We start from the raw sequence: 57,671 nt of genomic DNA on the forward strand, positions 1-57,671 counted from the left end.
ACTAGAGTTTTTTCAAAGTCGCCGTTGCCACGGAAAATGATCTCACCATCCTTGCGTTGTACAGTACCTACCCACTCACTGGTGTTTTCGTCGATAACGTGGATTTCGCCGTTAATGATCTTAATTGTAAGGTCACGCTCTTCCATCTCGGGACGGTCTTCACCGAATTCAGGAGACCAACGTGGTGTAGCGTCAACATCAACGTCTGGGTGTTGTGGGAGATAATCCACATCATTGTCGCTATTGGAACTAGACGACGTGCTCAAAAGCCCTGCAACCAATGCAGCAGAAGCGGCACCAACTGCAGCCCAAGTACCGTTAGATTGTTTTTCGTAAGTGACGTCATCGATTGTGGCTGTCGTGCCCGGAGTTGCATTCGCGTATTGTTCGTTTAACTTATACTGAACAGAAGCATCGATAGCGTTCATCTGCTCGTCAATAAGTTGAAGTGTTTGTTGGTTTGCTAGTTCTACGTCAACTTGAGGTGCAGAAGCAAAAGCAGGTGCTGCTAATACGCTAGAAATTGATATGGCTAAGAGTGATGCTTTCATAAAGTAGGATCTCGTTATTGAATGGAGCGTCTTGCTATCAATGCCTCCTTGGCAAGTGCGTTTATTATTCGCTGTGGTGAGATTTTCAACAATATAGCCAGCTAGTGTTGATGTATAAATCTAATTTATGCATTTGCGCTTTTTAGGTTGAGACTTGAGGTAAGTATGTTGGGTTGGATAAAAACTTGGGTTAAAAGATATGATAAGTGGTGTGAAGAGCTTGGCTTAACGCCTGAGAACAAGCGCAGTTGTGTTGCTTATCGTCGTGATCCTCAAGGGAAACAAATGGAGAGTAGGGAAAATGACACAGCAAATAAGTGACTTTCCGCTGTTTGATACTCATTGCCACGCGGATTTTGAGGCGTTTGAGCAAGGTTTTACACCTGATCAAACTATTGATGGCTATCTTAAAGAAGCGAAACAAGCGCAAGTCGAGAAGTTAATCATCCCTTCTATCGGCCAACGTAACTGGCATAAGCTTGAGAAAATTGCGCAATCTCACCCCAATGTTTACTACGCATTAGGCTTTCATCCTTACTTTTTAGAACCGGCCAATGACGAACAATTTTCGGAACTTCGCCAATTACTCGCTTCAAAAAACAGCCAATGTGTCGCGATAGGTGAGTGCGGGCTCGACTTTTTTGTGGACGTTGAACGAGAGAAACAAGAGCGCTTTTTCATCCAACAAATGGAGCTTGCGAAGGAGTTTGACCTGCCTTTAATCATCCATGAGAGGAAGTCTTACAACCGACTTATCGAGCTAATAAAGCAGCATAAGTTCACCTTAGGTGGTGTGATTCACGGTTTTTCTGGGAGTGAACAGCAAGCTTTGGCGTGGATCAAGCTCGGTTTCTATATTGGCGTCGGTGGAACGATAACTTACCCAAGAGCGCAAAAAACACGCACAACCATCGCAAAATTGCCCCTTGAATGTCTGGTATTGGAAACGGATGCTCCGGACATGCCCATGTATGGAAACCAAGGAAATGTTAATCATTCCAAATATTTAGTTACGATCTTAAATGAACTTTTTTTGCTTAGAAAAGAGCCAAAGCAATCGATTGCAGCGCAAATTTGGCAAAATAGCCATCGCGCATTCGGTATATGTGAATAAAATCGAAGGTTTTTGTTTATCGTTTGCGTAAATTGCACTGAGCTTGTGATTTGAGTCACATTTGTGTGTGAATGGTACATGAATCTTCTACGAAAGTGTGAGGACGGCATTACTTTATTAGTGGTCGCATGAGTATAATTGCCTCCGCTTTATAGCCCCATTTTGTAACACGCCAATAAATAACTAATAAGGAAGTCATAAACTATGAGCCTGTTTATGAGCCTAGTCGGAATGGTTGCACTGATCGCAATCGCAGTACTACTATCTGACAACCGCAAAGCTATTAATCTAAGAACAGTGGGTGGCGCTTTCGCTATCCAATTCGCACTTGGTGCATTCGTACTTTACATCCCTTGGGGTCGTGATCTACTTGCAGGTTTCTCTGCTGGTGTAGCAAACGTGATCGACTACGGTAAAGACGGTACTGGTTTCCTATTCGGCAGCCTAGTTAACTTCTCAGTTGACGGTATCGGTTTCATCTTTGCTTTCCAAGTACTACCAACTCTGATTTTCTTCTCTGCACTTATCTCTGTACTTTACTACATTGGTGTTATGCAAATTGTAATCAAAGTTCTTGGTGGTGGTCTTCAGAAAGCTCTAGGTACTTCTCGCGCCGAGTCTATGTCTGCAGCAGCAAACATCTTCGTTGGTCAAACTGAAGCACCTCTAGTTGTTCGTCCATTTGTTCCTAAAATGACTAACTCTGAACTATTCGCAGTAATGTGTGGTGGTTTGGCTTCTGTAGCTGGTGGTGTACTAGCGGGTTACGCATCTATGGGTGTACCTCTAGAGTACCTTGTAGCAGCATCATTCATGGCAGCACCAGGTGGTCTACTATTCGCTAAAATCATCAAGCCTGAAACAGATACGCCAGACGACAACATCGCTGACGAAATGGACGGTGGCGATGACAAACCAGCTAACGTTATCGACGCAGCAGCAGGTGGCGCATCAGTTGGTCTACAACTAGCACTTAACGTTGGTGCAATGCTACTAGCATTCATCGGTCTAATTGCTCTAATCAACGGTATCCTAGGTGGCATCGGTGGTTGGTTCGGTATGGAAAACCTAACTCTAGAACTTCTTCTAGGTTGGATCTTCGCACCGCTAGCATTCATCATTGGTGTTCCATGGGAAGAAGCAACTATCGCTGGTTCTTTCATTGGTCAGAAGACAGTTGTTAACGAATTCGTTGCATACCTAAACTTCGTACCATACGTTGGTGAAAACGCTCAAGTTGTTGCAGCAACTGGTCAAGTGATGTCTGAGAAGACTCAAGCTATCATCGCATTCGCACTATGTGGTTTCGCAAACCTTTCTTCAATTGCGATTCTTCTAGGTGGTCTAGGTGGTATTGCACCAAGCCGTCGCCACGACATCGCACGTATGGGTGTTAAAGCGGTAATTGCTGGTACTCTATCTAACCTGATGGCAGCAACAATTGCTGGCTTCTTCCTGTCTTTCTAATTAGTTAGAAATCGATATATAGACGCCATAATAATATCGCCCCGTAGCAAGAAATTGCTGCGGGGCTTTTTTGTTTTTAGGCCTGCCGTTTTTAGTATATGCACGCGCTTATGCTTAGATTCGATGTAGGGTCTAGAATGTTTTTTTGAGATACAAACCGTTTGCGTTCTAAGGAGCACTACAATTTATTGATGGATACCTATAATGTATAAGCTAAAGGGATAGGATGTCTCTGTTGGCAAGAAAGTAACCTCGAAATCAACTCGAACGTTATTCTTCTGGGATTAAGCCAAAATTAGCGATACGCTATAGATGTTAGACACAACATGACTGATTTGTTGTGCCATAGACCAAACTGGTACTGTGCGGTGACAAGGATTGCAATTGGTAGCGAAAGTTATCAAGTCTTCAGGGAACCAAGTCCGTTCATTTGTGGCTACTGAGCATTACTAAAATATCCATCTATACTGGATGGAGGGCGAAGTAGTTAACTATTTGAATATATTGATCGGAGATAGAAATGAGCGATTTAAAAGCAGCAGCTCTACGTGCACTTAAACTTATGGACCTAACTACGCTAAATGACGACGATACTACTGAAAAAGTAGTGGCGCTTTGTCATGACGCGAAGACTGCAGTAGGCAACACCGCTGCAATCTGTATTTACCCTCGCTTTATCCCAGCAGCTAAGAAAGCGTTGCGTGAGCAAGGTACTCCAGAAGTACGCATTGCGACTGTAACTAACTTCCCTCATGGTAATGACGACATCGAAATTGCTGTTGCAGAAACAAAAGCAGCGGTAGCGTACGGCGCAGACGAAGTTGACGTAGTATTCCCATACCGTGCTCTTATTGCTGGCAACGAAGAAGTTGGCTTTGAGCTAGTTAAACAGTGTAAAGCAGCTTGTGGTGACATCACGCTTAAAGTGATCATCGAAACAGGTGAACTGAAAGAAGAAGCACTAATCAAGAAAGCTTCTCAAATCTGTATCGAAGCAGGTGCAGACTTCATCAAAACTTCAACAGGTAAAGTGCCAGTAAACGCGACTCCAGAGTACGCGCGCATGATGCTTGAAGTTATCCGTGACATGGGCGTTGCTAAAACAGTTGGTTTCAAACCAGCTGGTGGCGTACGTACTGCTGAAGATGCAGCACTATACCTAGCAATGGCTGATGAGCTACTAGGCGCTGAGTGGGCAGACAACATGCACTACCGTTTTGGTGCTTCAAGCCTACTAACTAACCTTCTTAATACATTAGAAGTGACAGACCAGACTGCTGATCCAGCAGCATACTAATTTACTCGTCATATTTGACACCGCAGCGTTGTTGACTGCGTAAGTTCCTCCTAATCACATAGAGCCTCTATGCTCATAGGAATGAACTCACTGGTCGCCTAACTGCAACGCCAAATATTTAGAGTATTGAACATAATAAGTCTGTTTGATGGAGTGGCGTCAAGCCACTCCATATTACCTCTTTTCCCTACAAACCATACTCACTAGAGTTTGGGAGGCACTAATGTATCTACCTCAAGAAATTATTCGCAGAAAACGTGACGGTGAAGTCCTAACAGCTGAAGAAATTAACTTCTTCATTCAAGGTGTGGCTAAGAACACGGTTTCTGAAGGCCAAATTGCCGCATTCGCAATGGCTATCTTTTTTAATGAAATGACGATGCCAGAACGTATCGCACTAACGTGTGCAATGCGTGATTCAGGCATGGTGATTGACTGGAGCCACATGAACTTTGATGGCCCAATCGTTGATAAACACTCTACTGGTGGTGTTGGCGACGTTACTTCTCTGATGCTTGGCCCAATGGTGGCAGCATGTGGCGGTTTCGTTCCAATGATCTCTGGTCGTGGTTTAGGCCACACTGGCGGTACGCTAGACAAGCTGGAATCTATTCCGGGTTACAACATTACACCAACCAACGATGTGTTCGGTGAAGTAACGAAAGATGCTGGCGTGGCTATCATCGGTCAAACAGGCGATCTAGCTCCTGCTGACAAGCGTGTTTACGCAACTCGTGATATCACAGCAACAGTCGATAACATCTCGCTGATCACGGCTTCAATCCTATCTAAGAAACTGGCTGCGGGCCTTGATTCTCTAGTGATGGATGTAAAAGTAGGTTCAGGCGCATTCATGCCGACTTACGAAGCATCTGAAGAGCTAGCGAAATCTATCGTTGCAGTAGCAAACGGTGCGGGTACTAAAACAACAGCAATCCTAACGGACATGAACCAAGTGCTGGCTTCTTCAGCGGGTAACGCAGTAGAAGTTCGTGAAGCGGTTCAGTTCCTAACGGGTGAATACCGTAACCCTCGCTTGTTAGAGATCACTCTAGCATCGTGTGCTGAAATGCTGGTGCTCGGTAACCTAGCTAAAGACTCAGACGAAGCGCGCGAAAAACTGATGGCAGTACTGGATAACGGTAAGGCAGCAGAGTGCTTCGGTAAAATGGTAGCGGGCCTTGGTGGTCCAGTTGATTTCGTAATGAACTACGATAACTACCTAGAAAAAGCAGACATTATTAAGCCAGTGTACGCGTTAGAAAGCGGTGTGGTATCAGCAATGGATACTCGTGCAATTGGTATGGCTGTGGTTGGTATGGGCGGCGGTCGTCGCGTAGCAACTGACAGCATTGATTACGCAGTCGGTTTTGATCACTTCATTCGCCTAGGTGAAGTAGCAAGTGAAGATAAGCCATTAGCAATGATTCATGCTCGCAACGAACAACAGTGGCAAGAAGCTGCAACTGCATTACAAAATGCAATCACTGTGGGTGGAGAATATACAGCAACGCCAGACGTTTACCGTCAGATTCGTTCTGAAGACGTGTAAATAACCGTTATCGGTATGCCTCGCGTATACCGATAAACAGAGTTCTGGTGCAAAGAGCAATAAGTTGGTGAAGAAAATGAAAAGAGCATTTATTTTAGTTTTAGATTCATTCGGTATCGGTGAAACAGCGGATGCAGACAAATTTGGTGATGTAGGTTCTGACACTATGGGCCACATCGCAGATCATTGTGACCAAGGTCTTGCAGACAATGCAGATCGTAAAGGTTCACTGGCACTGCCAAACCTGTCTAAGCTAGGTCTAGCGATGGCTCACAAAGAGTCTACGGGTCGTTTTGCTCCTGGTATGGATGCAGACGCTGAGATCATTGGCGCTTACGGTCACGCTGCTGAGCTGTCTTCTGGTAAAGACACGCCATCAGGTCACTGGGAAATCGCAGGTGTTCCTGTACTGTTTGACTGGGGCTACTTCACCGACAAAGAGAACAGCTTCCCAAAAGAACTGACTGACCGCATCCTTGAGCGTGCAGGCCTGTCTGGTTTCTTGGGTAACTGCCACTCATCTGGTACGGAAATCCTAGATAACCTAGGTGAAGAGCACATGAAGACTGGTCTGCCAATCTTCTATACTTCTGCAGACTCTGTTTTCCAGATCGCTTGTCACGAAGAGACATTCGGCCTGCAAAACCTATTAGATCTTTGTCAGATTGCTCGTGAAGAGCTAGAAGATTACAACATTGGTCGTGTTATCGCTCGTCCGTTCATTGGCCCAGGTAAAGGTCAATTCGAACGTACTGGTAACCGTCGTGACCTTTCTGTTGAGCCACCTGCAGCTACCATTCTTCAGAAGTTGGTTGATGAGAAGGGCGGTAACGTTCACTCAATCGGTAAGATCTCTGATATCTACGCGGGTTGTGGCATCACTCAGAAAACCAAAGCAACAGGTATCCCTGCGCTATTTGAAGCAACCAAAGATGCGATCAATGAAGCGGGCGACAACACTATCGTGTTCACTAACTTCGTTGATTTTGACTCAGCTTACGGCCACCGCCGTGATGTTGCTGGTTACGCAGCGGCACTTGAGTACTTCGATGGTCGCATCAATGAAATCATCGATATGATGAAAGAAGACGATGTGCTTATCTTAACTGCTGACCACGGTTGTGATCCGACATGGCCAGGTACAGACCATACTCGTGAGCACATCCCTGTGATTGTTTACGGTCAGAAGGTTCCAGCCGGTTCTTTAGGCCGTCGCGATACATTTGCTGATATCGGTCAAAGCTTAGCGTCATACTTTGGTACATCGCCAATGGGACACGGTACAAGCTTTCTATAATAGTTAACGAAGAGAGAGGGAAACTTCTCTCTTCTTTTTTTGTTTTGAGATTAAGGATATTTTCAATGGCTACTCCACATATTAATGCTGAAATGGGTGATTTCGCTGACGTAGTTTTAATGCCAGGCGATCCGCTACGTGCTAAATACATCGCTGAAACCTTCTTAGAAGAAGTGGTTCAAGTGTGCGACGTTCGCAACATGTTTGGTTACACCGGTACTTACAAAGGTCGTAAGGTTTCGGTAATGGGACACGGTATGGGCATTCCATCTTGTTCTATTTACGCGACTGAGCTTATCAAAGACTTTGGTGTGAAGAAGATCATTCGTGTGGGCAGTTGTGGTGCAGTGAGCGAAGATATCAAAGTGCGTGATGTGGTGATCGGCATGGGCGCATGTACTGACTCTAAAGTGAACCGTATTCGCTTTAAAGATCATGACTTTGCGGCGATTGCGGATTACAAAATGGTGCGCGCGGCAGAAGATGCAGCCAAAGCTCTCGGTGTCGGCGTAAAAGTCGGTAACCTGTTCTCGGCTGAGCTGTTCTACACGCCAGATCCAGAGATGTTCGAAGTAATGGACAAATACGGCATTGTTGGCGTAGAGATGGAAGCGGCTGGCATCTATGGTGTATGTGCTGAATACGGCGCAAAAGCTCTAACGATCTGTACTGTTTCTGACCACATCAAGACTGGTGAGCAAACGACATCAGATGAACGTCAAACGACTTTCAACGACATGATGGTTATCGCACTAGACTCAGTGTTGCTTGGTGACCAAGAATAATCTTGATTTGTCTTAGCTTGATAAGTTAACAGATAACAAAAAGCCCCGTTGCTGCCTGAGCGTCGGGGCTTTTTATTGGATTGCTGTACTTATTCTGAGTCTAGTATTTATTGTCAGCCTAGTGTGTTTATGAGCTTACATTTTTCAATAGTAAGTTCTCACCAGACTTAGTTGGTCTTCTGCGAATCAGCATGATGAACAACACGCCACTCACAAACCCCATCAACACCATACCGATCATGTAGCGATCACTTTTGCGGTAGTGGTGATCAGAAATCGCCGTCATCTTACCGGTTTCAAAAGTCACTCGAATAAAGCCGATGATCGTTTTCTCTGGAGAATAAATAGGTTCAACTAACTGTTGTCTGCCGATACTTGCTGTTGAAAGTGGTGTATCTAAGCCAAGAACCTCACGTACCGAGAGGGCTTTTTCGCTCGAAGCCAGTCGAATACCCTCTGCATCATAGATGGTGGTATCGAACACCAGTCGGTCTTGAGATAGCTGGTTAGTCAGATCAAGCAATCGCTCTTGGTCTTGTTGCGTGATCATCTTGCTGGCTGAAAGTGATGCCTGAGAGATAAGCAGCTTGGTAAGAGTTTCCAATTGTTTTGCTTGGATCTTCTCGTTACCTTTACTGATCACGACCGTATTTTTAATCGTTACAACGAACATGGTAGCCAACAAAATGAGGGCTAGCATTCGTAAAGCGTTACGTATTGAGAACAATGATTCATTCATGTTTAACGAAGCCTGAAATAAACAAATGTTATGATTAAGACATATTGAGACTTGCGTTTTCAAATTGCAATAGGTTAACGTTTAGCATAGTTAATTAGGAATCATACACATGGACGATCAGAAATATCTGCCGATAAAAAGGCATACGACATTATTAACTCGACTCCCCGAGACTCGTTTCGCTTCTCAACTCGCTAAATCCAAGGCCAATTGGATTGTGTTTGGTGAGTACCTATCTCCACAATCTTTCGATGACATCGACTTTTTCACTGGCACTTACAACACCATCCTCGATACGTGGAAGGTTGGGCATTATGAAGTGGCTTTGATGTCAGGCAATCTAACGCCAGCACACGAAGAAATCCTCCAAGCGCTAAAGCTTGATTATGCTTGCCTTAGCGAGGTCCCAGACTTATCTAAGCCAGGTTTGATCGTGATGGATATGGATTCCACAGCGATTCAAATTGAATGCATTGATGAGATTGCCAAGCTAGCTGGAGTGGGAGAGTTAGTCTCTGAAATCACAGAACGAGCAATGCAAGGCGAGCTCGACTTTGAACAGAGCCTGCGCCAACGAGTAGGAGCACTGAAAGGTGCGGATGAGTCGATATTAGAGCAAGTGCGTCAGTCATTGCCATTCATGCCAGACTTGGTCGGGCTGGTGAATACTCTAAATAAGCTTGGCTGGAAAACAGCGATTGCATCAGGCGGTTTTACTTACTTCTCTGACTACCTGAAAGATACCCTTGATCTAGACCATGCTCAATCAAACACGCTTGAGATCGTCAACGGTAAGTTGACGGGTGAAGTCTTAGGCGATGTTGTTTCGGCGCAGACCAAAGCGGATATCTTGGTAGAGTTGGCTGAAGAGTACGAATTGGAACTACATAATACCGTTGCCGTTGGTGATGGTGCCAATGACTTGGTGATGATGGGCTCTGCAGGTTTAGGCATTGCCTACCACGCAAAACCAAAAGTAGAGCAGCAAGCTCAAACTGCTGTTCGTTACGCAGGTTTAGGCGGTGTGCTGTGTATCTTGTCGGGTGTATTGGCTAAGCAACAGAAGATCAGCTGGCAAGCGAAACCTTAGGGGCTCTACCTAAGTGCTATTGGCTATGTATCTTATTTAGCAATAGTGGCTCAGACACAAAAAAAGCAGGCTATCAGCCTGCTTTTTCAATTTTCATGCTTAAGTTAATACGCCACTCGAGGCTAGCGTGTTAGCTCCAATCGAATCAGCACTTCATCGGTAATGTCCTCTATCTCGCCATAACCGATAAACGCCGTCACCTCATTCTCTAGCTTCTTAGCTTGATGCATACTGATGCGTGAAAGCTCTTCTAAATCCGACTGGAATAAACTCGTTAGCGGATTAAAGATAGGTGCCGTGGTGACTCGCAATACATACACATCACCTAAGTGCTGCGCTTTCTTGATGAATAAGATGCGTTCCTTTGCTGAGGCGAAGTCTTTGACCAACTTGGTGTGTACCGACTGGATTTTGTCGCCAAACTTCACTGCAGCAATGTACACGTCATGATGCTTAGGCTCCGCACCTTCAATTCTTTTTAGTGGCTCAGCCAACAGTGAGTTGGTGTGACCCTTGAAGATTGGCTCGAGTGAGAACTTTTGGTTGTGACCAAGTTTAGCAAGTAACGTTAGATGCTTATTCAGTGGGAAATTCACACCAATGATCTTACAGCGCAGCGTTGAACTTGGCTTATCAATGAATATTGGGTTACTGACCATCTTGCTCAACAAAATGTTGTGCAGTGATTCGAGTAGCGAATGTGTTGGCAGTATCTCTTGCTTCTTAATCAGCTTACTTTGGTTTTGATCGATAAGCCCATTAAGGAAAGCGATGGTACGCATTGTCTTGGCGTTCTCGGCAATAACCAACTGCACGTTGCGACCATTCGGACTCACTCGAATTACGTGGTAAGGCACTGTGCTCAGTGGCAGGTTCTTGTCATAGAGCTGCAGTTCATTGAAGTTCACTAATACCGGATCATTAATCTTGAGTACCATTGGGTGTTCAAGGCTAATGCTCAGTCCACGCTTCGAAATATCTAAGGTGTGTCCGTTCGCCGCTGCGCCATCTTGTGATGTAAGTTGCAACGGTGACTTAAATTGGTATCTCGGCTCTTTACGACGAGTCTGAGAGTCAAAGTAGATGCTTTGAATATTGCCGACGACAGTACGCGGGTGACGGAAGCGGTTCAATTCACTGCTTGGAATGCGTGGCTTTTCACTCAGAAGATAGTCCGCCGCACTTTCGTGATCGCCAATCTCTTGCAAGATTCCGCAATGCGTCAGTTGAGCTGAGCTTTGAGCCAGCGTTTCCGAGTGTTTAGCTAATGCTTGTCGCTCAGTGTCTGAAAGTTCGAAAACCGAGAACTTGAACGCCTTCCAACTTTTACGTTTGCCACCGATGTGCCAGAACAGCTGTCTTTGTTCACGAGAGGCTTCAGGCAGCATCATTGAATAGAACAAGGTCTTGTTTTGGTGTTCATGGGTAAAAGAGTAGATAACGTTACTGGTTCCCTTCACTCCTGGTTTCGCCAACAGGTTCATACGTTGCTCGTTGAACAGGGTACCCAGCGCTTGTTGATTTCGTTCGTCGTGCCAATATTGCCATAATGGATGGTTGTTATCCGTCAGTAGGGCAAGCTTTAGTTCGCTGCCGCTGAAAAACAGGGGTAGGTTACAAGTATGCTTTAGATAGGTATGTTCGATTCCTCGAGTACGAGTTCGAATAATCCTATCTTGATTCTCATGGCTGGTTTTCTTACTGGTGCTATTTAAAGACTCATCGAGTAAGCGAGCCACAATATTGTTGTCGCTTACCTTGATGGTTCTTAGAAATTTGACCGCGTTGTTCTCATAAGATTCGTCGATACCCAAAACACGAAATTCAACCGCTTGGTTAACATCGTTTTCTTGGGACTTTTCGATAAGCTCTGAGAACTTAACGCTGATGATCTCGCCGAGGTTGTATCGAAAGGCGCTCGGTACTTTGAACTTTGCACCCGACGGGGAGATATCAACCGTTACACCATGTAGGCTTTGCCCTTTCGATGTGGTGATCTCGATCTGCGAGCTAATCTTGAGTCTGTTCTCTTGGCGCTTTAAGTCGTAACCTAGGTTAATAGCTTCCGCTTCATACGGGCTATTGGCGCTAGTAATGTCGAGGTTACCTTGAGAAGATGTTTTAACAACGCTCAGAGGCTGAGTTCGCGGAGTCATTACTAACTCCCATGCGCCTTCTGTGTAACCTTTAAACTTTTTTGTACCACGTTGATACGCGTTTAACGCGATGTCATCTAGCCAGTGTTTACGGCCGTCTAACGTGAACTGACGACATTCATTATCAATGCGCCCACGTAAATCAATGCTCTTTGTACACGGAGCCATGATACGATTCAGTTCCATTTTAACCAGCAGTTTTAGAGACGGAGATTCGCCTTCTGTCATTTGAGAAAGAAGGAATTCGAAATCTTCGGCGTGGTAGGCCGGGATAAGACGTTCTGCTACAGATAGAATTTCAGATTGCTGCATACTTTTCTTGTTAGAATGGACGGTGCATTTATGTTATCGACTAGTTTAAATCGATCTTTAAGTATAAGTGGTATGACTGCAACGTTTATTTTCACCCGTACGGTCAAATAAGTCACAAATTGACAACATCATTGTGTAACTGAGTAAATTATTGAGGTTTTATGGCTAAGGCAAAACGAGCTTATGTGTGTAATGACTGTGGTGCTGACTTTCCACGTTGGCAGGGGCAGTGCAACGCATGTGGTGCTTGGAACACGATTACAGAAGTTAGGTTAGCCGCTTCACCTCAAGTAGCGCGCAATGAAAGATTATCTGGTTATGCAGGTGCAGTAACAGAATCGAGCGTTCAGACATTATCTGAAATTAATCTACAAGAAGTACCACGCTTTAGTAGTGGCTTCAAAGAACTCGATCGCGTACTCGGTGGTGGTGTTGTCCCTGGGGCTGCGATCCTGATTGGTGGTAACCCAGGCGCGGGTAAATCAACATTACTATTGCAGACCATGTGTCAGCTCTCTTCTCAACTGCCGACTCTTTATGTAACAGGTGAAGAATCCTTACAGCAGGTTGCAATGCGCGCCTCTCGACTTGGATTACCAAAAGAGCACCTAAAGATGCTCTCTGAAACCAACGTAGATAAGATTTGTCAGGTTGCAGAAAAAGAACAACCTAAGATCATGGTTATCGACTCGATCCAAGTTATGCACGTTGCGGATGTTCAATCTTCTCCGGGCAGTGTTGCACAGGTTCGTGAATCGGCAACCGCATTAACGCGCTACGCAAAACAGAATAACGTTGCTGTGTTCTTAGTTGGACACGTAACTAAAGACGGCACCTTAGCAGGGCCAAAAGTACTTGAGCACATTATTGACTGTTCTGTTTTATTAGATGGCGGAACCGATAGCCGTTTTAGAACGCTACGCAGCCACAAAAACCGTTTTGGTGCAGTGAATGAACTGGGTGTGTTTGCGATGACAGGCCAAGGGCTAAAAGAAGTCAGCAACCCATCCGCTATCTTCTTGTCTCGTGGTGAAGAAGAAACCTCGGGAAGTTCGGTGATGGTTGTGTGGGAAGGCACTCGTCCATTGCTTGTTGAGATCCAAGCGCTGGTGGATTATTCACCGCTGGCTAACCCACGTCGCGTCGCTGTCGGCCTAGAGCAGAACAGACTTTCGTTGTTATTAGCGGTGCTGCATAAACACGGCGGCTTACAAATGGCTGACCAAGATGTGTTTGTGAATGTCGTCGGTGGTGTTAAAGTAACCGAAACCAGTGCTGATCTTGCGTTGGTGATGGCTCTACTTTCAAGTTTCAGAGATCGCGCATTGCCAAAAGATGTGGTGGTATTTGGAGAAGTAGGCCTAGCGGGTGAGATTCGACCGGTACCAAGTGGGCAAGAGCGTCTTAATGAGGCATTTAAACACGGCTTCAAGAAAGCGATTGTACCGGCGGCTAACATGCCTAAAGGTGGTATTCCTGGAATGCAGATCCACGGCGTGAAAAAATTATCAGAAGCAATTAATGCTTTTGATGAGTTGTAATTGAGCTCACTTCAGCTACTCTATACAGCAGAAATTCAGTCTAACTTAAAACGCCAATTGCGCTTTAGATTAGCACTAAACTAAACAATCATTTAGATTGTTTCTACAGATTGCCTTTTTCTATATGTTAGAAAAAGGCAAAGTTTTTTAGTCCCAAATGCATGCAAAGCTATCAGTCTTCACAGATTGTGATATACTCTGCGCGCATTTTATATCCTATTAACAGAGTAAGACAATGGCAGATTTATCGAAATACAGAAACATTGGTATTTTCGCGCACGTTGATGCGGGTAAAACAACTACCACTGAGCGTATCCTTAAGCTAACTGGTCAAATCCACAAGACTGGTGAAGTACATGATGGCGAATCAACGACTGACTTCATGGAACAGGAAGCTGAGCGCGGTATTACTATCCAATCAGCAGCTGTAAGCTGTTTTTGGAACGATCACCGTCTAAACGTTATCGATACTCCTGGACACGTTGACTTCACAGTTGAAGTATACCGTTCTCTTAAAGTTCTTGATGGCGGTATCGGTGTATTCTGTGGTTCTGGTGGTGTTGAACCTCAATCAGAAACTAACTGGCGCTACGCTAACGAATCAGAAGTATCTCGCCTGATCTTCGTTAACAAACTAGACCGTATGGGTGCAGACTTCTACAACGTTGTTGACCAAGTTAAAAACGTTCTAGGTGCAACTCCTCTAGTAATGGTTCTACCAATCGGCCGTGAAGACGAGTTCGTTGGTGTTGTAGACCTACTAAGCCGTAAAGCATACGTTTGGGATGACACTGGTCTTCCTGAAAACTACGAAATCAAAGATGTTCCAGCGGACATGGTTGATGACGTTGAGCAATACCGTGAAGAGCTAATCGAAACTGCTGTAGAGCAAGACGATGACCTAATGGAAGCTTACATGGAAGGTGAAGAGCCTTCTATTGAAGACGTTAAGCGTTGTATCCGTAAAGGTACTCGTGATATCGCATTCTTCCCAACGTTCTGTGGTTCTGCGTTCAAGAACAAAGGTATGCAACTTATCCTTGATGCTGTAGTAGATTACCTACCAGCACCAACTGAAGTTGACCCTCAGCCTCTAATGGATGAGAACGGTGAAGAAACTGGCGAACACGCTATCGTTTCTACAGATGAGACTTTCAAAGCGCTTGCATTCAAAATCATGGATGACCGTTTCGGTGCTCTAACTTTCGTTCGTATTTACTCTGGTAAACTGAACAAAGGTGACACGATTCTTAACTCATTCACTGGCAAGACTGAACGTGTTGGCCGTATGGTTGAGATGCAAGCTGATGACCGTAACGAACTAACTAGCGCACAAGCTGGTGACATCATTGCGATCGTTGGTATGAAGAACGTGCAAACTGGTCACACTCTATGTGATCCTAAGCACCAAGTAACGCTTGAGCCAATGGTATTCCCAACTCCAGTAATCTCAATCGCTGTATCTCCAAAAGATAAAGGCGGTTCTGAGAAAATGGGTATCGCTATCGGTAAAATGGTTGCAGAAGATCCATCTTTCCAAGTTGAGACTGACGAAGAGACTGGCGAAACTATCCTGAAAGGTATGGGTGAACTTCACCTAGACATCAAGGTAGATATCCTTAAGCGTACATACGGCGTTGACCTAACTGTAGGTGCTCCTCAAGTTGCTTACCGTGAAACTATCACTCAAGCAATTGAAGATAGCTACACGCACAAGAAGCAATCTGGTGGTTCTGGTCAATTCGGTAAGATCGATTACCGTATCAAACCAGGCGAAGCAGGTTCTGGCTTCAAGTTCAACTCTGTAGTTGTGGGCGGTAACGTTCCTAAAGAATTCTGGCCTGCAGTTGAGAAAGGCTTCGCATCTATGATGGAAAACGGCGTACTAGCTGGCTTCCCAACTCTAGACGTTGAAGTTGAACTTTTCGATGGTGGTTTCCACGCAGTCGATTCATCTGCTATCGCATTTGAAATCGCAGCGAAAGGCGCATTCCGTCAATCTATGCCTAAAGCTGGCGCGCAACTTCTTGAGCCAATCATGAACGTTGACGTGTTCACTCCAGACGATCACGTTGGTGATGTTATCGGTGACCTTAACCGTCGTCGTGGCATGATCAAAGATCAACAAGCTGGCGTAACTGGTGTTCGTATTAAAGCTGACGTACCTCTTTCTGAGATGTTCGGCTACATCGGTCACCTACGTACTATCACTTCTGGTCGTGGCCAATTCTCTATGGAATTCGCACAATACGCACCATGTCCAACTAACGTTGCTGACGAAGTGATTGCAAAAGTTAAAGCAGAAAAAGAAGCTGGTAAGTAATTAGCCCTTTTCTCAATTAGCTAAAAAAGCCCCGCAAGTGAAAGCTTGCGGGGCTTTTTATTTTCAACAAAACTAATTCTGCTCTCTTATCTTAAGTGCTTATATCCAAAAACTTAAAGTTACAGTGATGCATTAATTTCTTTTCATAGGATAGTGGTAGAGCCATATACGGTGTTCGTTAATATTTTTAGCTGTCCACTGACTAAACCGTAGGTTTCTTCATCACGTGTATCTATGGCATAGCTTTAACTTCAACCGTTATCGTATCTTGATATTTACCAGCTCTCGCAAAGTCTATGTTACCTAGCATTACTTCAAGGGGGAGCCCCCAACGCTTGGTTTCATCATTGTTTGAGAAGGTATAAACTGACTTCCGGTTTACCAAAGCATTATTAAATCGCAACGTATATGGGATCGAGATATTGGGTTCCGACTTCTGCTTTAACTCTCCATATTTTTGCTTTACAACTAACCTTACATTCGAGTTTGAAAGAAGATCAAAATCAGAACGGTAGGTGCGGTTAGATTCAAGATCACCAAGTTGGAAGCGATAACCTGAGCTCCCTGAACGTTGAACGTGTGGCGCATTTGGCACTGAGTTGAAAGCTACAAACGCTGGGACTTTGAGTTTAACTTTGGCATTTTTGGTCTCTTGCTTTCTATCTAAGGAAATAGAGGCTTCAAGAAGTCCGTTATAGTTACCAGATGCTGCTACTTTAGCTTCTGGTACCTTTATCCAAAACTTCGTCCTTTGGCTATTATCCAGAGGTAGTTGAAAACCTTTGCTAGGAAAGTGACTCAATTGACGGAAGTTCTTGTCCAGAATAGTAAGGGGCAAATTCGTTCCAATTGAACTTAAGTAGCTAGATTGTTTATTGTTGACCGATACTATGGCCATTGGGAATCGACAGTTCTGAATATCACGTGACAACTCTAAATAAACAGGAATATAAGCGCCTAAATCTCGCTTAAATTCAACATTGCTTCTGTCGATGTTTAGCATCCACTTGCCATTGCATTCGGCGGCCCAAATTGGTTGAGATAACATGGCTAAACCGAACACTGAGATCTTTAGAAAGTGTTTCATGGTTTATCCCTCTTTAATAAGTAAAGTTGGTAGATAAATCAGGTTGTCATTGATTTCTGGGACGTTCAATTTTGTTGGGCTAAAGCCATCTATGACGATGGTGTAGTTGCCCGGTGCAACGCCTTCCACAACGAACCTGCCTGATCGATTAGTGAAAAATTCATACGTTTTCTGTTGTCCAACCAACTGACCTTGGAAGAGCTTTAATGGTTTTTCTTGTCCGATCTCAATTTTACCAATGATGGTTTTCGATGCTGCCGATCCGATTTTTATTAGATGGCCTGTTTGTGATCCTGGCGTAATGCTGTACTCGTGGTCGCCAAAGTCATAACCTATCGGTGCGTCTGGCACATCAATGTAGATACTGGACAATTGGTGCCCTCCAGACAACTGAACGGCATTACTAATAGTATAGGTAGATATTGCTTCTGCAGGATCATCTGCAACCGCATTAATTTCTACATCAGCATCTAACGAGTTATGAACGGCAATAATTGCCACTGGACCATTGATGGGACGTGACCAAGCTAAGTTACCGTCAGCCAGGGTAAGCGCTGTACTTGCTCGTAAAGAAGCGGTTTGGTAGTTTGCTGAGTTATCAAATGCTAGGTGAGAAACCTTAGCATCTGTGATAAAACGGTTTGCCACATAATTACCCTCGAAAGAGTAAGTTTGAGAGTCGCTCTCGCCTTCAGCAGTCATCGCATAGCCATAACTGCCCGTATAGTCCTCTGATGGGCGTTGAAATTGAGCTCGATAGGTATCTGGTTCGTTGGAGTAGGATATATTTGCATTGTATTCTCCATTGTCAGAGTTCCAGTCCCAATCTGCTGAAAAAGTAAAACGGGTTTCGTCAATGTTTTCATTTGGGTTATCTTCTTTCTCTATACCAGCAGAGAGTGATATATTATAAAATTGCCAAGCAACTTCAGTAGAAGCCTGCCATTGCACTTCAGCCTCTTCAAAATCACGATAGTCACCGCTCAGGATTAAACTAAGGTTATCCGTAATACTGAAAACGTAGTTTGAAAAGACACGAAGTCCAGTACTCGCATCTGCAATCTGCCAGGGTAGTGCAAAATAATTATCCTGGTATTCACTACCAAGGCGAAAGTTTGGGGAGCCATAACTGTCTGTTCCCCATAGTTGATGGGAATAATCTAAGCTGTAGATGCTACCTGTATCGTTATTGGGCTTGTTGTTTTGTGCTGAAGCTCTAACGCCTAAATTCCCCCAATCAGAACCTATTGTTGCAATCACGCCTAGTTGCTGTCCTTCAGGGTGATACAAAGCGTTTGCACCGGCTGTTAAGGTATCGCTAATACCATAGTCATAATAACCAGAAGTTACCCATTGCTCGTCGTCATACTTAAAGTTGTTATCTTCAATCGTCGACGTTAAACCAGAGTAGAATCCAAAATCTGAAATACCTTCGCGTAACAAACGCGAGTTAAAGAACTGGCTATAAACGATGGTATCGGTTCGACCTGATTGATAACTAATATCCAACCGAACATCATTGGTACCAGAAACGAGAGGCAAGTCGTCTAGTGTATATCGACCTGGAGGTAAGCGAATTTCAGTGAGAAAAACGTCGTTAATATAGACTTCTATATCAGCACTCTCATTCAGTACCAGTGGTTGAGTTCCGCCATTTTGGATATTCCGGGTAGGTTGTAAGTCTTGGTACAAACGTTCAAAAGCAAGTCCACCGAGAGGTGTACTAGGAAGGTGTCCGGCACTTGCTTGGGTTACATCGCCAAAGGTAAGTCGAAAAGGGGTTGTCGGTTCATCGAAGAAAAGACGAGCTTCGCCACGATAGACGTCAGAGTTGATATCGTTACCACCAGTAACAAAACCGGAAATGTCAATATTAGCGCCTCGAACGCCGCCAATATTGGTTTTTAATAACCATTCACCAAGCCACGTTTGGGTGTCCTCTGTATTAGAGTCGTTAAACAAGGAGTAGTCAGTACTGGCATTTAATGTATTTTGCATTGTCCAAAAAGCGCTTTCTGAGTATTGGGCGGGTTCATATTTGCTACCAAACGAAAGCAAAAACTCAGCAGCAGCGGTTTCATCAATAACTAGGTTAATATTTTGATCGGAGGAATTGAAGGTTGCACTGATACCCATATGGTTCAGTTGTTCTATCGTAATGTACTCTTCGGAGAAATTTCGTAGCGCCACCAATGTCTCAGGGTTGATCAGCTTTTCAGTTGCCTGCACAAGCTGTTCTACGTTAATGGATCCAACAGTCATACCATCAGAATACGCATTTACTTCGCCGATAGTGTTTTCCCCCCAAGTTACTGGGAATGGGAACAACCAACTTTGCGCGAGCGCGGTTTGTATAACAGTAATGAGAGTGAGACATAAAATGAGATTTTTCATGAAAACCTCACTAGTCTATTGTTTTAACAGAAACTTTCTCTGGCTGCCCTAATTCACTTGGTAAGGTGTACTTGACGGTTGTTCCTGGCATTAAGTAAGCGCTTGTCTTTTTACTTAATACTTCCCAATCGACCGTTTTGTTTGCTTTGTCACCAGAGAAGCTGAACTCCATACCATTCATGTTCAGTACTCGTTTGCCATCGTTACGGATAGCAACCTGGCGATTTTGGAGTGTAGTAGTTGGAATTGATTTACTGGATGTGGGAGAGACAAAAACCAAAGTCGCAAACTCTAATAACATGGAAATAGAACTGTCGTCATCTTCCTCAATTTGATTTTCTAGTTCAATTTGCGAAAAGACGATACGGTAGGTGACGGTTTGTTTTATAGGTCCTGTTGGCATGTAACGTACGCGGAAAGTCTGAGATTTTTGCCCGTCAATTTTAGCTTGAGGTGGAAGGACGAGAAACTCATCTTCCGATGGTGTTAAAATTTCTTCGCCAGTAGAAAAATCAGTTTGATAGACATTTACTTCTAAGAGGATTGGTTCTTCTTCCACATTAGTCACTTTATACAAGCCTTGTGCATTTCGACCAACATCATCAAGTTCTAGATAGATTGGGCTGACTTCGTACGCGAAAAGGGCTGAGCTGAACAATAAAGAAAATAGAAGAGTTATAATCCTAGTCATTGATATTTCTCCATAAAATAAACTTGGCTCGAGAACCGAGCCAAGTTTCTTGCCTAAAAGACATTATCCATAAAGCGTCATTCGGTTATTAGCTTGCTGGACCTGCTGCAGCAAGACTCACTTTGATTTTACCTTTATATTTACCTGCTCGTGCAAAGCCTGAATCTTCAGGTTGTACATAAATTGGATGCTTGTTGATTTTGTTCACCAAGTGTTCGCCCAATGATGGAATTGGCGACGCCGTTACCTCCATGCCATGGTCGTTTTCGGTGTTCGCCACCGTATCTGAACCAATTTTCACTGCGTAGTTAATTTTTTCACTCATATTGTGCTTGGTTACGCCGTTTAGCTGGTAAGCTGTTACTGAAAACTCCAAATCAGTTCCGTAGTTACACCATGCACGCAAGTTACCTACCAAAACTTCCTTATTGTTGAAGCCATTGGACCATGAATCCTCGTGCACTTTGTTCGCTTTGCGTAGAACGTTATTCTTCACATCTTTCTTACCTATTCGCAGTAGACAGCGTTTTGGAACTCGGCCTTCAATTCGAATCGTTTTTTGGTCCGTGTTACTCAGTGTCGTAAAGTCCACAGCATTATTAAATTGAACCGCAGAAGCGCCAAAAGAAAGTGAAGCGGCTGCTACAGCAGTAGCAAGAAGTAACTTTTTCATAACTCAATCCCTCGTTAGTTAAGATGCATATCTGTGCATCGCCTCTAAAGACTACGAGGGAACGGTTAGTCAAACCTCATCACATGGAGTGAAAAATATCGTTTGCATAGGGTGAGTTTAGAATGAGTTTTGTCATAATTCATTTTTCTTTTGATTTAACCTTGTTGCTACCTAGTTAGCGCTTTTTACTTGAGCAAGAAGTTCATATCTCGATCGTAAGTTTAATTTACGAAGTAAGTTTGATGAGTGAGTTTTCACTGTATTGATACTGACGTGCTGCTGAGATGCAATCTGAGAGTTTGAAAGCCCCTTTAGCATCAATGTGCAGGTATCCCTTTCCTTTTTAGTTAACTCTTTGTAATTGATTATATTTTCGCAAGCTGATTCATAATTAGGCTCATTGCTTTGATAGGAAGAAACCAGCTTATTTAACACTGACCTTGGGAACCATATATCTTCTTGATAAACAGATAAAATTGCTTTCGATATAAACTCAAAGTGCTGACCGACTTGCCCTGAAAAGCCTTTCTCTAGCCATACTGTAGAGGTATTGTCATTCACATTGACTGCTAACCAAAATTCGTTTCGTTCATGTAGGATAAATCCGTATCTTTTGGGGCATGGCATTGTTTGAATATCAAATAAAACAACCGTTTCAGGTTCGAGTTTCGGTACTTGCACAAAGCATTGGGAATGAGTGATTTGCGCGCTAGGAATAGATACCGAAAGTAGGTCTTTTATCACCCTATAGTATGAATTATTGCGGGTAAGGACATGAATGTCTAACGCGAGTTCAGAATCAACTTCCATGATTGACCTCTCTATTTACTCATACACAAAATCTTTATTAATCGCTAGGTTAATGGGGAGTTATCCCACTGTCTCTGGTTCAATAATATTAGTATTGATTGAGCATTATTCAATGGAATGGATGTGCTATTTGTTTTAATTATTGATTTTCAAAGGAAAATAATAAAATTGAATGGAATGCGCACCAATGGGTTCATACTTTAGTACCGTAAATGGTGCGTTTGTTAAAGGTAGGGACTAGCTAGTTTTTAGTTGGATGTAGATTTGCTCTACCTTGGTACGTGCCCAATCTGTTTTACGCAAAAACTTTAAGCTCGATTTAATGCTTGGGTCTTTTTTAAAGCAGTTGATATTAACCATGTAACTCAACTCTTCCCAACCGTAATGTTCAACCAATTCAGTTAGCAGCTTTTGAAGCGTGATACCGTGAAGTGGGTTATTTGCTTGTGTCATGAGATTTACCCGTCATTTATTTGCTCTCAGTATATCAGCTTAGCCATCAGAGTTTCCCGACCATTTCAATGAGAAGTCGGTATCGACGATATTGAGCATTTCCCTTCCTTTGTTACCAAACTCACAGACCTGCGTTTCTATCCATTTGGAGAAGCGTTGAATCTTATCGCGATGAAAGTATCCCGGTGGCGCACATAAGAAATAGTTGTATTTTGGTCTTAGCGCTGTATGACCAATTCTAACTAGCTTCCCTTCTTGCAGGTATCGATACACCAAGCTGTGTTTGACTAAAGCGACTCCTTGAACAGAGAGTGCCCCTTCTAGTACAAAGTGAGAGCCATCAAACTGCAACGTGGTGTGACCGCCTTCAACGCCTACTTCATTAAGCCATATTGACCAATCCATGTCTGGCCATCGGTCTTCAATTAGCTCGGCTTTGTGCAGGTCCTCGACACTGTATATTCCATACTTCTCCTGATAGAGCGGATGACAAACAGGATATAACACTTCATCCATTAGCCAGCGCGACTCTAGATTTGGGTAGTTACCGTGCCCATAGCGTATACAGATATCGATACTCGAATCCTCAAAGGTGATCAGCTTATTGGTCGGTTCAATCAACATAGAAAGATCTGGGTGTCTCTCTCTGAAATCCCCAATCCTTGGCACCAACCAATGCTGGGCAAAAGATGGAACGGTCGAGATCGACAGCTGAGTGGGATTAGGGTCCTGGTTTATTTGTCTGACCCCATCTTGAATATGGGCAAAGCCTTTCTTCGCTTGTAGGTACAGTACTTCGCCTTCATGAGTTAATACTATTTTTCGGTGTTGGCGAATAAACAGATCTGCGCCTAACCACTCTTCAAGTTGGCGAATTTGTTGGCTGACTGCTGCGGCTGTGACAAATAGCTTTTCTGCTGCCAGCTTAAAACTGCCTGTTTCAGCTGCCGTATAAAAATAGTAGATCCCTTGGAATGGTGGGGTACGCTCTCTCACATTAGTTTTCCTTAACTGAATGCCAGTATCTATCGTTTGTCGACGTTGCTCTGCTGGTTGATTATTGACCACAACAAAGCAAAAGATCAACAGGAGAAAGGCTATGAATACGATCACAGCAACAGCAAATACCAACCATTCATTTTTGTCATCATTATCAATTAAGAAATTCTATTCTAAATTAAGCCTGTACTTTCAAAATCGTAGAACCAGAAAGCAACTGTCTGAGCTACCCGATTATTTACTTAGAGATATCGGGATTACGTCGGAACAAGTCGAGAAAGAACTGAAGAAGTCATTTTGGGAGTGATTCAAGGCAACGTAGCTTTTAACTCGACGTTGCTTTAACTCAACATAGTTTTGTCGGTGTCGGCAGGTTTACGTTACCGTTCTATGTTGAGTTAAGTTTATAGTTTATATAAAGAAGTGGGAGATGAGATTTAACTCTCCAATAGCTCGTTTACTTCTTCGTGCAACCAATTGGTGAACGCGGTAATACGCTCTTCTCTCGGGGAGTTAGGATCAAAGCATAGGTTGACTTGAACCCCAGGTGTCATGCCTATATCAAAGGGCTTCACTAGTAAGCCGCGTTCGATGAAGTCACCAGCTAAGCTGTCTGTTGCCAAGCAAACCCCATGTCCCGCCATGACCGTGGTTAGCCCCATATCAAAGGTACCGACTTCCATCCACTGAATGGTGCTGCTTTGAGTCGATATGTTTGCTTGCCTAAACCATTCATCCCACGGGAAACAACCGCTATCAAACTGAATCAGCCAACATTTGAGGAGTTGTTCAGGTGATGTGAAGTTCAAAGAGTTTGCGAGTTTAGGGGAACAAAAAGGGTAAACCGGTTCGTTGATTAGCATCTCTAGAGTCAAGCCTTCTTCAACGCATAGATCTTCACCTTGTCGAATAGCCACATCAATTTCGCCATGTTTTAAATTTGGTGTATCACACCCTGTTAGTATCTTAATTGGGATCTCTGGGTGCTTTACCGAGAACTTCCACAGCCTAGGCAGTAACCAACGAGAAGCAAAAGAGGGGGGACTTCTAACAACAAGTAGCCCTTGAATAGGTTCTGATTGGATCTTGTTTAACCCCAGCAGAATATCTTGAAATCCATCAGAGACATGTCTAAAAAGTGTGTGCCCTTCATGCGTCAAAGTCATTGCACGCCCCTTACGAATAAAGAGCTTACATCCAACCTGTTCTTCTAACTGTCGAATCTTCTGGCTGACGGCTGCTTGAGTGACGAACAGCTCTTCAGCAGCTTTGCTGTAGTTGCTCAAGCGAGCCGCAACTTCAAAGTAACGGAGACCTGAAAGGTGACGCAGTCTATTGTCCATAATCTCAGCTTATAGTTCTTGTTAATAATGGTTGTTCGATTATCGAACAGGTTGTTTTCATAATAGCGATAAATACAAAGGGAATACAAGAGAGAGAACATGAAAGCAATAACCTGTTGGGTCGGAATATTTGTTACTCAGGTACTTAAAATCAATGATAATACTAAGGTGAGGAAGGGGGCTAAATCTAGACAAGTTGTTTGCTCTAAATCGTTAAGTCATCGAATGAAAAAGGATGTCGGTTTAGATTGCGAGAGTAGTGATGCTGCGGATTATACTAAGTACTTATAATGTGAGCTTACAAAAAAGGAGCCATAATGGCTCCCTCTCGATTTTAATTATTCTTCCCAAACCACCAATTTATCTTTCGGCCAGTTATGACCAACTTCATGGTATTTCTGCTCAAGGATATGTCGCTTGATTTTGAGAGTCGGGGTTAACACGCCATTCTCAATGCTCCATGGTTCCTTAATCATCAATACACCTTTGATCTTCTCGTGTGAACCAAGCTGCTCGTTCATTTTCTCGATAACGCGCTTTGTCGTTTTCTCATAGCGAGCTCGATCGAAATTAGGGAAGTCATGCGGTACCACAAGTAGGATTGGACCAGGTAGGCCAAGACCTATCAAACACATCATTTCTACGCGGCTGTACTCAAACAGTTTGTTTTCGATTGGTACAGGGGCAACAAACTTACCTTTAGCGGTTTTAAAGGTATCTTTCTTACGCCCACGAATCGTTAGGTAACCTTCACTATCGATATCACCGATATCACCGGTATGAAGCCAACCATCCGAGTTAAAAGACTCTTGGGTTGCAATATCATTCTTGTAGTAACCAGAGAATAAGCCTTTGCCTCGAACTAGAATCTCTTCATCTTCAGCTATTTTGAGTTCGATCCCTGGACCTGCATTACCAACCGTACCAATTTTATCGGCTCTGAATGGGTAGTTGAGCGTGCTGTAGGCGAAAGACTCTGTCATGCCCCATGCCTCGGTAATGTGCAGGCCAACACTCTCATACCATGCGAGTAGAGCGGGTGATACAGGTGCAGAACCACATCCAAGAACGCGAGCTTGGTCTAACCCTAAGCCATCAGCAAGTTTCTTCTTAATGATGTTGTTGATAAACGGAATCTTCAGTAAGAAGTTCAGTTTCTTCTGTGGCAATTTGTCTTGGATTCGCTGCTGGAACAGAGTCCATAAGCGAGGAACTGAAATAAACAGCGTAGGGCGATGCATTTTCACATCATCAATAAAGGTGTCTAAAGATTCAGGGAAAGCCGTAACCACGCCCCCCATTACTGAAGAACCAAAGATGTAAACGCGTTCTGTAATATGAGCAAGCGGTAGGTAAGAAAACAGGCGATCGCCAGGTTGGATCCCAATATGGTCAATCAACCTTTGAACAGACCAAGTAAACGCGCCGTAGGTGAGCATTGCGCCTTTTGGTAACCCTGATGTACCCGATGTATAAACAAGTGACATCAGCTTATCGTCGTGATGCTGAGGGCGTTTGGTTGATGGTTCATGTGTCTCAATGAGCTGCTCGAAAGTGTGTTGGCACTTCGCTGCGCTGTCGTATGGCAGTGAAATACTCACCAAGCTCGGGTTGTCATCAAGTACTTTTTGAGTGGCTTTAGGATCGTCAAGCTTACCCGCAATCACAATTTTACATTCACTGTGTTCAATACAGTACTGAATGGTATCTGCACCTGCTGTTGGAAAGATTGGGACGCTGACAAAATCTCCTAACATCATGGCAAGATCGCAGATGAACCACTCTGCACAGTTTTTCGATACGAGAGCGACTCGATCGCCAGGTTGGGCTCCGAGTCCTTCTAATGCTGACGCCAGTTTCAGTGCTTTGTCGGCTACTTCTTTATAAGTAAATTCGACAAATTGACGGTTAATAATCTGTTTCAAATAGACTTCATCTGGGCGATCTTCTGCCCATTTTAAAATCATGTCATTGGGTGTAGGGAGAGCTGTTGCTTGTTCTTGGCTAAACTCGTTAGGCTGAATCATTGTCTAACTCCATGTTTTTCGCTAAGTTATTTTTGGTTATTTTTGTTAAAATCATGTTAAATGTACCATGATTTTTTCTTTTAGGGAGTAAAATTAGCGTTTTCTGTTATCTGTGCAGGCACGTCTGTAGCTTGCAGGGGTTACGCCCGTCCTTTTCTTAAAAATTCTTGAAAAATACGACACATCCTTGTAGCCACATTGATAAGAAATTACAGCTATTTTTGATTCGGTATCCGCCTCAATCAACTTTTTGGCTAACAGTATTCGTTTATCGCACACAAAGTCTCTAAAGCTTACTCCAAAGTGTAGATGAAACTTTTTAGAAAAATAGGTTGCTGAACAGTGACATTTTTCAGCTATGTCCGTTTCTCTTATTTCCTTGTTAATGTTATCCATAACAAAATTAACAACTTCAGAAGTAAACTGCTTGGTCGGCTCCTGGTTGTTGCTATTCATGTCTCTATCGAGGTCGAAGTGTGCTTCAAAGATATGCTGTGTTTTACTCTTTAATTCTTCGAAGGCACTGGTCAGATGATTGTTACTCGTTTCTATAATGAAAAATATATTCTTATGATTTCGAATGATATTAGGTATCTCAAATGGAGAAATTAAAACTATCCGCTTGTTTAGGTTTTTACAAATAGATAATGCCATGGTAAGTAATTGAATTTCACTTTCTCTATTTAAAATGAAAAATACAATTCTTACATCTAAGTTACTGATAACTGATATATCTTGTTGAAAATTTTCCACAGGGAAGTAGCGACTAATTTTATTTATAATAATTGAATTAAACTCGCTATCTATATCTGATAGCAGTGGTGTTATTAATTTCATTTCTACTAAACCTGTATCATATATAAAGAGCCAGATGTGAAAATTTAGAAATAAGGGAGTTATTACAGAGATTAGAAGTACAACAAAAAAGTGCAAGTAAATGGCAAAAAAATCCTAACCGAATGTGTGACTCACCTCTAGATTTACTTTACAGGTAAACGAAGCCTGTTATGAAAATCAAGGAGAGGTTGTCATGGGTAAGTTTTTGAATAATTGCAAAGAATTCATGAAAGATGAAGAAGGGTTGACTGTAATCGAGTATGTAATCGGTGCAGCATTATTGGTTTTAGGCTTAACAACTGTATTTTCTGGCCTAGGTAATACTCTGGCAAATAAATTAAACGCTATTGTTGCTAACGTTGGTAACACTACGAGTGGTGGTACGAGTGGTGGTTGATACGATCATGGATAAGAAAAGAGCAAGACAGCAAAAAGGGCTTACTACGGTCGAATACGTGATTGGTGCTGCTTCACTTGTTCTTGCTGTTGGATTTATTTTTTCTGGAATGGCAACAGCCTTACTTAGTAAGTTCCAGAGTATTATATCGAGTGTATAAATAGAAAATATGATTAATGAGCCTTCTGCTTTTTGGGCGCTGCTAATTGCAGTTTCGGTATACGATGTTGAGAAGCATCGTATACCTAATAAAATATTGATACTTCTTTTGTTTGTTTATTTTTTGTCAATGTTTGATAGCAATTATACGTTGGGCTTTTTCTTGTCTTCATTAGCAGGGTTTGCAGTACTTTTTGGGTTTGGTTTGCTTTTGTATTTTATGAGAGCAATGTCTGCAGGTGATGTGAAGTTATTGGGCGTTGTTGGAATGTATCTTGGGTGGGGACAAATACTTGATGCATCGTACTTTATCTTACTTGCTTCTGGGATGATCGGATCCTTTTATTTACTGTATAACTACGCTAACTCAAGTAGTGTCAGCATTAAAGGTTATTTCCAAAATAAACTTATTTTATTGAGTGGTGTTTCACCAGTCAAAGATGAGCGTACTAATTTTCATAATCGATACTTAAATAAAGTGACAATGCCTTTTGCCCCCTCTGTTGTCATAGGATTAGCGATGTATAGCTATTTTAATTAAAGCTGTTGTTGGTAAGCTTTGTGGAGAGGAATAATATAATGGATATTATAGGGCATACGGCTTCAACAACATTAAAACCGCAAATATCAGCTCCTGTTGTCCCAACATCACTTGATACGTTGGGAATTCCTGAAGTCGTGATTGAAAATCTCGTACTTAAGCATTTGTCTGCATACCCTAAATCGGACGTTTTAGAACTTTCCAACCATATATGTGTTGTGACTCATATTGTGGAAAGTGCTTTGGCGGTATTGAGGAAAAAATCTCTAATTGAGGTTTTTCAACCTACCTCAGATCTTTCTCTCTCATCTGCATCACATAGTCATGTTCGTTATTCTCTCTCAGAGAAAGGGCTAGAAGAAGCCGATTTAGCTTTCAAGCGTGATGCTTATTTAGGTCCAGCCCCAGTTTCTCTTGAGCAATATAGTGAGGTGGTCAAGCAGCAAGACCTTAGGGCTGAGCTCGTGACTCGTCCACATGTCGAGGCGGCGTTAAGTGATGTCTATGGCATAGATAAAATGATTTCCGTCCTAGGGCCGGCAATAAACTCAGGGCGAGCCCTTTTGTTATATGGGCATGCTGGTACTGGTAAAACCTTTGTTGCTAGCCGTATTGTCAACGCTTTGCACACTTCGGTGTTTATTCCTTATGCCGTCTATGCGCTTGGCAATATCATCAAGGTTTTCTCTGCACAACACCATAAACCTTTAGATAGAAACGGCAGTACCAAAGCTATCTCGCTAAAAGATCAATACGATAAGCGCTGGCTTAACTGTGAGAGACCGAATATCCAGGTCGGTGGTGAGCTCACCATGGATATGCTTGAGGTGAATCACTCAGAAAACAGTCGAGTCTGGTTAGCCCCGGTACAGATGATGGCAAACAATGGAATTTTCGTGATAGACGATCTTGGCCGTCAACCTATGCCTGTAGACACATTGCTGAATCGATGGATAGTGCCGATGGAGTACGCTTTTGATTATCTATCGCTGCCCAACGGTCAGCAAATTACGATGCCGTTTGTTTTAACTCTCGCCTTCTCTACCAACTTAAATCCAAAGAAGATCAGTGATCCCGCATTTTTGCGTCGTTTAGGTTACAAAATTGAATTTAAGCCTCTTATGCAGCGTGATTACGAAGCATTGTGGATGAATGTTGCCGCAGAGAAAGAGGTTGAACTTCAAGATGGTTTCTTTGAGCGTTTATCCCAAATGCACACTTTATACAAAGTGCCATTTTTCCCCTGCTTGCCGAAAGATCTGGTAGGTATAAGTAAAGATATTCTTTCGTTCGAGCAACTCCCGCCTGTTATCACATTCGATATTCTTTCCATGGCTTGGGAAGTTTATTTTACCTCTGATGGACATGAGGAATAACACATGAATAAGAGTCAAGTTTTCCTACTATTTTTACTGTCCGTAGTATTTGGTTTAGCTGCTGTTTTTTTCGCTAAACAATGGATGGAAAATCAAGTACAGCCAACAGTCGAAGTTGAAACTGTGGAGCGTCATCCAGTAGTTGTGGCCTCACAAGAGATTGAAGCTGGAACGATAATTGAAGAGCAGTTCCTAACCACGAAGTTAATGGAAGTTGATTGGATTAACGAGAATAACTACTCCGATGTTTCAGAACTCGTTGGCAAGGTGGTTGCGAATACCATTTATGCCGGAGAGGTGCTTCACAAGTTACGATTTACTGTACCAGGAGAAGGGTCAACGCTTGCAGCTCTTATCCCTGAAAATAAACGTGCGGTAACGATACGTGTTGATGATGTTATTGGTGTGGCAGGTTTCTTATTACCGGGTAACAAGGTTGATATTCTCAATACGGTTTCTTACGGAAAAAATTCTGCAGCTACTCAAACGGTTCTTAAAGATATTAAGGTTTTGGCTGTAGATCAAACGGCTAAAACGAATGAAAACAGTCCAATTATTGTACGAGCGGTAACTCTTGAGATGACGCCGAAAGAGGCCGAGAAACTTCTCACGGCTAAAAGCAAAGGCAGTATTCAGCTGACTTTGAGAAACCCACATGAAGTTGAGAAAAAAGTGGTTCGTCGATATGTGCCTAGACCAAGTGTCACCATTATCAAAGGTACAGAAACATCTAATGTGCGCGTCAAGGATTGAGGTGAAATATGAGAATATTAATTGCGTGTGTTTTGAGCCTAATTTGTATTTCGACGGCCAGTGTTGCGGCGTTACAAACGGGAAAAACAGTCACGGTTCCACATCATAAATCTACGCATGTCGTGCTGTCGGGAAAAGCGGCGAAGGTTTCTCTTGGTGATCCTGAAGTTTTAGATATTGTAATTTTAAAATCAAATGAAGTGTTTTTAATTGGTAAAAAATTAGGTGCGACAAACCTAATGGCTTGGGACTCTCGAGGTCGGTTGATTGAGTCTATTAACATTGAGGTTACTCATGATCTTAATAGTTTAAAGGCGAAGTTATATGAGTTCCTTCCTGATGAAACTATCGAAGTACATAGTGCGCAAAACCGTTTGTTGCTGAGCGGTCAGGTGAGCAACCAACAGCAGATGAATGTCGCGATGAGAATTGCAGAAACTTACTCCTCCGGGCAAACCGCAGATGAGTCAAAAGAGAGTGGTAGTGAGCAAGCTGCGGCGACTGGGGTCATCAACTTAATGTCGATTGGTGGTGCTCAGCAAGTCATGCTAGAGGTCACTGTCGCTGAAGTGCAAAGAAGCTTAGTTCGAAAATTCGATGCTAACTTCCATTTCTTCCAAACCAGTGGTTCTGATTTTTCATGGGGAGCGTCTTCTGTGCCTGCTGGTGTATTGGGTGCAACGCCGATTTTTGATATTCCCACCTCAACAGATTATGGGATTTTAGGTTCTTTTATCGATAGCAATACATTGTTTACCTTTGCTTTGGATGTTGCAAAGCAGAATGGTGTAGCCAAAGTTTTGGCTGAGCCGAATCTAACCGCGTTAAGTGGTTCAAAAGCTGAATTTTTAGCGGGCGGTGAGTTCCCAATCCCTGTGCCTGATGAAGACGGCATCACCATTGAATACAAAGAATATGGTGTAGGGCTGAAATTCATCCCAACGGTTCTTAGTGACAAGAAAATCAACCTGAACTTGGCTGTTGATGTGAGTGAAATTGCGAATAGTAGCTCGCTAACGATTGATCCTGGTACTACCAACGCGACTTACTTCATTCCACCTATTACGCGTCGTAGTGCATCTTCAACTCTTGAGTTAGCAGATGGCCAGACTATCGGTATTGCAGGTTTACTGAGTGAGAATGTGAGAGATATCAGCAACAAGATGCCAGGCTTTGGTGATGTGCCGATTTTAGGGCAGCTTTTCAACAGCCAAGAGTATGTATCTGGCGAAACCGAACTGGTTATTCTTGTGACTCCAAGGCTTGCCAAGCCAATCGACCGCACGAAAGTGACATTACCAACAGATGCTTTCGTCGACCCTAATGACTTGGAATATTATTTGTTAGGCCGAAGCGCTTACATTGCTGAACCGTCAGAGTCGGACTCCGAGCAATCTCAATCGACACAGACTGTATCGCCGACTGATGGTGGTAGCGAAGGCTCATTTGGTCATGATTTATAAGGAGATGGATATGATTAGAATAATGATGGTCTTTCTCGTGATGGTGTTAGTTGGCTGTGCGAACGATGCTCGTTTAGGGCACTCAGTAGCACTAGTGAAAACTGAGCAAACGTATAACCCTAATGCGACCCAAGAGAATTTACTCGAAGTACCTGATGGTACAGGGGAGCGGATGCAGGCTGGTTACGACCGATATGTTGGCAGAGGTGAAAATGATCTGTCCGGAAGCAGTAGTAGCCAGATCCTAGAAGAGTTTAACTAAATCTGGAGGTACTCACATGTTGTATCGAGTATCACAAAGTCCGAAAAAGCAGAAAGGATTAGTGGTGATTATGATTACTGCTGCCTTGTTGGTTTTTTTAGCCGTCTCAGCGTTAGCTGTAGATATCAACCATATGGTTGTGAACAAAACACGGTTACAAAATGCGGTAGATTCAGCTGCTTTAGCTGCCGCAACTATTTTGGATAATAGTAAGGATAAAGATGCAGTAGATGCCGAGGTTGGCACTGCATTAAATGCCATGGCTGGCTCGACGGGAAACCACGAGTTTGATTTTTCAACCGCTTCAATCAGTATCGATTACTCTAATGATCCTCAAGACTTTACGGGCACGGCTACTTTTGGCATCGACGATGATGTTTATGTGCGTGTTCGAGTAGATTCATTGGGTATGAGTGAATTCTTTATTCAATTATTTGGCCTTGATAAAGAGGTATCTGCTAGTGCTGTTGCGGGCCCCAGTTCAGGGCAAGAAGTTGTAAATAACGTTGTACCAATAGGTGTATGTATTGGTGATGGGACATCTGACAATGATATAGATCCTGAAGATGGCTTTCATGATGTAACTGGTGAAGAAATAACGAATGTTTTTGGCTATGAAGTCGGTACCGTTCATGCTTTGAAAGTTGGAGATAACAAACTATCTGAAATGGGTAATGGAAATTACCACCTATTGGACTTTGGCTCTGGTGGTAAAACGGTAAAAGAAGGTCTAGGGGGGGACTATAGTTATCCTGTTGCAATAGGTGACGATATAACCACCAAACCAGGAGGAACGGTTGGTCCTACCGGTGATGGCTTAAATACTCGATTTGGTGATTATGGTGGAGGATTATCGGCATCAGATTACCCCACTGATTATGTAACGACTGAGCCTACTAATGAGATTACGATCGATGCTAGTACGGGAGATATCGATTTTGACGGCAGTTATACCTATGCTCAATATGAATCAGCGACTAACACATGCATAGCTAATAATGGTTCTGGGTGTGCGGCTAATGGTGTTGCTTGGCGTCGTATATTACCTATACCTATGGTGGATTGTTCAGGTAAAAGTGGCGGTGCGACTGAATTTACGGTGAACAAAATTGGTTGTTTCTTCTTGCTACAAAAAGCGCCGACCAATAACTCAGGAACGCCTGCAGTTTTTGGTGAATTTATACACTCTTGTAGCGTAGCTAGCGGATCTGGCAGTACTAACTCGACTACGGAAGGGACATACAAAATCGTATTGTATAAGGACCCAGATAGTGGGGAGTCGTAACCATGAAACTATTCAATAAATTACAGGGTGGTTTTGCAGCCATTGAGGTGGTTATAGCGACCCCGGTATTACTGTTCTTTCTGATATTGGTGCTGGAATTTGGCAATATTTTAGTCCATTACAATGTGATATCTAAATCTGTGCAAAACGGTGCTCGTTACGCAGTTAGTGAAGTCTATGGAACGATCGGTGGAACTATTGCGCCGACTTCCGAAATTCAAAATGTGGTGGTTTACGGACAGAATAGTGTAGGGACTGCGGTGTTATCTTCATTGACGACTGCAGATGTTACCGTTACGCCACCGTCAGGAGATAGTTATGTACGGGTAAGTGTTACCTATGATTATGTTCCACATTTCTTGTCTATTCCCTTTTCCTCGGAGAGTTTTTCGATTCCGTTAAGCGTCACTTCGGTTATGAGGGTGCTGTGATGAGAAAGTCAAAAAGGTGTATTGAAGGGCTTGCTATCATAGAGTTCACATTAGTGTCATGGCTGATTTTTCTCTTGATTTTTATAATCTTGGCATTGGGTGCCTATATGTTTTCGTTGCAGATGGTAAGTGAAGCCACGAGGAAAGCAGCAAGGTTAGCAACGGTTTGCTATGTAGCAGATAGAGATAATATTGCCGCAATGGTTGTGGGAGATATTCCTCTTGTAGGATTTACCGCTGCCAATTTAGAAGTTGCTTATTTAGATATTGATGGGAATGAAATTACGTCAGGTTACGACACTGATCCAGTATTTAGTACCATTAAATTTGTAAGGGCGAGTGCAACTGGATATGGCGTTCAGTTAATCGGAGATTTGAGTTTTTTTGGTACTAGTGGGTATCTTACAGCTCCTTCGTTCGAAACTATTTTGCCAGCTGAGAGTTTAGGAGTTGTTAGAGCTGATTCCGAAACAAGGAATAGATGTCCATGAGTTATTTTATACAGGAGTTGTAGCATGGGGGAAGCAATTAAAATAACGCCAAATGAGAGTGATATTGTGCGTTTGAAAACAAACCTTAAGGTCTGGTTAATATACAGCTCAGAAGGTTTTCTTTCACATATGAGTCTTGAATTAAAGAAATGTCGAAATGTACATGTTACATCATTTTCTCTCGCAGCAATGAGCGAGGAATACCTAAAAAATGCTGATGTTCCAGAGCTTATCTTTGTAGAAGCAAGTGGAAGTTGGGCACAAAAAATGGTGGAGTTACAGGGGTATGATTTATCGCTCGAGGATAAGGATTTATCTTTAGTTGTACTCGGGGACGAAAGTGATAACGGGTCATTAAAAATTGCGCTTCGCTTAGGAGCCTCAGATTTCTTATCTCATAATGTCACTATTTCAGACTTACTCCCTTTGCTTAAGAAAACGGCTTCCGAAAAGCTTGAAAACTCCAGTTATGGAGAATTTATCTTGTTTTTGAACACCAAGGGAGGGATGGGAGCAACCACTTTAGCGTTAAATACCGCTATTGAGATGGCTAATCAACACCCAAATGAAGTTCTCTTACTCGATATTGATCTCCAATTTGGAGTAATTCCTGATTACTTAAATATTATTCCCACCTACAGCGTTTCTGATGCAATAAATAGCGCGAATGACCTAGATGAAATCTCCTTAGGTACTTTGGTCAATAAACATGAATCTGGTCTTCATGTTCTAAGCTTTAAACATGAAAACAATGCTGATGATTTCGAGCAGGCACAAAAAATAGGCAGACTGCTGCCTATATTGCGCCGTTTTTACCCTTATGTGGTGATCGACCTATCTAGAGGGTTAGATCATGTATTTGCATCTGCTATATCACCTGCAACGAAAGTGCTTCTGGTTTTACAGCAGAGTTTAGTGTCAGTAAAAAACACAAGTAGATTAATTAAGTCTCTGAAGTTTGAGTACGGCTTACAAAGCGACGCAATAGAGGTAATCCTTAACCGTTACGAAAAACGACATTCTATAAAGTTAAAAGACATTGAGCAGGCGGTGGGCAATCACGACATCCACCTGATGCCTAATGATTTTAAAGTGGCACTAGAGAGTGCCAATTTGGGGCAACCGTTAGTTCAGTCGAGAAAGAAAAGCTCAATTACTCGTTCTATCATCGATTTGTCTCACGTTCTTTCACCACCAGAGCAAGAAGAAAAAGGCTGGTTGAAAAAGTGGTTTTCATAACGGGTAGATGAATAGTGAACACGAGGGATTGTGATGTTCTTTAAACGAAAAAATGTAAATCCAGAGTTTGAAAAAAGAGTAGAACAGATTTCGCATGACTCAGAAGATACCAACCCTGTTGAGCGTTTATCCAGTGTTGATACGTCTAGTCAATCTCGCAGTTCTGAAGCGAATGTAGAAAAGGAAAAGGCGATTGATGAAGCTCGAAAAGTGTTAGAGCAAGAGTTATCAATCAAACACTTTTTTCATAAGCAACTGCTTGAGACCCTAGATTTAGGATTACTCTCAAGTTTGGAAAAAGAGCGGGCTAAGGTTGACTTGCATGAAGCCATTTTACAGTTGATGGCTGACGATGGTAGTCATGCACTCAGCGCAGAAGGTCGTAAGCGGGTCATCAAACAGATAGAAGATGAAGTTTTTGGTCTGGGGCCGTTGGAGCCCTTATTAGCTGATCAAACTGTGTCGGATATATTGGTCAACGGCCCTAAAAGTGTTTACGTTGAGCGCCGAGGTAAATTAGAAAAAACACCGTATACGTTTTTAGATGATCGTCACTTAAGAAACATTATTGATCGTATTGTCAGTCAGGTTGGTCGCCGGATTGATGAAGCATCACCTATGGTAGATGCCCGCTTAGTTGATGGTTCTCGTGTTAATGCGATTATCCCGCCTCTCGCACTCGATGGCCCTTCTGTTTCTATCCGCCGTTTTGCTGTGGATCGCTTAACGATGGATAACCTTATTGACTACAATTCAGTTTCACCCCAAATGGCTAAGTTTGTTGAAGCTGCAGTAAAAGGCGAGCTCAATATATTGATTTCAGGAGGGACGGGGTCAGGGAAAACAACCACACTGAATATCTTTTCTGGTTTCATTCCGCGAGACCAGAGAATTATTACCATAGAAGACTCGGCCGAATTACAACTGCAACAACCACATGTTATTCGTCTCGAAACCCGCCCTGCTAACCTAGAAGGGAAGGGAGAAATCAGCCAGCGCGAATTGGTTAAAAATACCTTGCGTATGCGACCAGATCGAATCGTGGTTGGGGAGGTGCGTGGTAGCGAAGCCGTTGACATGCTAGCAGCGATGAATACCGGTCATGATGGTTCACTGGCTACCATTCACGCGAATACCCCCCGTGATGCCTTGAGTCGGGTCGAGAATATGTTCTCGATGGCAGGGTGGAACATATCAACCAAAAACTTACGAGCTCAAATTGCTTCGGCTATCCACCTTGTTGTTCAAATGGAACGCCAAGAAGATGGTAAGCGTCGTATGGTGAGTATCCAAGAGATCAACGGCATGGAAGGTGAGGTGATTACGATGTCGGAAATATTCCGTTTTCAGCGTAAAGGTATTGATGAAGACGGCAATATTATCGGTTATTTCACAGCAACGGGGGTTGTGCCTCAATACCATGACCAGTTAGTCAAACGTGGACTCGACCTGCCTTTCGAGCTCTTTAGTGAGACCAAAGTCTAAGGATATATTATGGACAATGTAAGCGTTTCATTAGGTCTATTATTCATTGCGGTGCTTTTTATTTCTCAAGCTTTGTTGCTCCCTGCTGCAGGGAAAAAAGCGAAGCACAAAGAGTTGTCTCGACGTTTGAAGGAGGCGCAACGTAATATCGATGAAGAGAGTCTATCTTTATTAAAAGAACATTATAACAAAGAATTATCTCCTATAGACCGTAAGTTAATAGTTATTCCATACTTTGCTGGATTAAAAAAAATGTTGGAATTAGCTGGTTTTAAATTAGCATTGAGCCGGTTTTTACTTATTGTTTCTCTTTGTGGTGTCTTGCTCACATTGATATCAATAATGACCAATCAAGAATGGTTTATTAGTTTAGCAGCATTCATTTCTGTTTGGGTTATATCTTATCTGTATGTACAAAATCGAGTGGCTTATAGAATGGCTCGATTCGAAGAGCAACTTCCAGAGGCTTTAGATATTATCCGACGAGCACTGCAAGCAGGGCAACCGCTTGTTCAATCATTTAATGAAGTTGGTGAAGAACTTCCTGAACCTATCGGTGCTGAGTTTAAAAATACCTACAACTTACTTAATTACGGTTATGACTTACGTTTAGCTATTTTACAGATGGCAGAGCGAGTTCCCACCGTATCAATGTTGGCTTTTTCTAGTGCAGTAATGCTACAAAAAGAAACTGGGGGGAATCTATCAGAGAACCTGCAAAAGGTATCTGAAGTACTAAGAGCCCGCTTTAAGTTAGAAAGGAAAGTAAAAACGCTCTCTGCTGAAAGCCGTCTGTCAGCATGGATCTTAACCTTATCCCCTTTTGGTTTATTTTTTGCCTTAAAGGTAGCCAGTCCTGAATATATCGAGCCACTTTACAAAGATCCTCGCGGTCTATCGATGGTCAGTGTCGGTATTGTTCTCTTGGCGATCGGAGCCTTGTGGATTAAAAAGATCATCAGTATAGAGATTTAACTTATGGAATTATTAAATATTGAAGTCTGGAAGCAGATGTTAGCAGAGTTTGGGATCAGCTCTCAGGCTGTTATCTATGCGATGATTTTGCTCACTACTATCTTATTAACATTGACTATTGGGTTCTTGTTTTTAGGTGCTAGATCTCCTTTAGATAAGAAGCTAAGACAAATATCTGAAGAGGGGAGTACTGGTGGTCGAAAACCTTATGATTTTTCAAATACGTTAGAATCATTAAGCCCCTTTATAAGTAAAGGTAATAAAAAGGACAATGAAACTTACTCAGAAAAGCTGATGCATGCTGGGTTCCATGAGAAGAGCTCGTTATCAGTTTTCTACGCGTTGAAGGTTTTATCTAGTTTAATAGGCATCGTCGCTGCTTTTATGGTCTATTACATATCGTGGGGTGGAGATTACAATAATTTACTCATCATGACTTGTGTTTTTCTCGGAACATTTACGCCAAATATTATTCTGAACAAGTTACAAAAAGAGCGTCAGAAAAAAATAAGAAATGGTGTCCCTGATGCGCTTGATCTTCTTGTTGTGTGTACCGAGTCTGGGCTTGGTTTTAATGCAGCCCTTGGACGTGTCGCATCTGAGATCTATGTCTCTCAGCCGGAACTTGCGGATGAACTAGAGACTGTGTTTGCTAAAATCCAAGCGGGTGTCACTATGCCTGATGCGCTTAGACAGCTTATCGAGCGAACCGGTTTAGTCGAATTGGAAGGGTTGGTTTCTTTGCTTTCTCATGCATCGAGAATGGGCGGTAGCTTAGCGCAAACGCTTCGTGATTATACTGAAGACTTTAGAGATAAACGTCAGCAAGCCGCTGAAGAAATTGCGGCGAAAATACCGACCAAAATGTTATTTCCTATGCTGATTTTTATTTGGCCTTGTTTTTTCATTGTTGCACTTGGCCCAGGACTACTTATCGTAATGGACGCATTGAGTGCGCCGGGAGCAAGTTTATGATGTTATACAATAAGTTCCTTCTACTTTTCCTACCAATACTACTACTCGGTTGTGCATCATCTGATGAGCCAACGAATCAATTTGATGCAGAACTGTATTCCGGTAAACCGATAGATACGTTAACGAATGATGACCCTCCTTTGAGTGAGAAAGAAGCGATCATGCGTGGTGATGTAGCATTAAGGGACAACAACATCGATCTAGCCTTGTATGAATACATCCGCTCTCTGTCTTTTCCTGAGCAAGAGTTTCACGACAAAACGCTGTTTACTATAGGTAAAATCCATTCATCTCGTGGCAACTCGGCGCTTGCCGAGAAAGCGTATTTGGCGGCCTTAGATTTCAATCCAGCACATACCGAGGTACTGGAGGAATTAGGCGTTTTGTATACGAAGCAGCGACGAACGGATGAAGGTCGAAGTTATTTCTTTAAAGCGATTAATGCCGACCAAGTTCGTTTGAAAAGCAGTGAAACGATTAAAAACCACCAAGCGTTAAGCCAAAGTGAAGTCGCTAGCTTGAAGGTTGACAGTATGTCTCCTGCATCAGCATATATGGGAATTGGTGTGTTGGAAGATGTCGACGGAAAGCATCAGATAGCTCAAGAGTACTTCAAAAAGTCACTGCAGATAGACAAAAACTCATTCAAAGCTCTGTTGAATATGGGCTACTCCCATTACATGTACGGCAATTACAAGGAAGCGTATCAGTATACGCGTTCAGCTCTAGAGTTAGAGCCAAATAGTGAGAAGGCCCAAAACAATCTAGCCCTCATTTATCTGGCTTCCGGTGATGTTAAGAAAGCCACTAATATGTTTATGCGACATATGGATACGCCTGAAGCGTTGAATAATGTAGGGTATTTCCTAATATTACAAGGTAAGCCGGATGAAGCCGTTCCTTACCTTCAGCAAGCAATAGACAAGAAACCATCGTATTACAGAGTTGCGAACGAAAACTTAAACAGAGCATTAGCGGAAGTGAGAGAGATGGAGCAATAGTCGTTTAAATTTTAGCTCAGTGAAAAGGATATTCATGTCGCCTAAAAGTGAGAGTTTTAATAAAGATATCATTGTTATCTCTGTCATCTGGCTAGTTTGTGCCACAGTGATCTTTATTTACAAGTGGGAGAGTGTTTCAGCTCTTAACCTGAATGACAATGACGACTATATGCGTTTCGTTCAATTTCAGGATTGGATGGCAACTGGACATTGGTACCTAGAGCCAATGAATAATTTTAATGCCGCTGACGGCATTATTATTCATTGGTCTCGCTTTCCTGATTTAATCTTATCGCTCGTAGCTTTTCCATTGTTGTTTATCGTCGATGATAATCTTGCTTATACAATATCAATTTCTCTTGTCCCTCTGCTTTACTTGCTACTTTTTTCTCTGTCATGCTTTTACCTAGCTGACCACCTCTTCGGTGCCAAGTATCGCTTTATTAGTATGATGTTTGCGATTTCTTCGCCGTCAATTATCCATTTTTTACCCGGTTCTATTGATCATCATAATATTCAGCTGGTCTTCGCGGTCCTATTTCTAGCTTTAACGCCATTGAATCATGAGCAGTTGCGCCATGCGTGGCGTGTGTATGCGCAATCTATCTTGCTGTCTCTATCTTTATGGACGGGGCTTGATAATGTTTTGCTATTCATGTTTTTTTTCGCGATTTATACCGTGTATTACGGTCTTGTTCGCCATGAGTGGTTTGGCTATATCTCTAAGTTGTATGCGAGTTCCGCTCTGTTTGGGATTTGTGCGGTTTTATTAAATCGGCCTTACGATGAGTTTTTCGTTTTTAAGTACGACGAAATATCATTTGTTCTCATCATCCTTTTCTTCTGTGGCTGGCTTTTCGTTAATGTTTATCATCGGTTTATGAATGAAGATAACAGTCTACTGCAAAAGGTTTTTCTGTTCGTATTTCTAGCTGTTCTATTTTTAATCCCAGTGGCAGTGCTTTATCCATCACTCAGCAGTGCGTTGTTAATTGATTACCCTCCAATACTTAAAGTCTATTGGTTAGACCAAGTGACGGAAGCGAAATCGGTCGTTAGATATGTCGCAAGTCATGGTTTTTTCTCGATAGAGAATTACGCTTTGCTCGTGATTCCTGCCACTTTGTATCCACTTTTTAAGCGTAAAAATCACCACTGCGCAATTTTGTATCTCATCTTTATGTTCAATTTAGCCCTTGCGATCTTTTGGCAGATTAGAGTCATGAGGTTGTGTTTTGTGCTAGCGGCTCCCCTCCAAGCATACGTGATTCTTCAGTTAGCAGATTACATCCGTTCCTCCATCATAAAAGCAGCGGTTATTACTTCTGGAGCACCACTAGCGGTCGCCTTTGTCATTCTCGCGTTGTCGCCAACCGAAGAAATTACAACTACTCTTGATCAAAAGGAGCAATCTCTGAAGATTCATAAGGTGTTAAAAGATAACGATATAAATTCGCACACCATACTTTCAGGGATTGAAACGGGGGCTCCAGTGTTGGCAAAAACGGATAATCGAATTATTGCTGCTCCTTACCATCGAAATATTGTTGGGAACCAATTTCTTATTGAAGTGATGCTAGAGGAAGATCTGAGCTTAGCCGAACGGAAAATCATAGAGAAAAGCATCGATATCATTGTTATTGGCAATGATCCGCATTTGTTGATTTTAAAGGACTCGGCTAGCGAGGAGGCATTGATCAATAAGCTGTACAGCTCAGATACGCCAACTTGGTTAGATGTTGTGTACGACAATATTGAAAATGGGTACCGAGTGTTTCGAGTCAGGGAGAGCTCATGAAGAATCAAACCATAGCGGTGTTACTCCCGTGCTATAACGAAGCCGGAGCGGTTGGAAAAACGGTGGCTGACTTTCAACGTGCACTACCAAGTGCGACGGTTTATGTGTACGACAATAACTCTACTGATGGCACGGTCGAAGAGGCGCTGCAAGCTGGTGCTGTTGTTCGCCATGAGTATCGTCAGGGCAAAGGTGAAGTTGTGCGACGGATGTTCTCAGATATTGATGCTGATATTTATATTATGGCTGATGGTGATGATACCTACGACGCCTCCATTTGCCCTACACTGATTGAACAACTGGTTACTGAACAGCTCGATATGATCATTGGCAGTCGAGAGCGCTCTTCCGAGGCTTATCCTGCAGGACATATTTTGGGTAATAAGATGTTTTCGACTCTGATAAATAAAGGGTTCAATGCTCAATTGAATGACGTTTTCTCTGGCTATCGAGTGATGAGTCGCCGGTTTGTAAAAACGGTCCCTATTTTCAGTGACGGCTTTCAAATTGAGACGGAACTAACCGTGCATGCATTGCACCACAATATGTCGATCAAAGAAGTACCCACTCATTATCACTCAAGGCCTGAAGGCACGGCGAGTAAGCTGAATACATTGAGTGATGGGATCAAAATCCTCAACTTTATTTTGTTCCTGCTACGAGACGTAAAGCCGATGTTTTTTTTCGGTGCTTTGTCGGTGTTGCTTTGCTTTATCTCATTGGGATTAGGGGTTCCCGTTATTATCGATTTTATTGATACCGGGCTCGTTGAAAGAGTCCCAACAGCTATTCTGTCTAGTTCAATTGCACTTATCGCGGTGATGTCTTTCTTTTGCGGCTTGATACTCGACAACGTGTCACGAGGTAGAAGAGAGATGAGAATCCTCTCAATATTAAGAAGTCACGATCACAAGCCATCTCAATAGGATTCAGGAATGAGAATAAACAAGGATGAAGACAAGGAGTGGCTCGATTATTTGTCCCGTTTCAGTGATGAATATGACGAGCGAGTCTACGAAAGCAGTACAACAGGCTATGTGATGAGGGCGGGTCATATAGCGTGTGAGAAGCCTTTCAGTAACAGAGAGCATTTCTCGAAGGTGCTAGAAGTGGGTTCAGGAACGGGTGAACACTTGAGACATGTTCAGCATAGTTTTGACGAGTATACGGTCAGTGATGGCGATTCTGCCGCACTTGAAGTGGCAAAAAGGCAACTCAGTAACACCAGTACTTATGACAAGCTCGTTTTTAATGTAACGAATGCACGAGCGTTAGACTTTGAAAGCAACTGCTTTGATCGTGTTATTGCGACACATATATTGGAACACCTTTATGAGCCTCATCTTGTGATTAAAGAATGGCTTAGGGTATTAAAGCCGGGCGGCACTTTGTCCATTTTGATTCCTACAGACCCAGGTATTGCATGGAAGGTTGGTCGTTATATGACGACAAGAAAACTTGGAGTGAAAAAGGGGTGGAACTACGATTACATTATGGCGAGAGAACATGTTAATCCCTGCAATAATTTGATCGCCTTTTTAAAGTACTATCTCCCTGATAATAAACACTCTTTTTGGCCGTTAAGCCCAATCCCGCTAATTGATTGCAATTTGTTTTTTAACTTCCATGGAATCAAGCCTGCTAGTTAAAGGTTCGACGGCTCCTATCGTTCAGTCGTAAGCAAGAAGTTAGGTATTCACTAACTTCTTGCTTCGGTTAGATCTTTAGTTAACAAAGCCAGTAAGAGCGCCGAATAGCATAAACATGCCGACAAGCCCTACGATTGGCATCTTGACCGTTTTCAGTAGCCACACACCTATGATGATCAGAGCGAAGTCTATGCCACTGCTCACTGCGCTTGTGAAGATAGGTTGATACAGGGCTGCAAGTAGTAGACCTACAACTGCCGCATTCACACCAGTAAGAGCGCCAGCAACCAGAGGTTTGCTCGCAATTGCTTGCCAGTTTTTCAGTACACCTAGTAGTAATAAGAAGCCTGGTAAGAACACGGCAATCGTTGCGAGTAGTGCGCCTGTGATTGGTGCCGATGGCATCAATACATAACCTAAGTAAGTCGCAAGTGTAAACATAGGCCCTGGTACTGCCTGTGCTGCTGCATAACCTGTTAGGAAGGCATCTTGAGACAGTTGGTCACCAATACCATTTTGTAGCAACGGAAGTACCACGTGGCCGCCACCGAATACTAAGCTACCTGCTTGGTAGAACAAGCCAAATACTTCAATGCCTTGAGAGTAAGCACTGAATAGAGGCAGACCAACCAGTAAAGCAACGAAAATCACGAGTGGTGTTAACGATATCTTGTGCGTCGAAGGTACTGTTTTTAATTCGTGTGAGGTTAAGAACTTACTGCCAACCATAGCAGCAAACAATAGAACTAATACCTGAGGCCAGATCCCAGGAATTAAAAGCAGAACAATCGCGGTGATCACACACAGTGCTGTTGCTATCTTTGATTGGCAAAAGTTTTTGTACATGCCGAAAGTGGCGTCAGCCACAACCACGACCGCGAGTAGCTTAAGTCCGTGGATGATAGAAATGAAAAGCGGTGCTTCCAACAACTGATTGCTCACTAAGGCCAATATCAACATTAGGATGACAGAAGGGGAGGTGAAGCCTACAAATGCGGCAATCGCACCGGTTAAGCCACCTTTTTTGTAACCAACCGCGAAGCCAACCTGACTTGAGCCTGGACCCGGCAGAAATTGACTGAGGGCGACAATTTGCCCGTACTCTTCGTCGGATAACCAATTCAGTTTCTCAACAAAGGTTTTACGGAAGTAGCCAATGTGTGCCGCTGGTCCACCGAAGCTAATCCAGCCAAGCCAGAAAAAGGTTTTAAAAATTGAAAGCATGATCGATTCCAGATAAATGTTTAGCGTAATTTAGGTGGAGTTGAACTATGATTCAAATTAATTGTTTTAATTATAATTATGAATGATATGGGATTGATTTGTGGCTGATTTTAACTGGAAAGGGGTCGACCTTAACTTGTTGATTGCACTGCAGGCTTTGTATAAAACGAATAGCGTGAGTAAGGCTGCTGAGCGTTGTTATGTCAGCCAATCTGCGATGAGCCATAGCTTACAAAGGCTACGAAAGTTGTTTGATGATCCTCTGTTTGAGCGTGTAGGTAGCAAGATGGAGGCGACCGACCGAGCCATTGAACTATCAAGTACCGTGGACGCGCTACTGAATACCATCCAGTCTGAAGTTCTGTTATCTAAATCGTTTGATGCAGAGACTTATAAAGGGACTTGGAAGATTGGTCTCACTGATTATGCCGAGCAGATGTTCGCTCCAATATTGTTTGACCTGATTAAGCAATCCTCTCCTTATTCTCAAGTAGCGTTGTTCAATGTAAACCTGAGTAACTACCAGCAAGTCTTTGACGATGCCAAGCTTGATATGACGATAGGCAGCTTTGGTGAGGTACCAAAGCAATATCGAACAAAGCATTTGTATACGGAGCAACATGTTTGTTTACTTGATCAATCGGTTCTATCTATTGAGGAGCCGATGTCGCTAGAACAATTTGTTGCTGTCGAGCACGCGCTTGTTTCCCCTGCAGGGGCTTTAAAGACGGGAGTGGACACTCGTTTAGGTGAACTCGGCTTAAGCCGGAAAGTCGCGATATCTTCCAGTAACTTTTTAACTGTTAAACGACTCATTCGTGGCAGAGAACTATTGTGTATTGTCCCCAAGCTAGTCGCGCGCAAGGATATTGATAGTGAAGAAACCTTACTAGCTGTGAAGCCACCTATTGATGTTCCAGATTTTGATATCCAGCTTGTTTATAGAAAGGCAAAGCATTTAGATGATAAAAATAAACTACTTAGAAAGTTGATTACTAATGCGATCTCATCTGTGATTTCCGAATAGTTTATTGTGTCGGTTAATCGTCAAATTCATATGAATTAATTTTAGAAAAATCCGGTTTATTATAAGAACCCGACTATACTTAATTTACGACTCAAGGCAGTCGTAAAGAATAGGCTTTTTGATTTACCTAAGTAAAAAAATTGGTTATATCCTCATGATATAGCTTAAAAAACTACCAGGCTAAACGGACTTAGTTGGTCTTAAAGCGCTAGCTCCCCCTAGCGCTTTTTCTTTTATGTCGATTCTGGCAAAAGGGTCTGAATTCTTTTCAGCAGTTGCTCGATCTCTTGTTTTTCATAGTGAGCCGTCACCTTAGGTTGGCTGCTTTCTCTTGGGAGTAATGCAGTTTCGATATGGTGCTGCAGTAAAGCATCTTGTGAGTTAGCGTTGAGCTTCTCTGCAAGTACCACAGCTTGTCGACCAATCGTGGTGAAGTCTTGTTTGATGGTGGTCAGTGGTGGATTAAAAAACGCACTGTCCTCGATGCCATCAAAGCCGACGACCGCAACCTTGTCAGGGACTGGAATCTGCAGTTCTTGCAGTGCGCGTAAAACCCCTAATGCCATTTGATCACTGGCGACCAACACAGCATCAAATGGGATTTGTTTCGCAACGGCGTCTCGAATGCCAAGGTAGCCACTTTCCGCTTGCCAGTTTCCTTGATGTTGAAACTGTACCTGACAGTTTGCATCTGATAGCACACCCAACCAACTCTGAAGACGGATTTGTGAGGCACTGGATTCGTTAGGCCCGCTGATCAACAAGTATTCAGAGCGACCATTTTCAATAAGATGCTGAGCCGCCAGCTTTGCGCCCTCGGCGTGATCGCCGCATATATAGTTAACTTGGCTGTTAGAAGGGACATCAATGAAGATGAGGTTCAAGTGTTGATATTGTTCTACCAGCAATTCGGCGTCTGCACTCTTTAAAGGCACATTGAGAATGATGCTGTCGATCTGTTGAGCCATCAGTTCACGAATAGCCTCGCGGGTGTTGGTGAGGTTCGGTTCGGATACTACAGAAAAAGCGGTGCCATACCCCATATCGTGAGCCTGCATTCGTACACCGTTAGCGATCATTGCGGCGCCATGCAGTGCCATATCGAGCGTCACTAACCCTATGCTGGTGGACTTGGAACGGCTGAGCATTTGAGCCCCTTTATTGGGCACATATCCAAGCTTCTTTATCGCAGCATTCACTTTGTTTCGAGTGGATTCTGCGACATCTTGCGAACCGTTCGTCACCCTTGATACTGTTTGAGTCGATACGCCAGCCAGCTTCGCCACATCTTTAAAAGTTACACTCATCACACCGTCCATCGAATATTCCCGTCGTTCGATGAGCTTATTCAATTTAGCGAAATGAAACTCTGCTCCCTTTCAAAAAAATGTCATTTGAAACATTAAATATGTTTCCGGAAACAGTCGATCTTGTGCAAATTTTAGCAACGAATAAGTGTTTTTAGATCACGTTATTTAGCCGTTTTAGTACTAATTTCAGTCTTCAAGTTCACTATTAATTTTAGTTTATGTTTACGAAAACAATATGAGATTGGCTATGAGCGAATTTATTCATCTAACAAGTAAAAACCACAGTTTGATCATCAAATCGGGCCGTACTCCAGAGGTTCTTCACTGGGGCGCAAAGATCGCCAGTATTGATGAAGATCTTTTGTTATCAACCGAGAGACCGATCTCTCAAGCACGCCTTGATGTCGATGTACCGCTTTCTCTTTGTCCTGAATTGGGTAGCGGTCATTTTAATGCGCCGGGAATAGAAGGGCATCGTGATGGTTTTGATTGGGCACCCGTTTTTAATACCGTCCGCGTGGAAGCTCAGGTTCAGCAAGCCACTTTTGTTCTAGAAGACACCGTGTCTAAGCTTGAATTGACGGTTGAAATTAAACTGGATTACGAATCGGATGTGGTTCAAAAGCGCATCACAGTAACCAACAAAGGGGGCAGTAAATACTATTTAAATAAGCTGTCATCAACGTTGCCGCTGCCAAACCACGCCAATGAATTGATGACGTTCCATGGTCGTTGGTGTCATGAGTTCCAAACGCAACGTCAGCGTTTTGAGCATGGTGGCTTCATGCAAGAGAACCGTCGCGGCCGTACTTCACATGAAAACTTCCCTGGCATGTTTGCAGGAACGCAAGGTTTCTCAGAACAGAATGGTTTGGTGTGGGGCTTCCATTTAGGTTGGAGTGGTAACCACCAAATGCGTGCTGATGTTCGCAGTGATGGCCGCCGCTTTGTACAAGCGGGAGAGTTATTGCTAGCGGGTGAATCGATTCTAGAACCAGAGGCAACTTACCAGACACCTTGGCTCTATGGCTGTTACAGCAATTCTGGTTTGAACGGTATTGCTCAACGTTTTCAGCAGTTTGTTCGTGACAACATTATTCAATTCCCTACCGATAAACCTCGCCCAGTGCACTTGAATACTTGGGAGGGTATCTACTTCGACCATAAACCGGAATACATTATGCGGATGGCAACGGAAGCCAGCGCGATGGGTGTTGAACGATTCATTATTGATGATGGTTGGTTTATTGGTCGTGATGGTGAACGAACGGCATTAGGCGATTGGTACCTCGATGAAGTGAAATACCCAAATGGCTTAGAACCTGTGATTGAACACGTTAACCAACAGGGGATGGAGTTCGGGTTGTGGGTTGAACCTGAGATGGTCAGCCAAGACTCAAACCTATACCGTAACCACCCTGATTGGGTGCTTGGTTTGCAAGGTTATCATCAACCCTCTGGTCGTTGGCAGTATGTTTTAGACTTGCAGAATGAAGCGTGTTTTGACTACTTGTTCTCTCGCCTTGATACGCTTCTGACTACGTACAATATCGGTTACTTTAAGTGGGATATGAACCGTGAATTAGTTCAGCCGGGCCACCAAGGTAAGGCGGCGGTGCATGGTCAAACTCAAGCCTTGTATCGTCTCGTTGATCAACTGAATCAAGCACACCCTAAGGTCGAGATTGAATCTTGCTCATCAGGCGGTGGTCGCATTGATTTTGAAATCCTTAAAAGAACACATCGATTCTGGGCATCCGATTGTAACGATGCATTGGAACGACAAGCCATTCAAAAAGGCATGAGCTACTTCTTCCCACCAGAAGTTATGGGTGCGCACATTGGCCCTGCTGAGTGCCATTCAACCAATCGTCGTCACAGTATCAATATGCGTGGTGTCACCGCTTTGATGGGGCACATGGGCGTTGAACTTGACCCGGTTAAAGAGTCGCAACAAGAGAAGCAAGCTTTCTCTCACTACATCTCTCTGCATAAGCAGTTCCGCCATATTTTGCACTCAGGTCGTAGTTTCCGCATGGATCCCGCGGACAAAAACCAGAACATCTATGGGGTGCAGAATGATGATGAAATGCTGATCACCGTGTGTCAGTTGGCCATGCCTGAATACGCTCTGCCATCACCACTTCGTATTAGCTGCGTGGAAGACAGTGCGCTGTATCAAGTGAAGTTAGTGGAGATGCCACAAACCAGTTTCCAACTCATGAAGCAACGCCCTCAATGGTTAGATAAAACTCTGACTTTAAGCGGCGATAACCTCAAAGAGATTGGATTGACCTTACCTATTCTCGACCCAGAGTCTGCCTTGATTGTGCATCTAAAAAAGATGTGAATCTCTGACTCTGAGTACCCCTACAAATAAAAATCTAAATATAAAAATTATAATCGGCAGCGAGGTATTGCTGCCGCAATAACTCAACTTAAGGAAAACAAAATGTCTATTACCGTTCTGTTGTCATTTTTGTTATTTACTGGGTTTGTAGTCGCGTTTACCTACAACAAAGTGAAAAATGACAAAAACACCTCACAAGATGGTTTCTTTCTTGGCGGAAGAAGCTTAACCGGTGGCTTAATTGCCAGCTCACTTATCTTAACGAACTTGAGTGCCACCAGTTTCGTGGGCATGAGCGCACAATCTTACACCCACAACATGAGTGTCATGGGTTGGGAAGTGGCTTCTGGTGTCACCTTGGTGATTATTGCTTTAATGTTAGTTCCTCGTTATTTGAAACAAGGTATCACCACCATTCCTGATTTCTTAGAGAGCCGCTACGACATGTCGGTGAAGAAGTTTGTGACGTTACTTTTCTTGTGCCAATACGTGATCAACATTTTGCCTACCACACTTTACGCGGGCGCCGTTGTTTTGGGTGAAATCTTCGATGTTCAGGCCCTGCTTAATATTTCAGAGTTTAGCTCAATCGCGCTTATTTCGGCGACGATTGGTCTACTTGGCTTCTTTTACGCAATTTATGGTGGCCTGAAAGCGGTTGTGATTGCAGATACCATTAATGGCGTAGGCTTGATTGTTGGCGGCATGATGATCCCTGTGTTTGGTTTGATGGTACTGGGCGAAGGTAGCTTTGGTGCTGGCTTAGATATTCTGCTTTATGCCGCGCCAGAGAAGCTTCAATCGGTGGGTACAGAAAGCGATCCACTGCCGTTCTCAACATTGTTTACTGGTCTGCTTTTGGTGAACTTGTACTACTGGGGTACTGATCAATCCATTATTCAACGCGCATTAGGTGCTAAAAACCTGAAAGAAGGTCAGAAAGGTGTAATCCTTGCCGGTGCGATTAAGGTTATCTCTCCGCTGTTCTTGATCATTCCAGGCATCATCGCTTTCCACATGTTTGGTGCTGATGCGGGCAATCCAGACACCATGTACACCCGTTTAGTTAATGAAGTTTTGCCTAAGCCGCTGGTGGGTTTCTTCGTTGCGGTGATGTTTGGTGCGATTTTGAGTACCTTTAATGGTGTGTTGAACAGCTCAACGACTCTGTTTGCGTTGAACGTGTATAAGCCGCTATTTGGACAAGGTAAAACAGACGAAGAGCTAGTGGATAAAGGGCGTATTTTTGGTGTTGTGATTGCGATTATCTCGGTATGTATCGCACCATTCATCATGTACGCACCAGAAGGTCTTTTCCAATACCTTCAAATGGTGGCGGGGTTCTTCAGTGTGCCAATCTTTACTATCGTGTTTGTCGGCTATGTATCTAAACGTGTACCCGCTGTAGCGGCGAAAGTGGCGTTGGTGGTGTTTGTAAGTTCATACGCAGCAATGCAGCTAGTATTTAAAACACCGATTCACTTCCTACATCAATTAGCGATTCTATTCGTAGTATGTACCGCGTTGATGTTCATCATTGGTTACTTTATGCCGCGTGAATCTGAGTACGTGATGCCAGTCAATGAGAATATTGATGTGACACCTTGGGAGTTCCGTTTCGAGGCTTCGGCTATTATTCTTTACATGGTGCTTGGTGCTTACGTTATGTTCTCGGATGTGGGTTTTGTATCGGACGATCCAACCATCATGCAAGTTTATGGCGTGTGTGGCATTGTTATGTTGCTCGGTATTTTTGGACGACTAGCAAAGCGAAAGAAAGCACTTGCGACCGCGTAGATGAGTTCGGGTAATTAAAAACGAAAACGCCGCTCTTTGGAAATAGGAGCGGCGTTTTTCGATCTTGTGAAGATAAATGGAAGGCTAAAAAGTCTAAAAAGAGAATCGAGTCCATTTCTTAGCTCGCCAGCGATAGGCCATGATGATTCCACGGACCCATTCGTCCATCGCGATTGCCATCCAAGCACCCAATACGCCATAACCCCAATGCACGCCAAGCAAATAGCTCATGGCAACCCCAATGCCCCACATGCTGAGAATGCCCATTTTGATCGGGAATTTAATGTCGCCAGCAGCCTTTAGACAAGAGATAAAGATCAGGTTAAATACTCGACCAGCTTCAAGAATGATGGAACCTGCAATCAGTGCAGCCGTTAGCGCAATGATCTCTGGATCTTGCGTGAACAGATCGAGAATTTCGAAACGGAACACATAAACCATGCAGGTAATCGCAGTTGAGGCGATAAAGCCAACCACAAAGTAACGTTGCACGCGCTTGGTGATCTCGTCGATCCAACCCTTACCAATGTAATAGCCTGTTTGGATTTGGCTGCCTTGACCAATTGCCAGTGCAAATGCAAAAGAGAGACGAGCGATGTTTTGTGCGTAAGTAAACGCAGCCAGTGAAGATGTGCCCATCTGTACCACGAAGAAGGTAATGCTGATCTGAGCCATGTTATAAGAGAGCACTTCTCCTGCGTTCATCGAGCCGATCTTAATGATTTTTTGATAGATGGCTTTAGGCACAGATTTAAACTGCTTCACTGGTAGATCAATCCCTTTGCTTCTGACCACACCAATCAAGATCAACATCCCGATCACTTGGCTAATGACGGTCGCGGTCGCAACCCCTTGCACGCCGTATACTGGCAAACCAAAAGGTTGATATAAGGCGCAGTAGTTACCGAATACGTTGATAACGCCTGCAATCATGTTGATCACCATCGGTGACTTTGAATAGCCATGACTGCGCAAAATAGTGGTGAGAACCACACCTATGGTTACATTGAAGGTGAGAGCACCACTGATGAACAGGTATTCTTGCGCGTACTGTTCGACTTGAGGTTCGAGTTGATAAAGCGGGATAAAATATTCAGCAACAAGAACGGCAATCACACTCAGTAGCACACCGGCAATAATGGCCAGAATGATGCTCGCTACGCCCACGTGAGCGCTCTCTTGAGTGCGAGAGGCACCATTGTATTGCGCGATTAAAATACCCGTACCACTGCTGACCATGGTCGAGACAATGATCAGGAAAAAGGATATCTGAGAAATAACACCAACGGCAGACACGGCTTTGTCCGAGTATCCCGATAACATGAATACATCACTGGTGTTGAGTGCGGTTCTTAAAAGAACTTCGATAAAAATTGGCCAGGTGAGCGCAACGATTCCCATACGTTTATTTAGGGTGGAATCAGCATTAGGCATTTAGGTTTTCTCAAAAAAGGGGTAGGCGACACTATAGTTTAGCGATTATTTAGTAAACGACTATCAAATTAATGTCCGGAAGGCTAATAAGGATAAATAAAATTCGAATAAGTCTTCATAACCCAATATTTCAGTGAGAGTGATGAAATTTTTGAGTGGGATTTCATAGACATTTAGAGGAACAGAATGGAAGCAAGTGGTTGCTTGAAACGAACGGAAAGTGAGTTTGAAAAGTGGCAAAGCTAGCGACATCGAGCTAGCTCTACCGTTTTTAAAGTCTAGTTAATTCGTTGCCCTTGATCATCGAATAGGTGGCAATCTTTTGAGGAGAAACTCAGTTCAAGCGATTGGTATCGAGTCACCTCTTGGTCTCCTGGTAGGTGCACCTTAAAGCTATCCACGCCACAAGACTGGCCAAACATATAAGTGCTGTTCCCTAGTCGCTCGACCACCTCACTTTGAAATTCAATGGTGATATCGGAGCCGCTGTTAATCTCTAAATGTTCAGGTCGAATGCCCAGCGTGATGCTTTGTCCCTCTTTTAATCCATCACTTGGTAAGGGGAGGGTAATTTGGCTGACACCGTTAACAGCGAGTTGGGCGTACGTTTCTGAGGTGCTGTTAACAACACACGGTAAGAAATTCATTTTCGGTGAGCCAATAAAGCCAGCCACAAATTCATTTTGTGGAGAGTGGTATAGATCGAGTGGAGAACCGACTTGTTCAACACGACCATCTCTTAATACCACGATCTTGTCTGCAAGCGTCATGGCTTCGACTTGATCGTGCGTGACATAAATCATGGTATTTTGCAGATCTTGGTGCAATTTGGCGATTTGTAAGCGCATATCGACGCGAAGTTCAGCATCGAGGTTCGAGAGCGGTTCATCGAATAAGAATACGCGAGGGTTGCGAACTATTGCTCGGCCGATCGCTACACGTTGACGCTGCCCACCCGAGAGCTCCTTTGGTTTACGTTTCAATAAAGGTTCTAGTTGGAGCGTCTTTGCCGCACTGGTGACTTGCTTTTCAACGACTTCCTTCGCTACGCCATTCATTTTCAGGCCAAAGCCCATGTTTTCTTCCACGGTCATGTGTGGGTAGAGTGCGTAGGATTGAAATACCATCGCGACACCACGCTCAGCAGGATCGACATCGTTAACAAGATCGTCTCCAATATGAATCTCGCCTTCAGTGATTTCTTCTAAGCCAGCAACTAAGCGTAAGAGGGTTGATTTTCCGCAACCTGATGGTCCAACGAATACGACGAATTCGCCATTATTTATTTCTAGATCAACACCATGGATGGTCTGTATATCACCATATCGTTTGATGACCTTTTTTAAGCTGATATCAGCCATGCTCTCTCCTTGCTTCGTTGGACTACATCTCTTTGCCTTTAAAACATACGCTTTCATCAGAAATTTGTTAGGTGCCTCGCATGATTTATTGATCATTGTCATATAAATCCCGCGATCTATACTGATTTTTGTGAAAACGTTTACATAAATAAAACATAACTGTGCGTAATGTTATCAATAAGCCTAATATTTGAACGTAATCATTATAAATGCTGAGCTACTGATTGGGATTTATAAATTCAGATGGAAGTTAACCAAGTAGTAAACCAAGCTTTTAATACAAGGAGTTTTGGGAAATGGAGCAATCTGTGAAAACGATATACCCAGAAAATCGCACCCCATCAGCGAAGAAGAAAAGGCGCATCAGTTCCAAGGTCTCGCCTTGGCTGTTCTTGGCACCAGCCATCGCTATCTTCTCTCTCTATGTTATCTATCCCATATTGGACAGTATTTGGCTGAGCTTCTTTGAATGGGATGGATTAGGTGAAAAGGAGTGGGTGGGGCTTGAGAACTACCGTGAGCTTTTTGACTCAGATGCTTTTTATACTTCGTTAACGAATAACTTCCTTTGGTTGATCTTTTTTATGCTTGCGCCACCCTGTGGCTTGGCGATTGCCCTTTTCCTCAACCAACAAGTGAAAGGCATTCGTGTCGTAAAATCTCTGTTTTTCTTCCCATTCGTTATTTCTCAAGTGGTGGTAGGCCTCGTATTTGCTTGGTTCTATGACCCCTCTTTTGGCCTTTTCAATATTGCACTCGGGTCGCTTGGCTTCGAGCCAATTTCGATACTTGCTGATGAAGACTATGTGACCTATGGAATCATCGCTGCCGGCTTATGGCCTCAGATCTCTTATTGCATGATCTTATATTTAACGGGGCTGAATAACCTCGATCCTGAGCAGTTAGAAGCGGCTCGACTTGATGGTGCAAAGAAGTGGCGCATGTTGTGGTATGTGGTGCTTCCACAGTTAAGACCGGCGACTTTTATCGCCGTGGTTGTCACCGTGATTGGTGCTCTGCGTTCATTTGATTTAGTGGCGACCATGACGGCAGGCGGCCCTTGGGGCAGCTCGACAGTACTTGCGTACCAGATGTATGAAGAGTCTATTTTTAACTATCGAATGGGTTATGGTGCAGCGGTCTCTGTGGTGCTATTTCTGATTATGGATATCTATATCGCTTACTTCTTGTGGCGCATGTTAAGGAGTGAAAAATAATGTTTCCGCAACCAATTCAAAAAGCCGGTCGCTTTACTAATATCAGCTATCGAGTCGCGTTACCTATCTCGATCGTGATGTGGTTATTACCACTTATCGCCGTAATGATGACCTCGATTCGTTCGATGGAAGACATCAACAAAGGTAACTACTGGGGCTGGCCGAGTGAGATTCAGTTCATTGAAAACTACACTCAAGTATTTACCTCGACGTCGATGGGGCAGTACCTCATCAATAGTTTGATCATCACATTGCCAGCGGTTGCTGGTGCCGTGGCGTTATCTACGCTGGCTGGTTATGCCTTGGCTAAATACAACTTCAAAGCCAATGTGTGGATTTTTGCGATGTTTATCGCGGGTAACTTTGTTCCGTTCCAAATTTTGATGATTCCAGTCCGTGATTTAACGATTGGACTCGGTTTATACGACACTCACTGGGCATTGATTTTTTTCCATATCGCTTTCCAAGCCGGTTTTTGTACCTTGTTCATGCGTAACTTTATTGTCGGGATCCCTGATGCCCTGATCGAAGCAGCGCGTGTTGAAGGGGTGAGTGAATGGAAAATATTCTGGCATGTCGTACTCCCTCTGGTTCGCCCTGCTTTAGCGGCGTTAGCCGTATTGGTGTTTACCTTTATTTGGAACGATTTCTTCTGGGCTCTAGTTCTGGTTCAGAGTGATGACGTTCGTCCTGTAACTGCGGGTTTGAGCTCACTTCAAGGCCAATGGCTGGCGTCTTGGCAGTTTATGTCGGCGGGTGCAGTGGTCGCGGCTATCCCACCGGTAGTGCTGTTCTTTACCATGCAAAAGCACTTTATCGCAGGCCTGACATTGGGTGCGACTAAAGGGTAAATCACGAGATAAGAATCGATACACGAATCTAGCAATAGCGACGGCTTTAAATCGTTATTGCTATCGATATCCCAAATGGATGAATCATTAAAGAGAAACTAAAACACGAACAACCCTACGAGATAAAACAATAAGAATTGGACTTAGAGAGCTTAGCTCCATAACAAGGACCTCAATATGAAATACGTGAAACATATCGCTGCCAGTGCAGTGCTCGCTGCCTCCATGTCTGCAACATCGTTTGCAGGGACACTCGTTATCAACTCAGATGCTTCTGATCCTGCGCCAAAAGAGGCGTGGGGTGAGATCATTAACCGCTTTGAAAAAGAAAACCCAGATATTACGGTGAAGTACAACTTGTACGATCACGAGTCGTATAAAACAACGATTCGTAATTGGTTGGTCACTTCCCCGCCGGATGTGGTTTTTTGGTATGCGGGCAACCGAATGAAAGCCTTTGTTGACCGTGGCCTGTTTGAGGATGTCAGTGATATTTGGGCTGACAACAACATGAAGCAAGACTTTGCGGCTGCCGCGCCTGCGATGACAGTACAAGGCAAGCAGTTTGGTGTGCCGTACACGTATTATCAATGGGGTATCTACTACCGCAAAGACATCTTTGAGCAATATGGAATTGCGGAGCCGAAAACGTGGGAAGATTTGAAATCTGCGTCTGCAACACTTAAAGAAAATGGTGTAGCGCCGTTTGCGATTGGTACCAAGTACCTTTGGACTGCTGCTGGTTGGTTTGATTATATCAACATGCGTACTAACGGCTTGGATTTTCATATTCAGTTAATGGAAGGCAAAGTGCCTTACTCTGATGAGCGAGTGAAGAAAACCTTCGCTAATTGGGCGGAGTTAGTTGAACCTGGTTACTTCCTAGAAAACCACGCGTCTTATTCATGGCAAGAAGCTCAACCTTTCTTGTACAACGGTAAAGCGGCTATGTACCTGATGGGGAACTTCATCACGCCTAACTTCCCTGCTGAGTTAGATGGCAAGATGGATTTCTTCCAGTTCCCGGTGATCGACCCAAGTATTCCTATGTCTGAAGATGCGCCAATGGATACGCTGCACATACCTTCAAAAGCGAAAAACAAAGAAGATGCTCGTAAGTTCCTAGAGTTTGTTGCTCGCGCTGAAAACCAGCAGCTGATCAATGAGATGCTATTACAGATCCCAACCAACAACAAAGCTAAGGCGAAGTCTGACCCGTTCTTAGACAAAGGCGTCGCGATGTTGGCATCCAGTGATGGTACGGCTCAATTCTATGACCGAG

51 protein-coding genes and 1 pseudogene (1 of these 52 running past the window's edge) are annotated in these 57,671 nt (G+C 43.3%); 35 read left to right on the forward strand and 17 right to left on the reverse strand.

All coding sequences use genetic code 11. From position 1 onward, the window contains the following. Positions 1–551: pseudogene (locus tag AB4307_RS02160) on the reverse strand (hypothetical protein); the annotation flags it as partial. 165 nt (positions 552–716) lie between these two features. Here AB4307_RS02160 and AB4307_RS02165 point away from each other — a divergent pair. The 7 genes from AB4307_RS02165 (at position 717) to deoD (ending at position 8,063) form a co-directional block, all read left to right on the forward strand. Next, positions 717–872, forward strand: coding sequence for a DUF5363 family protein (locus AB4307_RS02165; protein WP_017066983.1), 156 nt, complete (start codon positions 717–719; stop codon positions 870–872). After that, positions 853–1,665: a TatD family hydrolase gene (locus AB4307_RS02170; protein WP_372130953.1), complete on the forward strand. Its 813-nt coding sequence runs from the start codon at positions 853–855 to the stop codon at positions 1,663–1,665. The genes AB4307_RS02165 and AB4307_RS02170 overlap by 20 nt, the downstream gene beginning before the upstream one ends. 204 nt (positions 1,666–1,869) lie before the next feature. Next, the gene (locus tag AB4307_RS02175; protein ID WP_017058833.1) at positions 1,870–3,132 is read left to right on the forward strand and encodes a NupC/NupG family nucleoside CNT transporter; all 1,263 of its coding nucleotides are present in this window, start codon (positions 1,870–1,872) and stop codon (positions 3,130–3,132) included. Positions 3,133–3,652: 520 nt separating this feature from the next. After that, positions 3,653–4,429, forward strand: a complete 777-nt coding sequence (gene deoC, locus AB4307_RS02180) for a deoxyribose-phosphate aldolase (protein WP_010436196.1) — start codon at positions 3,653–3,655, stop codon at positions 4,427–4,429. A gap of 223 nt (positions 4,430–4,652) precedes the next feature. Continuing rightward, on the forward strand, positions 4,653–5,981 hold the full coding sequence (gene deoA / locus AB4307_RS02185) for a thymidine phosphorylase (protein WP_017063283.1): 1,329 nt from the start codon (positions 4,653–4,655) through the stop codon (positions 5,979–5,981). Positions 5,982–6,057: 76 nt separating this feature from the next. Next, on the forward strand, positions 6,058–7,278 hold the full coding sequence (locus AB4307_RS02190; RefSeq protein WP_136977832.1) for a phosphopentomutase: 1,221 nt from the start codon (positions 6,058–6,060) through the stop codon (positions 7,276–7,278). A gap of 65 nt (positions 7,279–7,343) precedes the next feature. Further along, complete coding sequence (deoD, locus tag AB4307_RS02195) at positions 7,344–8,063, forward strand: purine-nucleoside phosphorylase (protein ID WP_017063285.1); 720 nt, start codon at positions 7,344–7,346, stop codon at positions 8,061–8,063. 127 nt (positions 8,064–8,190) lie between these two features. Here deoD and AB4307_RS02200 read toward each other — a convergent pair whose 3' ends face one another. Beyond that, complete coding sequence (locus AB4307_RS02200; RefSeq protein WP_076655999.1) at positions 8,191–8,802, reverse strand: YtjB family periplasmic protein; 612 nt, start codon at positions 8,800–8,802, stop codon at positions 8,191–8,193. Between the two features lie 109 nt (positions 8,803–8,911). Between AB4307_RS02200 and serB the strand changes: the two genes are divergently transcribed. Then, complete coding sequence (gene serB, locus AB4307_RS02205; protein WP_371721146.1) at positions 8,912–9,892, forward strand: phosphoserine phosphatase; 981 nt, start codon at positions 8,912–8,914, stop codon at positions 9,890–9,892. A gap of 122 nt (positions 9,893–10,014) precedes the next feature. On the opposite strand, the gene AB4307_RS02210 is transcribed toward serB, so the two are convergent. Continuing rightward, positions 10,015–12,360 (reverse strand): PilZ domain-containing protein, encoded by a 2,346-nt coding sequence (locus AB4307_RS02210; RefSeq protein WP_372130955.1) that lies wholly within the window; start codon positions 12,358–12,360, stop codon positions 10,015–10,017. Positions 12,361–12,521: 161 nt separating this feature from the next. Between AB4307_RS02210 and radA the strand changes: the two genes are divergently transcribed. Next, positions 12,522–13,901, forward strand: a complete 1,380-nt coding sequence (radA, locus tag AB4307_RS02215; protein ID WP_372130957.1) for a DNA repair protein RadA — start codon at positions 12,522–12,524, stop codon at positions 13,899–13,901. Positions 13,902–14,136: 235 nt separating this feature from the next. After that, positions 14,137–16,224 carry an elongation factor G gene (fusA, locus tag AB4307_RS02220; RefSeq protein WP_017058825.1) on the forward strand — a complete coding sequence of 696 codons (2,088 nt, stop codon included), beginning with the start codon at positions 14,137–14,139 and terminating at the stop codon, positions 16,222–16,224. A 232-nt stretch (positions 16,225–16,456) separates the two neighbouring features. Here fusA and AB4307_RS02225 read toward each other — a convergent pair whose 3' ends face one another. The 7 genes from AB4307_RS02225 to AB4307_RS02255 all read right to left on the reverse strand — a co-directional run bounded on the left by AB4307_RS02225 (position 16,457) and on the right by AB4307_RS02255 (position 23,328). Beyond that, a complete protein-coding gene (locus tag AB4307_RS02225) occupies positions 16,457–17,311 on the reverse strand; it encodes a hypothetical protein (RefSeq protein ID WP_102319911.1) in 855 nt (284 codons plus the stop codon). A 3-nt stretch (positions 17,312–17,314) separates the two neighbouring features. Then, positions 17,315–19,705 carry a fimbria/pilus outer membrane usher protein gene (locus AB4307_RS02230; protein WP_372054892.1) on the reverse strand — a complete coding sequence of 797 codons (2,391 nt, stop codon included), beginning with the start codon at positions 19,703–19,705 and terminating at the stop codon, positions 17,315–17,317. A 10-nt stretch (positions 19,706–19,715) separates the two neighbouring features. Then, positions 19,716–20,396 carry a fimbrial biogenesis chaperone gene (locus AB4307_RS02235; RefSeq protein ID WP_102319913.1) on the reverse strand — a complete coding sequence of 227 codons (681 nt, stop codon included), beginning with the start codon at positions 20,394–20,396 and terminating at the stop codon, positions 19,716–19,718. 88 nt (positions 20,397–20,484) lie between these two features. Further along, the gene (locus tag AB4307_RS02240) at positions 20,485–21,069 is read right to left on the reverse strand and encodes a hypothetical protein (protein WP_372054894.1); all 585 of its coding nucleotides are present in this window, start codon (positions 21,067–21,069) and stop codon (positions 20,485–20,487) included. 171 nt (positions 21,070–21,240) lie between these two features. Then, positions 21,241–21,879, reverse strand: coding sequence for a response regulator transcription factor (locus AB4307_RS02245; RefSeq protein WP_102319915.1), 639 nt, complete (start codon positions 21,877–21,879; stop codon positions 21,241–21,243). Between the two features lie 237 nt (positions 21,880–22,116). Then, positions 22,117–22,332: a VF530 family protein gene (locus AB4307_RS02250; protein ID WP_372054898.1), complete on the reverse strand. Its 216-nt coding sequence runs from the start codon at positions 22,330–22,332 to the stop codon at positions 22,117–22,119. A gap of 39 nt (positions 22,333–22,371) precedes the next feature. After that, on the reverse strand, positions 22,372–23,328 hold the full coding sequence (locus tag AB4307_RS02255) for a LysR substrate-binding domain-containing protein (RefSeq protein WP_372130959.1): 957 nt from the start codon (positions 23,326–23,328) through the stop codon (positions 22,372–22,374). Between the two features lie 103 nt (positions 23,329–23,431). Here AB4307_RS02255 and AB4307_RS02260 point away from each other — a divergent pair, with 103 nt between their 5' ends. Further along, positions 23,432–23,638: a DUF1127 domain-containing protein gene (locus AB4307_RS02260; protein ID WP_017063291.1), complete on the forward strand. Its 207-nt coding sequence runs from the start codon at positions 23,432–23,434 to the stop codon at positions 23,636–23,638. Between the two features lie 130 nt (positions 23,639–23,768). Here the strand turns inward: AB4307_RS02260 and AB4307_RS02265 are convergent, their stop codons facing one another. The 3 genes from AB4307_RS02265 to AB4307_RS02275 all read right to left on the reverse strand — a co-directional run bounded on the left by AB4307_RS02265 (position 23,769) and on the right by AB4307_RS02275 (position 27,538). Further along, positions 23,769–24,674: a LysR substrate-binding domain-containing protein gene (locus tag AB4307_RS02265; protein ID WP_372130960.1), complete on the reverse strand. Its 906-nt coding sequence runs from the start codon at positions 24,672–24,674 to the stop codon at positions 23,769–23,771. Positions 24,675–25,012: 338 nt separating this feature from the next. Then, positions 25,013–26,701 carry an AMP-binding protein gene (locus tag AB4307_RS02270; protein WP_102319917.1) on the reverse strand — a complete coding sequence of 563 codons (1,689 nt, stop codon included), beginning with the start codon at positions 26,699–26,701 and terminating at the stop codon, positions 25,013–25,015. 93 nt (positions 26,702–26,794) lie between these two features. After that, positions 26,795–27,538: a helix-turn-helix domain-containing protein gene (locus AB4307_RS02275; RefSeq protein WP_171732469.1), complete on the reverse strand. Its 744-nt coding sequence runs from the start codon at positions 27,536–27,538 to the stop codon at positions 26,795–26,797. A 193-nt stretch (positions 27,539–27,731) separates the two neighbouring features. Here AB4307_RS02275 and AB4307_RS02280 point away from each other — a divergent pair, with 193 nt between their 5' ends. Genes AB4307_RS02280 through AB4307_RS02365 form a run of 18 tightly spaced genes read left to right on the forward strand, consistent with a single transcriptional unit; the run spans position 27,732 to position 43,818 of the window. After that, positions 27,732–27,935, forward strand: a complete 204-nt coding sequence (locus AB4307_RS02280; protein WP_372130962.1) for a Flp family type IVb pilin — start codon at positions 27,732–27,734, stop codon at positions 27,933–27,935. A 7-nt stretch (positions 27,936–27,942) separates the two neighbouring features. Then, the gene (locus AB4307_RS02285) at positions 27,943–28,095 is read left to right on the forward strand and encodes a hypothetical protein (RefSeq protein ID WP_198594302.1); all 153 of its coding nucleotides are present in this window, start codon (positions 27,943–27,945) and stop codon (positions 28,093–28,095) included. Positions 28,096–28,104: 9 nt separating this feature from the next. Further along, entirely contained in the window at positions 28,105–28,635 is a 531-nt protein-coding gene (locus tag AB4307_RS02290) for an A24 family peptidase (RefSeq protein WP_061032534.1), read from the forward strand. A 38-nt stretch (positions 28,636–28,673) separates the two neighbouring features. After that, a complete protein-coding gene (locus AB4307_RS02295) occupies positions 28,674–30,011 on the forward strand; it encodes a DUF8689 domain-containing protein (protein WP_061032535.1) in 1,338 nt (445 codons plus the stop codon). 3 nt (positions 30,012–30,014) lie between these two features. After that, complete coding sequence (gene cpaB / locus AB4307_RS02300) at positions 30,015–30,764, forward strand: Flp pilus assembly protein CpaB (protein WP_372130964.1); 750 nt, start codon at positions 30,015–30,017, stop codon at positions 30,762–30,764. Positions 30,765–30,772: 8 nt separating this feature from the next. Then, positions 30,773–32,227: a type II and III secretion system protein family protein gene (locus tag AB4307_RS02305; RefSeq protein WP_372130966.1), complete on the forward strand. Its 1,455-nt coding sequence runs from the start codon at positions 30,773–30,775 to the stop codon at positions 32,225–32,227. Then, the gene (locus AB4307_RS02310) at positions 32,217–32,489 is read left to right on the forward strand and encodes a hypothetical protein (protein WP_372130968.1); all 273 of its coding nucleotides are present in this window, start codon (positions 32,217–32,219) and stop codon (positions 32,487–32,489) included. Before AB4307_RS02305 ends, AB4307_RS02310 begins: the two co-directional genes overlap by 11 nt. A gap of 16 nt (positions 32,490–32,505) precedes the next feature. Then, positions 32,506–33,774 carry a Tad domain-containing protein gene (locus AB4307_RS02315; protein WP_268671974.1) on the forward strand — a complete coding sequence of 423 codons (1,269 nt, stop codon included), beginning with the start codon at positions 32,506–32,508 and terminating at the stop codon, positions 33,772–33,774. Positions 33,775–33,776: 2 nt separating this feature from the next. Then, positions 33,777–34,205: a TadE/TadG family type IV pilus assembly protein gene (locus tag AB4307_RS02320; RefSeq protein ID WP_050652461.1), complete on the forward strand. Its 429-nt coding sequence runs from the start codon at positions 33,777–33,779 to the stop codon at positions 34,203–34,205. Continuing rightward, positions 34,205–34,696 carry a TadE/TadG family type IV pilus assembly protein gene (locus AB4307_RS02325; RefSeq protein ID WP_102319923.1) on the forward strand — a complete coding sequence of 164 codons (492 nt, stop codon included), beginning with the start codon at positions 34,205–34,207 and terminating at the stop codon, positions 34,694–34,696. Before AB4307_RS02320 ends, AB4307_RS02325 begins: the two co-directional genes overlap by 1 nt. Before the next feature lie 24 nt (positions 34,697–34,720). Further along, on the forward strand, positions 34,721–35,935 hold the full coding sequence (locus tag AB4307_RS02330; RefSeq protein ID WP_102319924.1) for an AAA family ATPase: 1,215 nt from the start codon (positions 34,721–34,723) through the stop codon (positions 35,933–35,935). Between the two features lie 33 nt (positions 35,936–35,968). After that, positions 35,969–37,420, forward strand: coding sequence for a TadA family conjugal transfer-associated ATPase (locus AB4307_RS02335; RefSeq protein WP_372130970.1), 1,452 nt, complete (start codon positions 35,969–35,971; stop codon positions 37,418–37,420). A 9-nt stretch (positions 37,421–37,429) separates the two neighbouring features. Further along, positions 37,430–38,395 (forward strand): type II secretion system F family protein, encoded by a 966-nt coding sequence (locus tag AB4307_RS02340; protein ID WP_102319926.1) that lies wholly within the window; start codon positions 37,430–37,432, stop codon positions 38,393–38,395. A gap of 3 nt (positions 38,396–38,398) precedes the next feature. Beyond that, positions 38,399–39,370, forward strand: coding sequence for a type II secretion system F family protein (locus tag AB4307_RS02345; RefSeq protein WP_372130972.1), 972 nt, complete (start codon positions 38,399–38,401; stop codon positions 39,368–39,370). Then, positions 39,367–40,371 carry a tetratricopeptide repeat protein gene (locus AB4307_RS02350; RefSeq protein ID WP_102319928.1) on the forward strand — a complete coding sequence of 335 codons (1,005 nt, stop codon included), beginning with the start codon at positions 39,367–39,369 and terminating at the stop codon, positions 40,369–40,371. The genes AB4307_RS02345 and AB4307_RS02350 overlap by 4 nt, the downstream gene beginning before the upstream one ends. 34 nt (positions 40,372–40,405) lie before the next feature. Beyond that, positions 40,406–42,169: a hypothetical protein gene (locus tag AB4307_RS02355; protein WP_372130974.1), complete on the forward strand. Its 1,764-nt coding sequence runs from the start codon at positions 40,406–40,408 to the stop codon at positions 42,167–42,169. Then, on the forward strand, positions 42,166–43,095 hold the full coding sequence (locus AB4307_RS02360; RefSeq protein WP_372112682.1) for a glycosyltransferase family 2 protein: 930 nt from the start codon (positions 42,166–42,168) through the stop codon (positions 43,093–43,095). The genes AB4307_RS02355 and AB4307_RS02360 overlap by 4 nt, the downstream gene beginning before the upstream one ends. 9 nt (positions 43,096–43,104) lie before the next feature. Further along, positions 43,105–43,818 (forward strand): class I SAM-dependent methyltransferase, encoded by a 714-nt coding sequence (locus AB4307_RS02365; protein WP_017065822.1) that lies wholly within the window; start codon positions 43,105–43,107, stop codon positions 43,816–43,818. A gap of 75 nt (positions 43,819–43,893) precedes the next feature. Here AB4307_RS02365 and chrA read toward each other — a convergent pair whose 3' ends face one another. Next, positions 43,894–45,042, reverse strand: coding sequence for a chromate efflux transporter (chrA, locus tag AB4307_RS02370; RefSeq protein WP_372130976.1), 1,149 nt, complete (start codon positions 45,040–45,042; stop codon positions 43,894–43,896). A 100-nt stretch (positions 45,043–45,142) separates the two neighbouring features. On the opposite strand from chrA, the gene AB4307_RS02375 reads away from it, so the two are divergent. After that, entirely contained in the window at positions 45,143–46,069 is a 927-nt protein-coding gene (locus AB4307_RS02375) for a LysR family transcriptional regulator (RefSeq protein ID WP_102319933.1), read from the forward strand. A 233-nt stretch (positions 46,070–46,302) separates the two neighbouring features. On the opposite strand, the gene AB4307_RS02380 is transcribed toward AB4307_RS02375, so the two are convergent. Next, on the reverse strand, positions 46,303–47,376 hold the full coding sequence (locus tag AB4307_RS02380) for a LacI family DNA-binding transcriptional regulator (RefSeq protein ID WP_372130978.1): 1,074 nt from the start codon (positions 47,374–47,376) through the stop codon (positions 46,303–46,305). Between the two features lie 250 nt (positions 47,377–47,626). Here AB4307_RS02380 and AB4307_RS02385 point away from each other — a divergent pair, with 250 nt between their 5' ends. After that, positions 47,627–49,729, forward strand: coding sequence for an alpha-galactosidase (locus tag AB4307_RS02385; protein WP_372130980.1), 2,103 nt, complete (start codon positions 47,627–47,629; stop codon positions 49,727–49,729). A gap of 102 nt (positions 49,730–49,831) precedes the next feature. Continuing rightward, entirely contained in the window at positions 49,832–51,526 is a 1,695-nt protein-coding gene (locus AB4307_RS02390) for a solute:sodium symporter family transporter (protein WP_372128707.1), read from the forward strand. 93 nt (positions 51,527–51,619) lie between these two features. On the opposite strand, the gene AB4307_RS02395 is transcribed toward AB4307_RS02390, so the two are convergent. Both AB4307_RS02395 and AB4307_RS02400 read right to left on the reverse strand, forming a co-directional pair. After that, the gene (locus AB4307_RS02395; protein ID WP_372128705.1) at positions 51,620–52,960 is read right to left on the reverse strand and encodes an MATE family efflux transporter; all 1,341 of its coding nucleotides are present in this window, start codon (positions 52,958–52,960) and stop codon (positions 51,620–51,622) included. A 278-nt stretch (positions 52,961–53,238) separates the two neighbouring features. Next, entirely contained in the window at positions 53,239–54,321 is a 1,083-nt protein-coding gene (locus tag AB4307_RS02400) for an ABC transporter ATP-binding protein (RefSeq protein ID WP_372128703.1), read from the reverse strand. A 296-nt stretch (positions 54,322–54,617) separates the two neighbouring features. Here AB4307_RS02400 and AB4307_RS02405 point away from each other — a divergent pair, with 296 nt between their 5' ends. The 3 genes from AB4307_RS02405 to AB4307_RS02415 form a co-directional block, all read left to right on the forward strand. Then, a complete protein-coding gene (locus AB4307_RS02405; protein WP_050619981.1) occupies positions 54,618–55,538 on the forward strand; it encodes a carbohydrate ABC transporter permease in 921 nt (306 codons plus the stop codon). Next, the gene (locus AB4307_RS02410) at positions 55,538–56,389 is read left to right on the forward strand and encodes a carbohydrate ABC transporter permease (protein ID WP_050644910.1); all 852 of its coding nucleotides are present in this window, start codon (positions 55,538–55,540) and stop codon (positions 56,387–56,389) included. The genes AB4307_RS02405 and AB4307_RS02410 overlap by 1 nt, the downstream gene beginning before the upstream one ends. 177 nt (positions 56,390–56,566) lie before the next feature. Beyond that, positions 56,567–57,671 carry the 5' portion of an ABC transporter substrate-binding protein gene (locus tag AB4307_RS02415; protein ID WP_050619979.1) on the forward strand. 122 nt of this gene lie beyond the right edge of the window, so only the first 1,105 of its 1,227 coding nucleotides appear in the window; its start codon is at positions 56,567–56,569; its stop codon lies beyond the right edge, outside the window.

The organism is Vibrio sp. 10N.261.52.C2, assembly GCF_041471425.1.
GTDB classification, from domain to species: Bacteria; Pseudomonadota; Gammaproteobacteria; order Enterobacterales; family Vibrionaceae; genus Vibrio; species Vibrio crassostreae_C.

Excerpts from the sequence above, each read along its gene's own strand:
- AB4307_RS02400 (WP_372128703.1), bottom strand. The coding sequence starts at position 54,321 with ATGGCTGATATCAGCTTAAAAAAGGTCATCAAACGATATGGTGATATA.
- deoC (WP_010436196.1), top strand. The coding sequence starts at position 3,653 with ATGAGCGATTTAAAAGCAGCAGCTCTACGTGCACTTAAACTTATGGAC.
- serB (WP_371721146.1), top strand. The coding sequence starts at position 8,912 with ATGGACGATCAGAAATATCTGCCGATAAAAAGGCATACGACATTATTA.
- chrA (WP_372130976.1), bottom strand. The coding sequence starts at position 45,042 with ATGCTTTCAATTTTTAAAACCTTTTTCTGGCTTGGCTGGATTAGCTTC.
- AB4307_RS02270 (WP_102319917.1), bottom strand. The coding sequence starts at position 26,701 with ATGATTCAGCCTAACGAGTTTAGCCAAGAACAAGCAACAGCTCTCCCT.
- AB4307_RS02355 (WP_372130974.1), top strand. The coding sequence starts at position 40,406 with ATGTCGCCTAAAAGTGAGAGTTTTAATAAAGATATCATTGTTATCTCT.
- AB4307_RS02330 (WP_102319924.1), top strand. The coding sequence starts at position 34,721 with ATGGGGGAAGCAATTAAAATAACGCCAAATGAGAGTGATATTGTGCGT.
- AB4307_RS02395 (WP_372128705.1), bottom strand. The coding sequence starts at position 52,960 with ATGCCTAATGCTGATTCCACCCTAAATAAACGTATGGGAATCGTTGCG.
- AB4307_RS02225 (WP_102319911.1), bottom strand. The coding sequence starts at position 17,311 with ATGAAACACTTTCTAAAGATCTCAGTGTTCGGTTTAGCCATGTTATCT.
- AB4307_RS02325 (WP_102319923.1), top strand. The coding sequence starts at position 34,205 with ATGAGAAAGTCAAAAAGGTGTATTGAAGGGCTTGCTATCATAGAGTTC.
- AB4307_RS02260 (WP_017063291.1), top strand. The coding sequence starts at position 23,432 with ATGAATACGATCACAGCAACAGCAAATACCAACCATTCATTTTTGTCA.
- AB4307_RS02280 (WP_372130962.1), top strand. The coding sequence starts at position 27,732 with ATGGGTAAGTTTTTGAATAATTGCAAAGAATTCATGAAAGATGAAGAA.
- AB4307_RS02295 (WP_061032535.1), top strand. The coding sequence starts at position 28,674 with ATGGATATTATAGGGCATACGGCTTCAACAACATTAAAACCGCAAATA.
- AB4307_RS02410 (WP_050644910.1), top strand. The coding sequence starts at position 55,538 with ATGTTTCCGCAACCAATTCAAAAAGCCGGTCGCTTTACTAATATCAGC.
- AB4307_RS02385 (WP_372130980.1), top strand. The coding sequence starts at position 47,627 with ATGAGCGAATTTATTCATCTAACAAGTAAAAACCACAGTTTGATCATC.
- AB4307_RS02245 (WP_102319915.1), bottom strand. The coding sequence starts at position 21,879 with ATGGAAGTTGATTCTGAACTCGCGTTAGACATTCATGTCCTTACCCGC.
- AB4307_RS02200 (WP_076655999.1), bottom strand. The coding sequence starts at position 8,802 with ATGAATGAATCATTGTTCTCAATACGTAACGCTTTACGAATGCTAGCC.
- AB4307_RS02275 (WP_171732469.1), bottom strand. The coding sequence starts at position 27,538 with ATGAAATTAATAACACCACTGCTATCAGATATAGATAGCGAGTTTAAT.
- AB4307_RS02380 (WP_372130978.1), bottom strand. The coding sequence starts at position 47,376 with ATGAGTGTAACTTTTAAAGATGTGGCGAAGCTGGCTGGCGTATCGACT.
- AB4307_RS02335 (WP_372130970.1), top strand. The coding sequence starts at position 35,969 with ATGTTCTTTAAACGAAAAAATGTAAATCCAGAGTTTGAAAAAAGAGTA.
- AB4307_RS02390 (WP_372128707.1), top strand. The coding sequence starts at position 49,832 with ATGTCTATTACCGTTCTGTTGTCATTTTTGTTATTTACTGGGTTTGTA.
- AB4307_RS02310 (WP_372130968.1), top strand. The coding sequence starts at position 32,217 with ATGATTTATAAGGAGATGGATATGATTAGAATAATGATGGTCTTTCTC.
- deoD (WP_017063285.1), top strand. The coding sequence starts at position 7,344 with ATGGCTACTCCACATATTAATGCTGAAATGGGTGATTTCGCTGACGTA.
- radA (WP_372130957.1), top strand. The coding sequence starts at position 12,522 with ATGGCTAAGGCAAAACGAGCTTATGTGTGTAATGACTGTGGTGCTGAC.
- AB4307_RS02290 (WP_061032534.1), top strand. The coding sequence starts at position 28,105 with ATGATTAATGAGCCTTCTGCTTTTTGGGCGCTGCTAATTGCAGTTTCG.
- AB4307_RS02405 (WP_050619981.1), top strand. The coding sequence starts at position 54,618 with ATGGAGCAATCTGTGAAAACGATATACCCAGAAAATCGCACCCCATCA.
- fusA (WP_017058825.1), top strand. The coding sequence starts at position 14,137 with ATGGCAGATTTATCGAAATACAGAAACATTGGTATTTTCGCGCACGTT.
- AB4307_RS02305 (WP_372130966.1), top strand. The coding sequence starts at position 30,773 with ATGAGAATATTAATTGCGTGTGTTTTGAGCCTAATTTGTATTTCGACG.
- AB4307_RS02165 (WP_017066983.1), top strand. The coding sequence starts at position 717 with ATGTTGGGTTGGATAAAAACTTGGGTTAAAAGATATGATAAGTGGTGT.
- AB4307_RS02240 (WP_372054894.1), bottom strand. The coding sequence starts at position 21,069 with ATGAAAAAGTTACTTCTTGCTACTGCTGTAGCAGCCGCTTCACTTTCT.
- AB4307_RS02190 (WP_136977832.1), top strand. The coding sequence starts at position 6,058 with ATGAAAAGAGCATTTATTTTAGTTTTAGATTCATTCGGTATCGGTGAA.
- AB4307_RS02265 (WP_372130960.1), bottom strand. The coding sequence starts at position 24,674 with ATGGACAATAGACTGCGTCACCTTTCAGGTCTCCGTTACTTTGAAGTT.
- AB4307_RS02170 (WP_372130953.1), top strand. The coding sequence starts at position 853 with ATGACACAGCAAATAAGTGACTTTCCGCTGTTTGATACTCATTGCCAC.
- AB4307_RS02320 (WP_050652461.1), top strand. The coding sequence starts at position 33,777 with ATGAAACTATTCAATAAATTACAGGGTGGTTTTGCAGCCATTGAGGTG.
- AB4307_RS02360 (WP_372112682.1), top strand. The coding sequence starts at position 42,166 with ATGAAGAATCAAACCATAGCGGTGTTACTCCCGTGCTATAACGAAGCC.
- deoA (WP_017063283.1), top strand. The coding sequence starts at position 4,653 with ATGTATCTACCTCAAGAAATTATTCGCAGAAAACGTGACGGTGAAGTC.
- AB4307_RS02365 (WP_017065822.1), top strand. The coding sequence starts at position 43,105 with ATGAGAATAAACAAGGATGAAGACAAGGAGTGGCTCGATTATTTGTCC.
- cpaB (WP_372130964.1), top strand. The coding sequence starts at position 30,015 with ATGAATAAGAGTCAAGTTTTCCTACTATTTTTACTGTCCGTAGTATTT.
- AB4307_RS02340 (WP_102319926.1), top strand. The coding sequence starts at position 37,430 with ATGGACAATGTAAGCGTTTCATTAGGTCTATTATTCATTGCGGTGCTT.
- AB4307_RS02285 (WP_198594302.1), top strand. The coding sequence starts at position 27,943 with ATGGATAAGAAAAGAGCAAGACAGCAAAAAGGGCTTACTACGGTCGAA.
- AB4307_RS02235 (WP_102319913.1), bottom strand. The coding sequence starts at position 20,396 with ATGACTAGGATTATAACTCTTCTATTTTCTTTATTGTTCAGCTCAGCC.
- AB4307_RS02350 (WP_102319928.1), top strand. The coding sequence starts at position 39,367 with ATGATGTTATACAATAAGTTCCTTCTACTTTTCCTACCAATACTACTA.
- AB4307_RS02345 (WP_372130972.1), top strand. The coding sequence starts at position 38,399 with ATGGAATTATTAAATATTGAAGTCTGGAAGCAGATGTTAGCAGAGTTT.
- AB4307_RS02230 (WP_372054892.1), bottom strand. The coding sequence starts at position 19,705 with ATGAAAAATCTCATTTTATGTCTCACTCTCATTACTGTTATACAAACC.
- AB4307_RS02175 (WP_017058833.1), top strand. The coding sequence starts at position 1,870 with ATGAGCCTGTTTATGAGCCTAGTCGGAATGGTTGCACTGATCGCAATC.
- AB4307_RS02210 (WP_372130955.1), bottom strand. The coding sequence starts at position 12,360 with ATGCAGCAATCTGAAATTCTATCTGTAGCAGAACGTCTTATCCCGGCC.
- AB4307_RS02250 (WP_372054898.1), bottom strand. The coding sequence starts at position 22,332 with ATGACACAAGCAAATAACCCACTTCACGGTATCACGCTTCAAAAGCTG.
- AB4307_RS02315 (WP_268671974.1), top strand. The coding sequence starts at position 32,506 with ATGTTGTATCGAGTATCACAAAGTCCGAAAAAGCAGAAAGGATTAGTG.